This window comes from Janthinobacterium sp. HH106 (genome assembly GCF_001758725.1).
GTDB lineage: Bacteria > Pseudomonadota > Gammaproteobacteria > Burkholderiales > Burkholderiaceae_D > Janthinobacterium.
This window is the reverse complement of the sequence record NZ_LRIC01000047.1, coordinates 1-57,671: the sequence shown is the minus strand read 5'-3', so window position 1 is coordinate 57,671 and position 57,671 is coordinate 1. Positions and strand designations below refer to the sequence as shown.

Below are 57,671 nucleotides of genomic sequence, written 5' to 3'. Positions count from 1 at the left end.
ATCTTCGGCCAGGATGGCGCCGTGCTCGGTTCCTTCGCCATGTACTACCGCGACGTGCGCCAGCCCGATGCGCGCGACCTGGAACTGATCGACACGGCGACCGACCTGGCCGGCATCGCGATTGGCCGCATGCGCCACGAACGCGAGCTGCAGCGCCACCGCGCCCACCTGGAAGAGCTGGTGGCCGAACGCACGGCGGCCCTGACGCAGGCCAAGGAACACTCGGAGCAGACGAACCTCGAACTGGCCGCCGCGCTGGAAAACCTGTCCATCACGCAAGAAGAACTGGTGCGCCGCGACAAGCTGGCCGCGCTCGGTGCGCTGGTGGCCGGCATCGCGCATGAACTCAATACACCGATCGGCAACGGCCTGGTGGTGGCCACCACGATGGCCGAACGCACGCGCGAAATCCAGGCCAGCTTCCTCGACGGCCTGCGCCGCTCCGAACTGGGCGCCTACCTGACCCAGGCCAGCGAGGCCGACGCCATCATGCTGCGCAACCTGCAGCGCGCCGCCGACCTCGTGTCGAGCTTCAAGCAGATCGCCGTCGACCGCGCCAGTTCGCAGCGCCGCCAGTTCCTGCTGCGCCAGTTCGTGGCCGAGCTGATGCTGCCCCTGTCCACGCCGCTCAAGGCCGCCGGCCTGAGCCTGACGCAGGACGTGCCGGACGATCTGGCCATGGACAGCTATCCCGGCCCGCTGGGCCAGGTGCTGAGCAACCTGCTGGAGAACTGCCTGCGCCATGCCTTCGAGGGCCGCAGCGGCGGCACCATCGCCATCACGGCGCGCGGCAGCGACGACGGACAGACGATCACCCTGTCCATCGCCGACACGGGCGTGGGCATCGCCGCCGACGATCTCGTGCACGTCTACGACCCCTTCTTCACGACCAAGCTCGGTTCGGGCGGCTCGGGCCTGGGCCTGCATGTGGCGCACAACATCGTCACGGGCGTGCTGGGCGGCCATATCGACGCCACCAGCAGCACCGGCGAGGCCAGCGGCACCACCTTTACCCTGCAGCTGCCCGCCGCGGCGCCGCAATCGCCCGCGCCCTGACCGGCAGGCGCGCTACAATACCCGCAAGCTTTTCTTTCGGAGTACCTATGAAATACCTGATCGCCACGGCCCTGCTGGCCGCCTGCGCGTACGCCTCGGCCGGGCCGGCTCCCTGGTACAAATGGCGCAGCAAGATCGACGGCACCCTGTCGTGCGCCCAGTCCACCCTGGGATTTGGCTGGGAACTGGCCTCGGGACCGTACAAAGATAGCCGTTGCGAAAAACCGGCGCTTGCTAAATAATGGGGCCATGACCACACGGGGCACCGGCTTGAGATCAAGCGATGGCAATGCGGCGTCGAAAGAGTATGGAACGATAAGAACGTATCTATTCAAACCGAGGAGACCACATGTTTACGAATCCCGAACAATTCGCATCGGCCACCAAGGCCCTGTTTGAATTCCAGCTGATGACCTTCAACACCCTTACTTCCAAGGCCGTGCAAGGCGTGGAACAGGTGCTGGCGCTGAACATGGCCACGGCCAAGTCCGGCATCGAGGATGGCCTTGCCGCCGGCAAGGAAATCAGCCAGGCCAAGGATCCGAAGGCCGCCATGGCCGCCGCCGCCGCCCAGCTGCAGCCGGGCGTGGCCGGCGCAAAAGCGTATAAACAGCAACTCGACGACATCATCAAGGAAATCCACACGGAATTCACCACGGCCGCCGAAGCCCATGTGGCCGAAGCGAAAAGCAATCTGAGCGCCCTGATCTACGACGTCACGAAAAACGTGCCGCCAGGCTCGGAAAACGCCGTCGCCATCGTCAAGGCCGCCATCGACAACGCCTTCCTCGGCTACGAGCAAGTGACTAAGGCCACGAAACAGGCCGTGAAGACCGTGGAAGAGCAGATCGCCAAGGCCAGCGCGCAAGTGGCGCAGGCCACGGAAAAAGCCACGGCCGGCGCCCAGGCTGCGGCTGAAAAAGCAGCGCCGGCGGCCAAACCGAAGGCTGCTAAAAAGTAAGCCGTAGGTCGGATTAGCGCGGCAAGGCCGCGCGTAATCCGACGCACTGCTGGCGCTCATGGTGATGTCGGATTACGCGCTTGCGCGCTAATCCGACCTACCCGACCTACAAGAATTCACCGGCAGGGTCCGGTATTCGCCCCCTCCCACACCCCAGAAATAGCCTGAGCCTAGCTGCAGAAATCCTGGCGAGCCTTCGCCTCAACGGTTCCGGCCAGCTGGCGGCGCCAGGCCGCCATGCGCCATGCGGCCCAGGCGGCGGACAAGGCGCCCGCGACGAGGATCAGGCGCGTGTCGATCAGGGTCAGCACGGAGCCGCTCAAGGCCACGACGATGTTGGCGATGCAAAAGGTGGTGGCCAGCAAGCCCATCACGGCGCCCTGTCCGTGCGCACTGAAGCGCTCGGCGCACCAGCCCTGTATCACCGTGTTGTACAGCGCATTCGGAATGCCGAACAGCACGATGGCGGCGATGCCCACCCAGATATTGCCCAGCGCCAAAATCCCCACGGCCACCGCCACGCCGCACGCATACCAGCAGGCGCGCAGCAGCGGCGCATGGCGGCTGGGACCGCCCGCCAGCAAGGACGTAATCGTCATCGTGCCGCACAGGCCCACATTCACCCAGGCAATCTCCTGCGCATGAAAATGGGCCGTCTCGACCAGCCACAGCGGGTAGAACTCATAAAAACTGGCCACGCCGCAGGTGAACGCCAGTTGCACGATGAACAGGGTGCGCAGCTCCTCATGGCGCAGCAAATTGAGCGAATGGCGGTCGCGCGCCACTTGCCACCACGACGTCGTCAATAGCGAGGGCGTTTCGCGCGGCAAGCCGACAGCCACCAGCACGGCGACGAGCATCAGCGCGGCGGCGGCGATCCAGAACGGCACCGTCACGCCCCAATGCAAGGTGGCGCCCGCCAAAATCGGCCCCACCAGCCAGCCCAGGTAAAACGCGCCGTTCAGCCACGACATGGCGCGCAGGCGCAGCGGTCCCGTCAGCTGGTCCGCCAGCATGGCGCGCGCCACGGCGCCATTACCCTCCAGCAAACCCGTGATGAAACGGGCGACGATGAACAGCGGATAGGACTGGATCACCAGTGCCCAGGCCGTGATCGCGTGGCCGATGGCGGCGCCCACGGCCGTGCGCATCAGCAAGGGGCGGCGGCCGTAGCGGTCGGACAGCGGCCCCAGCAGGGCCGAACCGATCAGCAAGCCCAGCGGGTTGATGGTCAGCGCCAGACCGAACAGCAATTTGGATGGCAAGCCGAGGAAATTGTTGAAGGCATTGGGCGCCTCGGCCGCGAACAGGGGCGGCAGGATCGGGTATGGCAAGGAGGCGCCGATGGTCGACAGCAGCGCCAGCAAACAGGCGGCGGAAATCAGGATGATGTTTTTCATGCGGGCTCAGCGAATTTTAGTCTGGCAAGCATACGTTGACCATGCCACACAAGCAAACTTAAATATCTATTAATCATGCTCATCCTTGCCGCCATGAAGCGTGCCAGGCATCGCCTCGGCTATCATGCCGCCATGACCCACGTTGAACAGGACAAACATGACGCTGTCAGAAATTGAAAGCAAACACGGCTTTATCTATCCTGCGCTGTACCGGCAGCTCGAGAGCGACGGCATGCTCGCCGTGGGCGAATACGGGCCCGACTGGTACAAGCTGGTCTATCCCACCTTGACGGAGCGCCCTACCCTGCTGTTGCATGCCGATGATTTCGAATTGCTCAACATCAAGGCCGTGGCCGAAGAGGCGGACACCTTGCGCGACGCGGACGATTACCGGCAGATCGATCCCGCCTTCCGCTTCATCCCGTTCGCGCAAACGGGCGCGGGCGACCACTACTGCTTTTTCGCCTCCGGTCAGCACGACGGCGACATGCCCGTCGTGCTGCTGTGGCATGACCAGAATGAAGCGCAGTACCTGGCGAAAAACCTGCAGGATTTCGTGTTCCACATGTTGTTGAACAGCATGGCGGATCAGGATACCTATAACGAGGTCAGCGACGAGGCATTCAGGGAACAGCTGGCCAACACCCTGGGCACGCATGCGCGCTACCTGACGGCGCGGCAAGCCGACGTGCTGCAAACCTTGCTGGCCAGGGACATCCTCGATTACGAGGTGGCGTTGCCGAAAGGACGCAAGCAGGCGCACCGGGGCTTGCTGACCGATATCGAGCTGGCCAGCCTGCGCGCCGAACTGATTCCCTACGAAAAGTTTGATACCTGTTTTGCCTACAGCGCGGCTGGCTGAGCATAAAATCGCTGGGCAAGCGGCGGATGAAGGTTTAAACTGTATATAAACACAGTAAAACCGATCATCTTGCATCTTGCCCTATTGCCATCCCCATGTTGAGAGTCCTGGAAAATCCCCTGTACTATCTGGATAATTTCCAGGACGTGCTGAGCTGGATCAGCGCCCGTTACGCCGATCTGCTGAGCCCTGAAGAAACGCGCTTCATCGCCGCCTTCGGCGCACTGCCGCAGCCATCGCGCGCCCTGTTCGTGCGCCTCGTCATGCGCAAAGGCTGCCTGTTTCGCGCCAGTAAGCTCAAGTATCCGGAAATCGGCGACACGCGCGCGGCCGCCCTGCCCTTGCTGGCCCTGACATGGGTGGAAGCCGATCCCGTCATTGCACTCGACGAGCTGTTCGACTTGCTGCTGAAAGCGGAAATCGCCCAGGCTTTCGATCTCGCCCCATCCCTGAAGGCGGCGCGCAAGGCCGAGCAGCTGGAGGTCTTGCGCGAACAGCATGGAGAACACAGGCCGTTTTCCGCCTGGCATCCGGCCTGCAGCGACGTGCTGTACCGCATCGGTTTGCAGCCCCTGTGCGACCGCCTGCGCCTGATTTACTTTGGCAACTATCATCAGGACTGGTCGGAATTCGTGCTGTCCGACCTGGGCGTGTATCAATATGAAAGAGTGGAATTTTCGCCCGAGTCGCGCGGTTTTCGCACGCGCCAGGATATCGAGCACTATGAAGTGCTGCACCAGTGCCGGGAACGCTACAACGACAGCGCGCCGGCGGACGAAGTGCTGCAGGAACTGGCGGCGCTGCCATTGCCAGAAGACAATACCTGGCTGGCCAGCCGGCGCGACAAGCTGCGCTTCCAGATCGCCCAGCACCTGGAAAAATGCCAGGACTGGCCGGCCGCCTACCGCGCCTATGCCGATTGCCGCTATCCGGGCGCACGGGGCCGCGCCATCCGCGTGCTGGAAAAAGATGAACAGCCGCAAGCGGCCTACGACCGGCTGACGATCGCCCTGGCCGCGCCGGAAAGCGAAGCGGAACAGCAATTGCTGCAGCGCATGGCCCCCCGTTTGCGGCGCAAGCTGGGGTATGCGAAGCAGGCGGCCAGCGCCCCCGCCAGCGTCGAGCGCATCGACTTGCAGCTGCCCTTCCCGGAACAGGCGTGCTACGTGGAAGCGGTGGTGCAGCAACACCTGATGCGCGATGACGCGCCCGTGTATTACGTGGAAAACACTCTGATCAACTCGCTGTTCGGCCTGCTGTGCTGGCCCGCCATCTTCAAGGCCATGCCGGGCGCTTTCTTCCACCCGTTTCACCGTGGCCCGGCCGACTTGCACAGCGCCGATTTTTACCTGCGCCGCAGCACGGACTTCGCCGCCTGCCTGGCACTGCTGGACGACGGCGGCTACCACGCCGCCATCCGCGCCACCTTTGCCGCCAAGCACGGCATCGTCTCGCCCTTCGTCAGCTGGGAGGCGCTGGACGACGGCTTGCTGGACCTGGCGCTGGCCTGCATGCCCGCCGCTCACCTGAAGAAGGCGTTCGAGCGCATCTTGCTCGATATCAAAAGCAACCGCAGCGGCTTGCCTGATCTGATCCAGTTCTGGCCGGCGGAACGGCGCTACCGCATGATCGAAGTCAAGGGTCCGGGCGACCGCCTGCAAGACAACCAGCTGCGCTGGATCGCGTATTGCGCCCAGCACGCCATGCCCGTCAGCGTGTGCTATCTGCAATGGCAGGCGGCGGCATGAGCGCCAGGAGGTACACGATCGCCGTGCGCGCCCTGTGCGAATTCACGGCCAAGGTGGGCGACCTGGACCTGCGTTTCACGCCCTCGCCCACGGCGCAGGAAGGCATGGCCGGCCACGCCACCGTCACGGGCCGGCGCGACGACGATTACCAGCGCGAAATCAGCCTGTGCGGCGACTTCGGCCCCCTGCACGTGCGGGGCCGCGCCGATGGCTACGACCCGGCGCGGCGGCAGCTGGAAGAAATCAAGACCTACCGGGGCGAACTGGACACGATGCCCGCCAACCACCGCCAGCTGCACTGGGCGCAAGCGCGCATCTACGGCCACTTGCTGTGCCAGCAGCTGAACCTGCCCATGCTGCGCGTGGCACTCGTGTATTTCGACATCGCCAGCCAGAAGGAAACCGTCATGCACGAGGAATGCACGGCCGAGGCGCTGCGCATTTTCTTCGAGCAGCATTGCGCGCTGTTCCTCGACTGGGCCGAGCAGGAAATGGCACACCGCGCCAGCCGCGACGCGCAGCTCACGGCCATGGCCTTTCCCCACGCGGACTTCCGCCCGGGACAGCGCCAGCTGGCCGAAGCCATGTACAAGGCCAGCAGCCGCGGCTGCGGTTTGCTGGCGCAGGCGCCAACAGGCATCGGCAAGACGGTGGGCAGCCTGTTCCCCATGTTGAAAGCGACGGCCGCGCATGGCCTCGATAAACTGTTTTTCCTCGCTGCCAAGGTGCCGGGCCGCCAGATGGCGCTCGACGCCTGCGCCATCCTCAAGGAGAGTGCGCCGCTGCTGCCCTTGCGCGTGCTGGAACTGAGCGCCAAGACCAGCGCCTGCGAACATCCCGACAAAGCGTGCCATGGCGAATCGTGTCCGCTGGCCAAGGGTTTTTACGACCGCCTGCCGCTGGCGCGCGAGGTGGCGCTGGCCAGCGGTTTGATCCTCGACAAGGAAGCCGTGCGCGCCGTCGCCTTGCAGCAGGGTATTTGCCCGTATTACCTGGGCATGGAACTGGCGCGCTGGAGCGACGTCGTCATCGGCGACTACAATTATTATTTCGACCTCAGCGCCATGCTGTACGGCATGACATTGGCCCACGACTGGAAAGTCAATGTGCTGGTCGACGAAGCGCACAATATGGTATCGCGCGCGCGCAGCATGTATTCGGCCGAACTGGCGCAGATCGACCTGAAAATGCTGCGCAAGTTCGCCCCCGAGGGACTGAAAAAGCCGCTGGACCGCCTCTCGCGCCAGTGGACGGCATTGTTGAAAGAGCAGGATGGCGATTACCTCGTGCATGCGGCCTTGCCCGACAAATTCTTTGGCGCCCTGCAAGGCGTGGCCACGGCCATCGGCGATTACATGGCCGAGCACGCTGCCGCGCTGGACGAGGATTTGCAGCGCTTCTATTTCGACGTGCTGCTGATCAACCGCCTGGCGGAAAGTTTCGGCGAGCACTCGCTGTTCGACGTCAGCAAGACGGAGACGGGTTCCACCGTCTGCATTCGCAACATCGTGCCGGCCCCCTTTTTGAAAGAGCGCTTCGCGGCCAGCCACAGCACGGCCCTGTTTTCCGCCACCCTGAGCCCGTGGAATTACTACAGCGATACCTTGGGCATGCCGGCCGACACGGCCTGGGTCGACGTGGAATCGCCATTCCAGGCGGAACAACTGTCCGTGCGCGTGGCCGATACCATTTCCACGCGCTACCAGCACCGCGCCGCTTCGCTGCTGCCCATCGCGCAATTGATGGCAAAGCAATACGCGGAAACGCCGGGCAACTACCTGGCCTTCTTCAGCAGCTTCGATTACATGGAAAAGACGGCCACCCTGTTCGCCCAGCACTACCCGGACGTGCCCATCTGGCAGCAGCCGCGCCGCATGGATGACGGTGCCCGCGCGCAATTTCTGGGCCGCTTCGGCCTGGAAACACGCGGCATCGGCTTTGCCGTGCTCGGCGGCGCGTTCGGCGAAGGCATCGACTTGCCCGGTGCCCGGCTGATCGGCGCCTTCATCGCCACCTTGGGTTTGCCGCAGATCAATCCCGTCAACGAGCAGATCCGCCAGCGCATGGGCGACATCTTCGGCGCCGGCTACGACTACACGTATCTGTATCCGGGCATGCAGAAGGTGGTGCAGGCGGCCGGCAGGGTCATCCGCACCCAGTCGGACAAGGGCGTCGTCTACCTGATCGACGACCGTTTTTCACGCCCGGAAATCCGCCAGCTCTTGCCCACGTGGTGGGATGTGCAGCTGGCTGGCGGATAGCACGCGGTTAATCTCTTCAGGTGTTGCCAGCCCGCTTGCGCGGCACACTGGCCTTCCGCTTTCGGGGGGGCGTCGCAGACTCAGCAAGTGCGCTGTCATGGACATCGGCATCAACTTCCTGGCTACGCAGAAAATTCTGCAGTTCGATACGAACGCCGTTTTGCGCGACGACCGACAATTCCAATGTCATGCCCAGCGATTGCAGGAAGCGGCGCAAGGTCGAGACATAGGTGTCGGTACGCTTTTCCAGCTGGGAAACGGCATGCTGTTGAATCCCCAGTTCCCTGGCAACCTCCGCCTGGGTCTTGCCCACGGCCTTGCGGAAATCCGTCAGCGTGGCGGCATGCGCTATCATTTCCTGCATTTTTTCCTGGGACAGAGCCGCAATTTTTGCCTGACGCTCGGCCGGCAAACTGTGGATCACGTCGTTCAGATTTCTTCCCATGGCAAGCTCCTGTTCCTGAAATCATCTCCTGCCTTTGCCCTGCCTTGCTTTCGCCGTGGTCAGGTTTTTGAGGTGTTGCTCGTAGCGCGCATTTGCCTTGAACAACAAATCCCTGTAAAACCTGTCCTCGTCGACACCCTGCTTGGCTGCCGCAACCAGAATGACCGCCTCTCGCCGTGTATCGAAAGCAAAGACCGCGCGCCACACCTCTGCCCCGTTATTGGCCTTGAAACGCAGCTCTTTCATATTCGGGTGTTTAGGATGCTTCAACGTCACGACATGAGGACGCCCGGCAGCCGGACCCAGCTTCGACAGTGCATCGGCACTCGCCAGCAATTCATCCTGGACATCTATCGGCAGAGCATCGAATTCCGCATCGAAGTCATCGTGAAACGTGACCGGCCAAGTCTTCGGCGCATTCATTTATCATCTCCTGATGATATCACGCTTAGATGATTAAGCATCTATGCCATAGAACATGCTAGCCCACCAGTAACCTGAGTTTCTGATACCCCGCCTTGCTCACGGGTATCCTCGTCTCGTCGCGCAAGATGGCCACGTGGCTGTCCTTGGTGGCCGCCTCGATGCGGCGGATGCCGTCGATATTGAGCAGGTACGAGCGGTGCACGCGCAGGAACTTGGCGGGGTCGAGCTGGGTTTCCAGTTCCGCCAAGGTTTGGCTTTTCAGGTAGGACTTGCCCTCGGAACGGATGCTGATGTAGTCGTCTTGCGCCTCGATGTAGTCGATCCGGGCACTGGCGATGACGTGGACCTTGGCGCCATCGCGTATCAGCACGCGATCCAGGGGCGCGGCGCGCGTGGCCGCCTCGCGCGCCACCATTTGCACAGTGTCCGGCGTGCTGCGGTTGGCGCGCGCATGGGCCAGCGCCTGGTCGAAGCGCTGTTCGCTGAACGGTTTCAGCAGGTAATCGAGCGCATGGCATTCGAACGCCTTCAAGGCGTACTGGTCGTAGGCCGTGACAAAGATCAGCTTAGTCTTCGCGCCGATCAGCTCGGCCACTTCGAAACCGTCCAGGCGCGGCATCTGGATGTCGAGGAACACCAGTTCCGGTTCCAGTTCCGCGATGGCCTTGACGGCGTCGAAGCCGTTGGCGCACTCGGCCACGATGTCGATATCGTCATGGCGCGCCAGGTATTCGCGCAGCACGCTGCGCGCCAGTAATTCATCATCGACGATGGCCACCCGCATTCTTGCCTGCATCATGCTTCCTCCGTGCCACCGGTCTGCGCCGGCATCGATAAGGTTACTTCAAACGTCGCGCCGTGCCGCGTCCAGTGCACGCCGGCCTTGTGGCCATACGCGCCGGCCAGGCGCTGGCGTACATTTTCCAGGCCCACGCCATTACCGCGCGCTGGCCCCTGATACGCATCAACAGGATTGCGCACGGCAATCTGCAACAGGCTGCCCACGCGCCGGACTTCGATGGCGATCAGGCCGCCCTCCGTCAAGCCGCAGATGCCGTGCTTGACGGCATTTTCCACCAGCGGCTGTATCAGCATGGGCGGCAGCAAACAGGCCAGCGCGGCAGTGTCGATGCTTTCCGCCACTTGCAGGCGTTCGCCGAAGCGCACTTGCTCGATGGCGAGAAAGTGGCGGATCAGCACCAGCTCCTCTTGCACGGTAATGTGCTTGTGCGCTTCCAGGCTCAGGCTCTGGCGAAAGAAACTGGCCAGCTGCACCGTCATCTGGCGCGCGCCCGCCGCATCGATAGACGTCAGGGCGCTGATGGAGTTCAGGCTGTTGAACAGGAAATGCGGATCGATTTGCGTGCGCAGCATGCGCAGTTGTGCTTCCTGCGCCATCAGCTGCGCTTCCAGGCCCCGTTGCTCGGCCATGCTGGCGCGCACGAATTCGAGCAGCAGATAATGCACGGCGGCGGCCAGGCAATACAGCAGCGCGCCCAGGCCGAAGAACAGGGCCAGCAGCGACTGCGTCAGGTCCACGCCCAGCCAGCGCACGTCCGGCAACAGGCTGACGCTGTTCAGAAATTGCAGCAGGGTTGCCCACAGCAAGCCCGCGAACAGCGCCGCCACGCCCATCACGCCGGCAATGGCGAGCGGATGGCGCGCGTGCAAGGGGTAGGCGCGGCACAGGTAAAACGCGGAAAAGCCGGAACCGATCGCATACACGAGCGTGGCGGGCACCACCAGCAGGACGGCATTGAGCCAAGGCGCGTGCGCCACCCTGGCCAGGAGGGAGGCCAGGGCCAGGCCCAGCGCGATGCACACCAGGAACACCACCACGGCGCCGCGCCGCTTCGACAAGGGTCCGGACATGCGCGCCTAGTTGCGGATTTCCAGGCCGCCCATGATGGCGTAACCCGTCACGTACAGGCGCTTGTTCTGGTTCGGCGGCACGATGGTCTTTTCTTCGAAGCCGCCAAGGATGGGCGTGCCTTGCAGCACGACGCTCCAGTCGGGCGGAATTTTGATGGTGACGCCGCCGCACAGGGCAAACACGTTGAGCACGGCTTCGCCGTCGATCGATGCCTGGCGCAAGTCGATTTCGCAGCCGGCCATGATGACGTTGATATCGCCGCCCCTGAAGCGCTGCGACGACACGCGCCGCACGTAGCCGCCGAGGATGGCCGTCACTTCGATGATGCTGTCGTCGTCGGCCTGGCCGCCCGTGCCGGGTGCTGCAGTGGCATCGGCATCGGCGGGTTCCTTGTCGAGCGATACGGCGCCATTCCTGGCCTGGCCGAAGGCGTCGGGCGCTGCGCCAGCCTCGGGCGGCGCGGCAAAATGCCGGCGGCGCTGGCGCTGCTGTGCGCCAGGCAAGGATTTCGACACCACGGCCACGCCGGCGGCGATGATGAGCAGCGGCCACAGCATGCTCCAGTTGATATAAAACAAGCCCATGGCTTTCAGGGTCCAGCTCAAGCCCAGCAAGACCATCACGCCGCCGAGTATGTAGCCGGAGCGGTTATGGCTTTGCGATATTTTCAGCAAGCCGAAAATGATCAGGATGGTGGGCCAGAAGCGGAAGGTGTAGCGCACATTGATGAAGCCCAGGTTATCGAGCAGGAACAGCAGCCCCAGGACGATGACGATGACGCCCAGCACGATCTGCGATGGCGAGTGCAGCGGCGGTCTATTTTTCATGCTCGGACTCCCGATAGGCAATAAAATGTTTGTTCAACAGCGGCTCCAGCACGAGGCCCACGCCCCAGGCGATCAGCAAGGCTGGCCAGCTATTGTAGAAATTCAAGTTCCACAGTTCTTCATACGACACATACCACCAGGCGGCGAAGAAGATCAGCCACAAGCCGCTCAATACCTGCTTGGCGGACACGGGCGTGAGCAGCTTGTTAAGGCCGAAGACGACCAGTATCAGCGGCCAATAATGCCATAGTGCATAGTAATCATGGAGATGGATCACATCGAGCCGGTCCAGCAGGATCACGGCGCCGATGGCGATCAGCAGCACGCCCCACAACAGCTGGGTACGGCGGTAGTACGCTGGTTCAGGTTTCACGGTCGCCCCTTGAAGTGAATTGATCGTAAAGATACGCGGATTTCAGCCGCGCGAAAACAGCGCTTCGGCGAATGGCGGACAGGTGGCGGTGAATGGCGCGGCGGCGGGAATAACGGGCAAAAAACAGGCAAAAAAAAGACCGGCTAGGGCCGGCCTTGAAGGGGTTCGCAGTTCACACCGCGACCTGGAGTTGCAGTGCATGGCTGCCTGGCGCAAGCGCGCCGGCAGCGGAAATCTGGTGCCGATCCTTGAGGCGACCGGCTGACCTGCTGGAAGATCGAACATGCCGCCAACTTCACGGCAGTGCGTCTCAACCAAGCAAAGGCATCATACTCCCGATCGGGCAAAAGCACCGTTCGCTAGCGCACACAGATGCGGATTTGCTGAGCTGCATCAAGCAGCCGTGGCGTGCGGCGAACGCAGCATGTCGTTCCCGATCCATTCCAGCACGGACGGCCCCTGCGGCTGCCAGCCCAGCAGCTTGCGCGACCGTTCCCCGCGCACGCGGCTGTTGGAACCAAGGCCGTACGACGCCATCTCATAGCCCCATTCGGCAATGGCTTCCGGCAGCGGCCAGTCCTGCGCGGGACCCAGGTCCAGTGCCTGGGCGATGGCGGCCGTCATGTCGCGGAAGGCCGCTTCGCCCGACTCGACAAAGTAAAAGGTGCCGGCGGGCGACTTTTCCAGCGCCAGCAGATACAGGCTGACGACGTCGTCGATGTGCACGTTGGACCAGATATTGCGGCCCGGCCCCACGTGGCGCACGATGCCGCTCTTGCGCGCCTGTTTCAATAAGCGCGGCAATTGCACGCTGTCGCGCGGCAAGGCGCCGTGGCCGTAGATCAAGGTGTTGCACAACACGCTGGCGCGCACGCCCTTGTTTGCGCTGGCCAGCACCAGCTCATCGATGGCGACGCGGGCCGCCTTGTCGGCCGTGGGCGCCGGCAGCTTGTCTTCGTAATAAATCTGTTCCGTGCCCTCGCCGCCCGACGCGTCGCCCACGATGGACGAGCCGCTGGTATGGAGGAAAGGCTTGTTGCTGACGGCCAGCGCTTCAATGATCGCTTCCACGGCGCCCCGGTGGTCGCTGCTGGCCGCATTGATGACGGCGTCCGCCGCCTTCGCTTGCTCGATGATCAGCTCGCGGTCGTTCAAGGTACCGACGATACCCTGCACGCCGATAGTGGCCAGCTCGGCCACCTGCTCCGGCTTGCGCACGAGGCCCGTGACCTGATGGCCGGCGCGCACGAGGCCTGCCGCGATGGAACTGCCGATGAAACCTGCCGCACCTGTCAAGAATACTTTCATACCGTGGACGCCAAACAAAACCTACTGCGCGTCGCACTTTGCGGCCTGCGATGCTCACCGTGCTCCAGCACGGTTGCGCTTCTTAGCCACAAATCATCGCCGCTCGCTACGGTTTTGTTAGGCGTCGTTCCTCCTTGGTTAGCTTTGTTAATTCAGATCAAAAGCGATCACATGAACAAAGTATGCGCGCTTTCGTCTTTCGCAAAAAGCGGCCGCGCGGCAAAAGATTTATGCCTTGGACGCAACAGTCTTGTTTTTCAGCTGCAGGGCGGCGATGTAGCGGCTCCGGTAGGCGGGGTCTTCCGGCGTCAGCAAGCTGAGCCTGTCGCGCGCGCGCGTGGCGGCCACATAGAAACGGTTCTCTTCTTCCAGCGGGTCAGTCTTGCTGCGCGGGAATTCGTCGACGGCCAGGTAAGGCAGGATCACGTGGTTGTATTCGAGGCCCTTGATCTGGTCGATGCAGGCGATGACCAGCTTGGCCTTGCCAGTCGAGACCGTCACGGCGTCTTCCATCTCGCCCAGCCAGCCGGCGAAGCCGCCCAGCGCCACGCCCGCTTCGCGGCACACGGCAATGAAGCCATGCAGGGAACGGGCCACGACCCGCGCCTGGGCAGGGTCGACATAGATGCGGCGCGCCGTCTGTTCCAGCTGCATCAGGCCAAAGATGTGCTGCAGCGCGTCGCCGGCCAGGGCGTCGGGGGGCAGCGCGCGCAGGTAGTCGACGGCGGCCAGGGTCAGCGCCGCCTTGTCCTGGTTCTGCGACTTGGCCAGCTGGTTCGTCAAGAAGCCTTCCAGCAAGTCCGGGTAGTTGGCCACATCGGCCTTGGCTTGCTGCAATTCCGTGCGCGTAAACGGGATTTCCGCGAAGGCCACCAGGGCTTCGAGGATTTCGCCGCGGCGCGGGCCGCTCTTGATCGCGTGCAAATCCTTGCGGGCGATGGCGACCATGCCACGCAGCATCAGCACTTCCAGGCTCAGCAGATAACTGTTCATGTCCACCAGGCCATACGCGATGCCGCTCTGGAACAGGGCCGTTTCCACGCGGATCGCCTGGTCGCGGTCGCGCAGCAAGATGGCCGTCGTGCCCGCATGTGCGTGTTCGAGCGCGGCGATCAGCTGGGCGCTGCACGCTTGCGGCTGCGCATGGTCATACTCGAGCAGTTCAATGTGGGTGGCGCGCGACAGGGCCGACACGCTGGGCTTGTTTTTCAGCACGCCCACGGCCTGCGCCAGTTGCGGGCCGTAGCGGTAGGACGCCGTCAGCGGCAGGCGCTGCAAGGCGGGAAATTCCTGCTCGAAGCGCTGGCGCAGGAAGCGGTGGTCAGCGCCCGACCACGTGTAGATCACTTGATCCTTGTCGCCGGCGCCGCAGAAAAAGGCGTTGCCGCGGCGTATCAGCATGGTCAGCAGGCGGAACGACGCCTCGTTCAAGTCGTGCAATTCATCGGCCACGATGATCTGGAACGCGGGCAATTGCTGGCGCAGCGGCTCGTCGCCGTCGAGCATGCGCACGAGGTCGTAGGTGGCGTCGAAGGGCGCGCGGAACTGGATATCGCCCGTGTCGGCGCCGCGCAAGCCTTCATATTCGCGCAGCCACAGATAATGCGTGCGCGACATGCCCAGCATTTCCAGGTTGTCGTCCAGGGAATTGCTCTCGAAGTCGGGATTCTGGAAATCCAGGCGCGCCTTGGTGCGCAATTGCAGTTTCAGGAATTCGGCGATGGCGCCATTCGTCGTGTTGATTTCCAGCGGATAGCGGTGAGCGTATTTCTCGGAGACCACTTCCAGCGCTTCCCAGGCCACGGGGCGCAGCTCTTCATCGCTGCGCATGGAGGCCACCTGCATGTTTTCCAGCTGCAACAGCACCTTGGCGGCAAAGGCGTCGAAGGTGTCGATCGTCAGGCGCTTGACGACGCCCAGCGGCACGCCCACTTCCAGCAGGCGCTGGCGCAGGGCCACGCGCGCCGCTTCCGTGAAGACGAGGGCCAGCATGCGTTCGGGCGCGCGGCCCCGGTGCAGGGCTTCGGCCAGGCGCAGGGCCAGGGTCGTCGTCTTGGCCGCGCCGGCATTGGCGTCGATCAAGACCACTTTCTTTTGCGCCGTCTGGATGGCGACCTGCTCCGGCGTGGGCGTGATGCGTTTGGGAATGAACTGCGGGGCGTTATCTGTACTCAAGGGTATCCTGAAATGATGTCTGTTCTCGGCGCGCTACCAGGCGCAGGTGCGCAAGCCGGCAAAGATGTCGCCCCGTTCGGGCGCATGGAAGGCGCGCATGCGGGCCGAATGCAGGCGCGGCGGCGTGGCGAAGGAGGCGCCGCGCAGTACCTGGTGCTGCATGAAATACGGCGCCGAATATTCGCGCCAGGCATCCACCGCAAAGCCCGGATACGGCTCGAACGGCGTCGCCGTCCACTCCCACACCTGGCCCCAGTGAAAGCGCGGGTGGCCGGACAGCGCAGCATACTCCCATTCCGCCTCGGTCGCCAGGCGGCGCCCCGCCCAGGCGCAATAGGCCTGCGCTTCATACAGGTTGATGTGGCGCACGGCTTCGTTCGGCGGCAAGGTCGTGCGCTGCCCGAAACGCATGGTGCGCCACTGCGTCGCTTCGCGCAGCCAGTACAGCGGCGACGAGCGCTCCTGCCGCATCAGCCAGGCGCTGCCGGCCGCGCTCCAGAACTGGCGGTTCTGGTAGCCGCCATCGGCGACGAAGTCGGCAAACTGGGCATTGGATACGGCGCAGGCATCGATGGAAAACGGCGCCACGTAGCAGCTGTGGGGCGGCGATTCATTGTCGAAGGCAAACCCGGCATCGCGCGGCGAGCCCAGTGCAATGGTACCGCCAGGAAAAGCGATCTGGCCCGCTCCGGGCGGCAAGGCCGGGCTGGCCGCAAGGGATTCCGGTGCTTCCAGGCCCAGCCATTGCAGACCGGCCAGCATTTCCTCGCCACACAAGTCTTCATGGGCCAGGGCCAGCCGGTACGGCGCCAGGGCGCTGTCGACATTGGCTTCGCGCGACAGTTTATCGAGGACCCTGTCGAGTACTTCGTGGCAATACGTTTTGACGGCGCCAGGACTGGGCAGTTCCAGCGTCCAGCGCGCGCGCTGCTGCACCATGTTGGCGTCGAACAAGTCGTCGCCGCGTGTCAGCAGGGAGTTATAAATGGCATCGGCCGGATGGCTGGACGCCGCTTCGCGCAGGATGAACCACTCGGCAAACCAGGCGATCTGCGCCAGTTGCCATAAAGGCGGATTGAGGCGCGGATGACGGGGCAGGCCCGCCACCACGTCCAGGCCGGCAGTGACGTAACAGTCAAACAGGGAAAGGGTGTCCTGGCGCGCGGCCAGCAGCGACTGGGCCAGTTGCTGCGCGCCGGCTTGGCGAAAAGAGGCGTTGATTAAAGTCATAGCCAGATTGTAACGACTTATGCCAACTTTGCACTAGTCGCACGGGAAACAGGCAGGGGATGCTCCCCTCCCCGGCCTACTTGACCAGCAACTCGCTCTGCAGCGGCGTGACGACGGATTTGGGCATGCTGACGATAAAACTGCTGCCCTTGTCGGCCACGGACTGGATGGCCAGGGTACCGCCGTGGCGCAGCAGCACGTGCTTGACGATGGCCAGGCCCAGGCCCGTGCCCTGCGTTTCGCGCGAGCGGCTCTTGTCGACGCGGTAGAAACGTTCCGTCAGGCGCGAAATATGTTCCTGGCTGATGCCGATGCCCGTGTCTTGCGCGATGAATTGCGGTCCGGCCGGGCCATCCTGCCAGCGCAGGGTGATGGTGCCGCCGGCCGGCGTGTAGCGCACGGCGTTCGAGGCCAGGTTGCCGAAGGCGCTGTACAGTTCATCGTAGCTGCCCAGCACGTCGGGGCCGTCGCATTCCATGGTCACTTCATGCTTGCCGGCCGACAAGCCCTTGGCGTCGCGCAAGACTTGCTGCATGAGCTTTTTGATGTCCACGGGCTCGGGGCGCAGCGGATAGTCGACCGATTCCAGGCGCGACAGGGTCAGCATGTCCTCGATCAGATGCTGCATGCGGTGGCCCTGCTCCGTCATCAGCTTGAGGTGGGCGGCGCGCGTGGCGGCATCCAGGTCCAGCTCGGCGGAAGCGATTTCCAGGAAGCCCACGATGACCGTCAGCGGCGTGCGCAATTCGTGCGAAGCGTTGGCGATGAAGTCGCGGCGCATCATTTCGATGCGTTCCGTCTCCGTCACGTCGTGCGTGACGAGGATCTGGCGGCGGTTCTCGAACGGGATGATTTGCACGATCAGCTTGCGGTTGCGGAAGGTAATCGTCAGCGGCTGGTCGTAGCGGCCCAGGATGATGTAATCCATGAACTCGGGGCTGCGGATCAAATTCGTCACGCGCATGCCCTTGTCGCGCTCGTGCGTGAGGCCCAGGTGTTTCTCGGCGGCAGGATTGCACCATTCAAGGAACAGCACGTCGTCCATGATGACTACGCCGTCCGGCAACAGATGCATGGCCTGGCGGAAACGCGCCAGCCATTCCGTCAGCTCGGCCTGGTTTTTCTCGTCATCGCGGCGCATGCGGTACAGGCGCGCGAAGATGCTGGTCCAGGCGCCCCAGCCGTCGGGCAGCTTGGCGCTTTGCGGATTGTCCAGCCAGTTACTCAGCTGGAAAAGATACGACAGCTGCACGAACACCATCATGGCCATCAGCACGAAGGCGATGCCCAGCGCATACGTGGCGCCGAACAGATACCAGACGACGGCCACGCCCAGCAGCGCCAGCACCATGCGCAGGGCGGCCGGTACCCAGAACAGCAATTTCGGATTCATAGAGTGAGGCTTTACTTTTCAGACAACATGTAGCCGACGCTGCGCACCGTCTTGATCAGGCTTTCCGCCTCTTTCAAGGCTTTGCGCAAGCGCAATACGTGGACATCGACCGTGCGTTCCTCGATCACCACATGGTCGCCCCACACCTTGTCGAGCAGCTGGCTGCGCGAAAACACGCGCTCCGGATGGGCCAGCAGGAATTTCAGCAGCTTGTATTCGGCATGGCCGATATCGATCTTCTGTTCATCCATCATGACGGTGCAGCTGACGGGGTCCAGGGCCACGTTGCCGGCGCGCATGGGCGCCTGCGCGTGTTCCGGACTCTTGCGTCGCAACAGCGCTTTGGCGCGGGCCAGCAGCTCGCGCGGCGAGAACGGCTTGGTGACGTAATCGTCGGCCCCGCTGTTCAGTCCGGCCAGCTTGTCTTCTTCCATGCTCTTGGCGGTGAGCATGATGACGGGGATGGCGGCGAAATTGCGGTCGGCGCGGATGCGCGACAGCAGGCGCAAACCCGTCTGGTCCGGCAGCATCCAGTCCAGCAGGATCAGATGCGGCGTGCGATGCTGGATGAATTCCCAGGCATCGGCGACGTTTTGTACGGAACAGCAATTCCAGCCGGATTCGCGCAGCGAATAGGTCACCAGTTCAACGATGGCCGGCTCATCTTCAACAATCAATACCGTGGTTTTATCAGATGCCATAAAGCTTACTCAGGGAGCTCCTCGGAAATGGCGGGAGCAGCCACCTTGGTGTGGCGGATGTCCTTGCCTTCAACCACGTAAATCACGTATTCGGCGATGTTTTTCGCATGGTCGCCGATCCGTTCGATGGCCTTGGCCACCCACAGGGTATCGAGCGCCGCCGAAATCGTGCGCGGGTCTTCCATCATAAAGGTAATCAGGTTGCGCATGATAGACCGAAACTCATGGTCGATGATGGCGTCTTGTGCAATTAATTGTAATGCCTGCTTGCCATCGTTGCGCGCGAAGGCGTCCAGCGCGTCGTGCAGCATGTCGGTGGCCGTGTTGGCGATGCCGCGCACCATCTCGTAATGGTTGACGACGGCGTTGCCCCGCTTATGCAAGTTCTTCGCCACGCGGGCGATCTTGGTCGCCTCGTCGCCTACGCGCTCGAGGTCGGTAATCACCTTGATAGTGGCCATGATGGTGCGCAAGTCGTTGGCGGCCGGCTGGCGGCGCACGATCAAATGGCTGCAGGCATCGTCCAGCGACACTTCCAGCTGGTTGACGACGTCGTCTTCGCGCATCACGCGGTCGGCGCGTTCCGGGTTGCCGATGCGAAAGCATGTCATCGCGTCGAGGAACTGGGTTTCAACGATGCCGCCCATCAGGAGCACTTTCGAGCGGATCGCTTCGAGTTCGTTGTCGTATTGCTTGGATGAATGTTCGCCTATCATGCTGTCTCTCCGTATTCAGTAGTCTTGTATATCGTTATTCTGGGCGGATCAGCCGAAGCGGCCCGTGATGTAATCCTGCGTTTCCTTGCGGGCCGGATTCATGAAAATCTGGTCCGTTTCGCCGAATTCCACCAGCTCGCCCAGATACATATACGCCGTGTAGTCGGAGCAGCGCGCCGCCTGCTGCATATTGTGCGTCACGATGGCGATCGTGTAATCCTGTTTCAGTTCGCTGATCAGCTCTTCCACCTTCGAGGTCGAGATCGGGTCCAGCGCCGAGGTCGGCTCGTCGAGCAGCAAGACGTCCGGTTTCACGGCCACGCCGCGCGCGATGCACAGGCGCTGCTGCTGGCCGCCCGACAGCGACAGGCCGCTTTTCGTCAGCTTGTCCTTGACTTCGCCCCACAGCGCGGCCTTCTTCAGGGCCCACTCGACGCGCTCATCCATTTCGCCCTTCGACAGGTCTTCATACAGGCGCACGCCGAAGGCGATGTTGTCGTAGACGGACATGGGGAACGGCGTGGGCTTCTGGAACACCATGCCGACCTTGGCGCGCAGCATGTTGACGTCCTGGTCGGCGTCGAGCACGTTGCGGCCGCGGTACAGGATGGAGCCTTCCGCGCGCTGGCCCGGATACAGGTCGTACATGCGGTTCAGGGTGCGCAGCAGGGTCGACTTGCCACAACCGGACGGGCCGATGAAGGCCGTGACCTTCTTCTCGTGAATGTCCAGGTTGACGTTATGCAAGCTTTGCGTTTTGCCGTAAAAAAAGTTCAGGCCCGAAATCTCGATGGTTTTTTTCTTTGGCGCCAAGTCTTGGGCTGGATTCATTTGCGTATTCATATGGGTTCGCTTCGCTCGGTATCTGTTTAATGTGGGACTTTTTGGCTGAACACGGTGCGCGACAGGATATTCAGGGCCAGCACGCTGAAGGTGATCAGCAGTGCGCCGCCCCAGGCCAGCGAGCGCCAGTTGTCGTACGGGCTCATTGCAAACGATGCGATGACGGACGGCAAGTTGGCCATCGGCGCATTCATGTTAAAGCTTTGGAACTGGTTATTCAGGGCCGTGAACAGCAGCGGCGCCGTTTCGCCGGCGATGCGGGCCAGGGCCAGCAGTACGCCGGTGATGACGCCAGCTTTTACAGCGCGCAAGCGCACCAGGGTGGCGACCTTCCAGCGCGGCGCACCGAGGGCAAACGCGGCTTCCAGCAGGCTGTTCGGCACCAAGCGCAGCATATTGTCCGTCGTGCGCACCACCACGGGCACGGCGATCAGCGACAGGGCGATGGCGCCCGCATAGCCGGAGAAGTGTTTGACGTGGGCCACGTACAGCGCATACACGAACAGGCCGATGACGATCGATGGGGCCGACAGCATGATGTCGGTGACGAAACGCGTCACTTGCGCCAGCCTGTTTTCTTCGCCGTATTCGGCCAGGTAGATGCCGGCCAGGATGCCGATCGGGGTGCTGACGACGGTGGCCAGGCCCACCATCAGGGCGCTGCCGACGATGGCATTGATCAAGCCGCCGCCTTCGCTGCCGGGAGCCGGCGTCGTTTGCGTGAACAGATCGATGGACAAGGCGCCGAAACCCTTGATCACCAGGGTGAACAAAATCCACACGAGCACGGCCAGGCCCAGGGCCATGGCGGCCACCGACAGGGCGATGCCGACGCGGTGCATCAGCAGGCGCTTGCGGTAGACGGGGTTCATGGCCGGCTTGGCCGGAACGTCGAGGGTGCTAACTTGGCTGAGCTGGCTCATTTCGTGCCTTCCTTGCGGGACATGCCAGCCAGCATCAGCTTGGCGGCGGATAAGACGATAAAGGTGATGACAAACAGGATCAGGGCCAGCGAGAACAGCGACGATACGTGCAACGCCGATTGCGCTTCGCCGAATTCGTTCGCCAGCAGCGAGGTGATGCTGTTACCGGCGGCAAACAGCGACCACGACAGTTTATTCGCGTTGCCGATGACGAAGGTCACGGCCATGGTCTCGCCCAGCGCGCGGCCAAGGCCCAGCATGACGCCGCCGACGACGCCGGTCTTGGTGTATGGCAAGACGATCTTGCGCACCACTTCCCAGCGCGTGCAGCCCAGACCGTAGGCGGATTCCTTCAGCACGGCAGGGACGATTTCGAACACATCGCGCATCACGGAAGCGATGAAGGGGATGATCATGATGGCCAGCACCAGGCCGGCCGTCAGCAGGCCGATGCCCATCATGGGGCCGCTGAACAGCTGGCCGATGACGGGCACGTTGCCCAGCGTGGCTTTCAGCAGGGGCTGGACGTGGTCGGCGAACAGGGGCGCGAAGACGAACAGGCCCCAGATGCCGTAGATGATCGATGGCACGCCGGCCAGCAGCTCGACAGCCGTGCCCAGCGGGCGGCGCAGCCAGGCCGGGCAGATTTCCGTGAGGAACAGGGCGATGCCGAAGCTGACGGGAAAGGCGATCAGCAAGGCGATGACGGACGTCACCAGGGTGCCGATGATGGGGATCAGGGCGCCGTACTGATCATTGACGGGGTCCCATTCCGCGGACACGATGAAATGCAGGCCGAAGGTCTTGAAGGCCGGTATCGATTCCATGATCAGCGAAATGATGATGCCGACCAGGACGATCAGCACCGACAGGGCGAACAGCATCGTCACCTTGTGGAACATGAAATCCTGGAAGCGCTGCTTGCGCATGGTGGAAAGCATTTGCGCGTGACTGATGGAATCGGTCATGGTGCCGCCTGGCAGGGGGATCGTGGAGGAGGTAGATTGTGCGCTCATATTGTGCCAGATGTGGGTGGTACTGCCGGTGCTGCTGTTTTAATACGCCTGTCAAAACCTACTGCGCGTCGGGATTTACGGCCTGCGATGCTCACTGTACCTTTGTACAGTTGCGCTTCTCGACCGCAACTCCCTTCCGCTCGCTACGGTTTTGTCAGGCGTCGTTGCTTTTATTCTTTCAGCTACTTTTATTCTTTTAGCCAGGACCGTCTGCAAGGGCTTGCGGGCGGTCCTGGCTAACTCCCTGCCCCGCCATACTGCCGGCGGGGCAAGGATGAATGACTCAGGCTATGCGATTAGTAGATCGACTTGCCCGATGCATCTTTCAAATTGGCTTTCCACGATTCCTGCACCAGTTTCACGACCGATGCCGGCATCGGCACGTAGTCCAGTTCGACGGCAGCAGGGCCGCCGTTCTTGTAGGCCCAGTCGAAGAATTTCAGGACTTCTTTTGCCTTGGCTGGGTCAGCCTGGACTTTGTGCATCAGGATGAACGACACGCCCGTGATAGGCCAGCTGTTCTTGCCAGCCTGGTCGGTCAGGACCACGCCGAAGCCTGGGGTTTGCGTCCAGGGTGCCGAAGCGGCGGCGGCCTTGAAGTTTTCGTCGTCAGGCTGCAGGAAGTTGCCGTCCTTGTTTTGCAGCTGGGTGTGCGACATCTTGTTTTTCTTGGCGTAAGCCCACTCGACGTAGCCGATCGAACCCTTGATACGCTGTACGTTTGCTGCAACGCCTTCGTTACCCTTGCCGCCCACGCCCACGGCCCATTTCACGGCCGAGCCAGCGCCGATTTTCGATTTGAATTCCGGGTTGGTTTTCGACAGGAAGTCGGTGAACAGGAACGAGGTGCCCGAACCGTCGGCGCGGTGCACCACGGTGATTTCCGTGTCCGGCAGCTTGACGCCACTGTTCAGTGCGGCGATTTCAGGCGCGCTCCACTTGGTGATCTTGCCCAGGTAGATGTCGCCAACGACTTTACCCGTCATTTTCAGCTGGCCTGGGGTCACGCCGTCGAGGTTGACGATGGTGACCACGCCGCCCATGATGGCCGGGAACTGCATCAGGCCCGCTTCTTCCAGCTCTTCCGCCTTCAAAGGCATGTCCGAAGCGCCGAATTCAACAGTCTTGGCCTTGATTTGCTTGATGCCGGCGCCGGAACCGACGGACTGGTAGTTCAGGCCGTTGCCCGTGTTGGCTTTGTACGTTTCAGCCCATTTGGCGTAAATCGGGTACGGGAAGGTTGCACCAGCACCTGTCATATCTGCCGCCATGACGGAAGCGGAAGAAAATGCCATCGCTGCCGAAGCACCCACGACGATAAATTTGAACATTTGCTTCATTTGCATATCAAGTCCTCAGGGTTGTTAGGGCTCAAAGTCCCGGTTGAATGCTGCGCAGTCTAGCAAGCGAATATGACAGGTTTATGACATGGGCAAAAAATCCTGAAATAATTGGCTACGCCCCGGGAACCGCCCTTTTCGGCGCGAAAAATGACAGGGCGGGCGACGCTTTATGACAGCTTATGTCACGCTTACGTCATATTTCATGATTACACTCACAACGCGTCATACGCGATGAAATACGGATGAAATACGGCTAGAATTAACTATCTGCAAAGACAAAAGAATATGAAACCTGAACTGCACACGGAAGTGACCAAATCGGGCATCCTGCTTGACCGCGAACTGTCGCAACTGACTTTCAACCGGCGCGTGATGGCCCAGGCGGAAGACCCGAACATTCCGCTGCTCGAGCGCCTGCGCTACCTGTGCATCGTCAGCAGCAACATGGATGAGTTCTTCGAAGTGCGCGTGGCCAGTCTGCTGGCGGCCGGCAGCATCGGCGGTTCGCTGGCCGGCCACCCTGCCCTGGCGGCCAATCTGGAGCGCATCGGCAAGGAATGCCATGCGCTGGTGGAACGCCAGTACGAGATATTAAATAGCGAAGTCTTGCCGGCCCTGCGCGAAGCGGGCGTGCATTTGCTGCGCGACAACGACCGCAACGATGCGCAGCGCGCCTGGGTCAAGCAGTATTTCGACCGCGAAGTGCGCCCCCTGCTGACCCCTATCGGCCTGGACCCGGCCCACCCGTTCCCGCAAGTGGTGAATAAAAGCCTCAATTTCATCGTCTCGCTGAGCGGCAAGGATGCGTTCGGCCGCGGCACGGCCATCGCCATCGTCAAGGCGCCCCGTGTCTTGCCGCGCGTCATCAAGCTGCCGGACGACATTTCCGGCGACGGCGTGTCCTTCTGCCTGTTGTCTTCCGTGATTCATGCGCATATCTCGGATTTGTTCGCCGGGCGCGAAGTAATTGCCTATTCGCAATTTCGCGTCACGCGCGACAGCGACCTGTGGGTGGACGAGGACGAAGTCAAGAATCTGCGCCAGGCCCTGAAGGGCGAGCTCGTGGGGCGCCAGTTCGGCACCTCGGTGCGCCTGGAAGTGGCGCGCAATTGCCCGCCAGAATTGTCACAGTTCCTGCTCGACCAGTTTAATCTGGATCAAAGCCGCCTCTACCGCGTCAACGGCCCCGTGAACCTCGTGCGCCTGTCGGAAATGATCGACCACGTCAAGCAGCCCGAGCTGCGCTTCCCGCCGTTCTTCCCGGGCCTCGCGCACAAGGCCATCGGCAACGACATCTTTGCCGCGCTGACCAAGCATGACATCCTGCTGCACCACCCGTATCAATCGTTCCAGACGGTGATCGACTTCATCCGCAGCGCCGCCTACGACCCGTCCGTCGTCGCCATCAAGCAGACGATCTACCGCACGGGCATGAACTCGGACCTGATGGAGTCCTTGATCACGGCGGCGAAGATGGGCAAAGAGGTAACGGTCATCGTGGAATTGATGGCGCGTTTCGACGAAGAAGCCAATATCAACTGGGCCGACAAGCTGGAACAGGCGGGCGCGCAAGTCGTGTACGGCGTGGTGGGCCTGAAAACCCACGCCAAGGTGGCGCTCGTCATCCGCCGCGAAGAAGGCGCGCTGCGCTTCTACGCCCACTTGGGCACCGGCAACTACCACCCCACGACCACCAAGCTGTACACGGATTTCGGCTTGCTGACGGCGAACCAGGACCTGGCTGTGGAAGTGAACGAAGTCTTCATCCACCTGACCAGCCTGACCAAGCCGCACAATCTGAACCATTTGTGGCTGGCGCCGTTCGGCCTGCAAAGCGAAATCATCAAGGCCATCCGCAACGAGGCGAAGATCGCCCGTTCAGGCCGGCGCGGTCGCATCATCGTGAAGGTCAACGCGCTAGTCGATGAATCCGTGATCCGCGCCCTGTATGCGGCCTCGACCGATGGCGTGAAGATCGACCTGATCGTGCGCGGCGCCTGCACCCTGAAACCGGGCGTGCCAGGCTTGTCGGAAAACATCAAGGTGCGCTCCGTGATCGGCCGCTTCCTCGAGCACAGCCGCATTTACTACTTCCGCAACGACCTGGCGCACGATGTCTACCTGGCCAGCGCCGACTGGATGAGCCGCAACCTGTTCCGCAGGGTGGAAGTGGCCTTCCCCGTGCTGGACCGGGCGCTGAAACGGCGCGTGATCGCCGAGGGCTTGAACCCATATTTGAAGGATAATACCAATGCATGGGAGCTGGAGCCGACGGGCCATTATGCGCGCCGCAAGCCGCGCGGCAAGCAGATGCCGTTCAGCGCCCAGCAATACCTGATGCACACACTGGGCACGCCGGGCGCGGAGGTCGGCGAATAGGCAACTCTACACACAGGAGTACAGCATGGATCTCATCTTGTGGCGACACGCAGAAGCCGAGCCGGGCCTCCCCGACCTCGAACGCGCCCTGACCGTCAAAGGCCAGAAACAGGCGCGCCGCATGGGGGAGTGGCTGGCCTCGCAACTACCGGAAAATTGCCGCATCCTCGTCAGCCCCGCCCTGCGCACCCTGCAAACGGCGGAGGCGCTGGGGCGCAAGTTCAAGCTGATGCCGGAACTTGCGCCCGGCGCCGAGGCGGAAGACATCCTGAAGGCGGCCAACTGGCCCGGCGGCAAGGAAACCGTGCTCATCGTCGGCCACCAACCCACCCTGGGCCAGGCAGCCGCCCTGCTGCTGACGGGCGAAGAGCAGGAATGGGAAATGCGCAAGGCCAGCGCGTGGTGGTTCTCCCAGCGCGAGCCAGGCGACCCCGTCAGTGTCTATTTGAAAGCCGTGATGGCGCATGATCTGGTGGTGAAATAAAATACTAAAACAGAGAAATGCGCAAGGCCAGCGCAGGATGGACAGGTTCTCCCAGCGCGAACCAGGTGACCCCGTCAGCGTCTATTTGAAAGCCGTGATGGCGCATGATCTGGTGGTGAAATAGTAAAACAGGGAAATGCGCAAGGCCAGCGCAGGATGGACAGGTTCTCCCAGCGCGAGCCAGGTGACCCTGTCAGCGTCTATTTGAAGGCCGTGATGGCGCATGATCTGGTGGTGAAATAGGCCACGGGGTCAGACCCGCCGGGTCTGACCCCAGATTGAAATGCGCAAAAAGTGCGCTGGGACAAATACTGGTGGAGTTCACAACTCAGCAGCCTTGTAAAGCGCTGCCGATCTGCTAGAGTTTAATTGCATCAACTACGTGCTGGAGCGCTGCTCCGGCACATTGAGCAACCCAGCGGACGGCCGTCCAACGGCGGCTGAAAGACCATGTTAATCACCTTCCTCGTTTTTCTCTTCATCGCCATCTTCGCCGCCATCATCGGCTTTGTCGCCTTTGAACTGGTCGAAGAAATGCGCGGCAGCCACCATAAGCTGATGGACCGCTATCACGAGTAGCGTTCACCTCGGCACTATCGCATGGCGCCAGCGACGGCCAACAGGACCGTCTCTCGCGCCATCCTTGTTTTTACACTCCCGTATTACACTCCCGTATTACACTCCCGTCTTGAACTTCGTATAAATGCGCGTCATCAAGCGGCGGATATCGGCCGTGGTCGCTTCCGGCGCCGCCATGCGCTGCTTGTCGGCGTCCGACAGGAAGATGGCCTTGCTCTCGCCGATGTCCTTGCGTACATATTTGATGCTGGCCGGATTCGGATTCGCGTAAAAGACCTTGTTGCTCAGGCTGGCATGCACTTGCGGACGCAGGATGTAGTTGATGAACAGGTGCGCATTGTTCGGATGCGGCGCGTCGGCGGGAATGGCCATGGTGTCGAACATCAGGGCGGCCGTCTTCGGCACCAGCACCTGGATCACATTGCCATTCTTCGCGTCGATGGCGCGCTGGCGCGCGATATTGATGTCCCCCGACCAGCCCAGCGCGACGCAGACGGAACCGTTGGCCATGTCATTGATGTAGCCTGAGGAGCTGAACAAGGTTACGTAGGGGCGGATCGCCTGCAGCACCTTGCCCGCTTCCTGGTAGTCGGCGGCCGTTTTCGAGTACGCGGGCTTGCCCAGGTATTGCAGGGCGGCCGGCAGCACTTCCGACGGCGAGTCGAGGAAGGACACGCCGCACGATTTCAGCTTCGATGCATATTTCGGGTCGAAGATCAGGTCCCACGCGTTGTCGGGCATGGGCATGCCGCCCAGCGCGGCCTTGACCTTGTTGACGTTGATGCCCACCGTCGTGTAGCCCCACAGCCAGTCGACCAGGTAATCGTTGTTCGGGTCGATCTTCGACAATTTCGCCTGCAGGTTCGGATCGAGGTTGCCCAGGTTGGTCAGCTTGCTCTTGTCGAGCTTGCGCAGCAGGCCCGCATCGATCTGCAGCCGCGCCCACTGGGCCGTCGGCACGACGATGTCGTAGCCGGACTTGCCCGCCACCAGTTTCGCATTGAGGATTTCGTTATTGTCGAAAACGTCGTAGCGTACCTTGATGCCCGTTTCCTTCTCAAAATTCTTGATCGTATCGTCGCCGATATAGTCCGACCAGTTGTAGATGTTCAGGACTTTTTCTTCCTGGGCGTGCGCAGGCAAGGCCAGCACGGCCGCCGCCAAGGTCAGTCCCAGTCCAATGCGCCGCCCTGCTTGCCATGTGTTTGCCATCGTACCGCCTCCGAAAATTAGTCAGAAAATAGTGACGATGATAGCAAGAAGGGCGGCATCAGGTCTAGCCTGATACCGCCCTGCCTGAGGACGTCTAACAAAACCTACTGCGCGTCGCGCTTTGCGGCCTGCGATGCTCACCGTACTAGAGTACGGTTGCGCTTCTCTGCCACAAATCACTGCCGCTCGCTACGGTTTTGTTAGACGTCGCAAATCGTCGCACATCTTCCTCACTGCAAATGCCGTAAAACTGGGGTCAGACCCGACGGGGGAAGCTGCCCCAATGGGGTAGCTTCCAATCCCGCAGGGACTGACCAGCCAACATTACACCTTGTCCAGCCCCACCTGCGCCCCTGTAAACACCAGGTTGCCGTTCTGGGCGTCGATGCGGATCTCGTCTTTCGGGCCGAAGCGGCCTTCGAGAATCAGCTTCGACAGCGGATTTTCGATCTGCTGCTGGATCGCCCGTTTCAAAGGACGGGCGCCATACACCGGGTCGTAGCCCGCTTCGGCGATCTGCTGCAGCGCGGCGTCCGTCAAGCTCAGCTGCATGTCCATGCGTTCCAGGCGTTCTTCGAGAATTTTGAGCTGGATCTTCGCGATCGCGCCGATGTTTTTCTCGTCGAGGCCGTGGAACACGACGATTTCGTCGATACGGTTGACGAACTCGGGACGGAAGTGCGAGCGTACCTCGGCCATCACGGCCAGCTTCACGACACCGGGATCATCGCTTTCCATCGCCTGGATCTTATGCGAACCCAGGTTCGAGGTCATGATGATGACGGTATTCTTGAAATCCACCGTACGGCCCTGGCCGTCCGTCATGCGTCCGTCGTCGAGCACTTGCAGCAGCACGTTGAAGACGTCGGCATGCGCTTTTTCCACTTCGTCGAGCAGGATCACGCTGTACGGCTTGCGGCGCACGGCTTCCGTCAGGTAGCCGCCCTCGTCGTAGCCCACGTAGCCCGGTGGCGCGCCGATCAGACGGGCCACGGAATGCTTCTCCATGAACTCGCTCATGTCGATGCGGATCATCGATTCCTCCGTATCGAACAGGAAGGTCGCCAGCGCCTTGCTCAGCTCGGTCTTGCCCACGCCCGTCGGTCCCAGGAACATGAAGGAACCATAGGGACGGTTCGGATCGGAGAGGCCGGCGCGCGAGCGGCGGATGGCGTCGGCCACAGCCGTGATCGCTTCATCCTGGCCCACGACGCGCTCATGCAGCTTCTCTTCGATGTGCAGCAGCTTGTCGCGTTCGCCCTGCATCATGCGCGACACGGGAATCCCCGTCGCGCGCGACACCACTTCGGCGATTTCCTCGGCGCCCACTTCCGTGCGCAGCAATTTCGGCTGGTCAGGGTCAAGTTTCGGGATGCCGCTGTCGGCCTGCTTGAGCTGGGCTTCCAGCTGCGGCAACTTGCCATACTGCAGCTCCGACACTTTCTGCCAGTTGCTCTCGCGCGTGGCCTGCTCCATCTGCAGCTTGACTTGCTCGATCTCTTCCTTGATGTGCGTGCTGCCCTGCACCACGGCCTTTTCCGCCTTCAGGATTTCCTCGAAGTCATTGTATTCGCGCTGCAGCTTGACGATCTCTTCCTCGATCAGGCCCAGGCGGCGCAGCGATGCTTCGTCTTTTTCCTTCTTGACGGCTTCGCGCTCGATTTTCAGCTGGATCAAGCGGCGTTCCAGCTTGTCCATCACTTCCGGCTTCGAATCGATCTCGATCTTGATCTTCGCCGCCGCCTCGTCGATCAGGTCGATGGCCTTATCGGGCAGGAAGCGGTCCGTGATGTAGCGGTGCGACAATTCCGCCGCGGCAATGATGGCCGCGTCCGTGATTTCCACCTTGTGATGCAGCGCGTACTTATCCTGCAAGCCGCGCAGGATGGCGATCGTCGCCTCCACGGTCGGCTCGTCGACGAGCACTTTCTGGAAGCGGCGTTCCAGCGCGGCATCCTTTTCGATGTATTTGCGGTATTCGTCGAGCGTGGTGGCGCCCACGCAGTGCAGCTCGCCGCGCGCCAGTGCCGGTTTGAGCATATTACCGGCATCCATCGCGCCGTCGGCCTTGCCCGCGCCCACCATGGTGTGCATCTCGTCGATGAAGACGATGGTTTGCCCTTCATCCATGGCCAGTTCCTTGAGCACGGACTTCAGGCGCTCTTCGAACTCGCCGCGGAACTTGGCACCGGCAACCAGGGCGGCCATGTCCAGCGCCAGCACGCGCTTGCCTTTCAGCGATTCAGGCACTTCGCCATTGACGATGCGCTGCGCCAGGCCTTCGACGATGGCCGTCTTGCCCACGCCCGGCTCGCCGATCAGCACGGGATTGTTCTTGCTGCGGCGCTGCAGGATCTGGATGGTGCGGCGGATTTCATCGTCGCGGCCGATCACGGGATCGAGCTTGCCCTTGCGCGCCCGCTCCGTCAGGTCCAAGGTGTATTTTTTCAAGGCTTCGCGCTGGCCTTCGGCTTCCTGCGAATCGACCTTGTTGCCGCCGCGTACGGCGTCGATGGCCGCCTCCAGCGCCTTGCGGGTCAGGCCGTTTTCGCGCGCCAGCTTGCCGCAGTCGGACTTGTCGTCCGTCATGGCAAGCAAGACCATTTCGCTGGACACGAACTGGTCGCCCGCCTTCTGCGATTCCTTGTCGGCCAGGTTCAGCAAGGCCACGAATTCGCGGCTCACCTGCACGTCGCCGCCCGTGCCCGAGACCTTCGGCAAGCGTTCGATGGACGCGCCCAGGGCCTTGGACAGGCCGCCCACGTTGACGCCGGCCCGCTGCAACAGCGAGCGGGCGCCGCCGTCGTCCTGGTTCAACAGGGCCGTCAGCAGGTGGACTGGTTCGATATAGGGATTGTCGTTGCCCACGGCCAAGCTTTGCGCGTCGGCCAGGGCTTCCTGTAACTTGGTAGTCAGTTTATCTTGTCGCATGAAAAGCGCTCCCGGTTAATTAGTTGTTAACCAAATTGGGGTGAGGCAGTACTTTTCAAGCATACACAAAGCAGAAAACTGATGCATTTTGGCAAATGCTAGCGTGCGCGGCGCGTTCGCTTCAAATGGCGCTTGCTTTTGCGGCCCACTTGTCCAGGGCCGTCTCGTCGCTGTCGCGCGCATCGACCCAACGCGCCCCTTCGGGCGTGTCTTCCTTCTTCCAGAACGGCGCTTCCGTCTTCAGGTAATCGATGATGAATTCGCAGGCGGCAAACGCCTCGCCCCGGTGGGCGGACGACACGGCCACCAGCACGATCTGCTCCTGCGGCAGCAAGGGCCCCACGCGGTGGATCACCAGCGCGCCGGACAGGGGCCAGCGGCCCCGCGCCTGCTCCACGATGGCTGCAATGGACTTTTCCGTCATGCCCGGATAGTGCTCGAGCTCCATCGCGGCCACGTCCAGCCCTTCGTTCATGTCGCGCACCGTGCCGACGAAGCCGACGACGGCGCCCACCTTGGGGTTGCCTGCACGCAATTGTGCGATTTCTTGACTCAAGTCAAAATCGGCTTGCTGGATGCGGACGGATGTACTCATTTCGCGTTGCCTCCGATGCGGCGCAGCAGGGTTTCGATGCGGCTGGCCGTGCGCGCATCGGTGACGGCGGCGATCGCGCACAGCTGCATCAGCTGCGACACTTGCGTGAGCGGCTTCTGGCCCGATTTGAGCGACGATTGCAGCACTTCCACCTGCATTTTCAGGCGGTCGCGGGCAAATTCGGCGCCGCTGTCGACACCGGCGACGATTTCCAGGCGCAACACTTCACCGAGCAGACGCTCCTGATTGGCCTGCAATTGCTGCACGTAGGCCGCGCTGCCCTCGCCCAGCGCGGCCTGAGCGGCGGCAAAGCGCTGCTGCAGGCTGCGTTCGTACTGGGCGTCGAGCGGCGGCAAGGCGCTCCAGCGCTCGCTCCACGCTTGCGCGTCGGCGCCGGCACCGCCATCGGCCAGTGCGGCTTCCAGCGATTGCACCAGGCGCAACTTGTCGCGCAGGGCGTTGGCCTGCGCCGCGCCAGCGCGTTCGGCGATCGCATCCGCCTGCGCTTGCACGCCGGCGACCGCCGCCTGGTAGCGCTGTTCGATCTTCGCTTCGCTGGCGCGCGGCACGGGGCCTGTGGCGTTCCAGGCGGCGCGCGTGTCGCGCAGCAAGTGATTGATAAAGGCGCTGCGGGCCTTGTCGTCGCCCTCGGGCACGACGGCCGTTTCCAGCGCGGCGCACAGCGCTTCGCGCGCATGCAGGTGTTCGCGGCGCTCGTGGTCGGCCGCGTGGGCCGTTTCCTTGCGCCTGGCGAAGATATCGTCGCAGGCGGCACGGAAACGCTGCCACAGCGCCTGTTCCGCGCGGCGTTCCAGCGGCAGGGCTTTCGCCAGCTCCTGCCATTTGTCCTGCAAGGCTTTCAGCATGTCGACCGTGTTGCGCTCCGATGGCTTGAGCAGGCCCACTTCCACGATCAATTGCTCGCGGCGCGCCGTCTCGATCTGGCGCTGCGTGTCCAGCGGCTTCGACAGGGCGTCCAGCGCGGCGCCGAACTCCGTATCCAGGCGTTTCTTTTCCTTGCGATCGATCGTGCCCAGGCGCGTCCACGCCTGGCGCAAGCGCTGCGAGGCGGAAGCGACATGTTTCCAGTCGGTACTCTCTTCGGCCGCCAGGGCCGCCGTTTCCGCGATCAGTTCCTGGGCCTTGGCTGCATTGCCGTGGCGCTCTTCCGCCAGTTGCTTGAAATGCTGGGCCGCCGGCGCATACGCCACGCTGCAGGCGGCGTCGAAACGCTCCCACAGCGATTTCGGTGCGGGGCCGGACAAGGTGTCGAGCGACTTCCAGCGCTCGCGCAGGCTGCCCACTTTCTTGGCCAGTTCGGTCATCGGCAATTGCTGCGCCGGCAATTCCTCGCCCGCCTTGACCAGTTCCTCGCGCGAGACATTACCGCCCCAGCGCGCCCAGTCGGCCAGGCGCTTGAACTCGCCGCGCACATGGGCCAGGCGATCCGCTTGCGCAGGCGTCAAACGGCCGTGCTTGCTATCGCGCAAGGTCTTGTCATGTTCGGAAGCCACGTGCAGCAAGCCATCCTGCAGCGCCGCTTCCATGGCGTCGAGCACCTTGAAGAACTGCTCCGTCGCTTCCTTCGACACGGGCGCGTGTTCCTGGCGCGGCTTGCGCGGCGCCGGTTCCGCATGCGCTGGCGCGTCCACGGCTGCGGCAGGGACGAGCGGCGCCGGGGCGCTGGCCAGCAGGGCCGCAAATTGCTGCTGCAGGCTGTCGGACAATGGCGACTCGGGCAGGCGCGGCAAGGCTTGCCACGCGCGTTTCAAGGTGTCTGCATCGAGCGTAGCGGCGTCCTGCGCCTGCCATGCGACCAGCGCAAGCTGGCGCGCGTCGAACGCGGCCTGGTGCTGCTGCAGCGCCTGCAAGGCGGACTGCGCCTGCTCGCGCGCCTGGATGAAATCGCTCTCCAGGTGTTTCGGCAAGGAAGCGCGCTCGGGCGATTGCGCATGCTGCGCATGTGCCGCGTCGAGGCGGGCCAACGCCTGGGCCAGCTCATCGGGGGACTGGCCACTGGCAGCCAAGGCGCGCGCGGCGGCGACGGTGTCGATCACGGCGCGCTGCAGCACCACTTGCGCTTCCAGGCGGGCGGCCAGCGCGGCGCGCGCGGCGGCAAAGGCGCTCTCCAGCTCGGGCGTGGCCTTGATGACTTGCCATTGACGGTCCAGCTCGGCTACCTGGTTCGGGCTCAGCTTGTCATCGTTCAACAGGCGCTGGGCCGTGGCGATGCTGGCCTGGGCGCGTTGCGTCTCGGCAGCCTGATGACGGATCAGGTCGATGCGGCCCTGCATCAGCTTGGCAACGCGGCGGTCCGTATTGCGCATGGCGTGGTGGACTTTTTCCAGCAGGGGCAAGCTATGGACGTGTTCGGCCGCGATCAGGCGGGCATCGGCAAATTCGCTGGACACGATGAATTCACAGGCGGCGGCTTCGTCGCCCGCCACGGCATGGGCACGCGCAACCTGTTCGGCGCGGCGCGATGCGCTCTGCGCCGAAGCGGCGGCCTGTTCTGCCACGACAGGATCGGGGACGGCAGTCTTGCTGGCAGAACGCTTGAAGAGAAATTCGAACATGACGGGTTTCGCGTGGATCAAAACCACCATCATAACAAAGCCCGGGGTATTGCATCGGACAGGGCTGAACAAGTTATCAAATGACTAAAATGAATCTTTTCCCTATGACGGCGCCATGTGCCCGGCGATAAAACCACCCTGGCACAGGCGGGCCTGCCGGGGTGTGCGCTCGCTACCCGTTCAAGCCTGCGCGCGCAGCGGCGGTGACGGTGCAAGCTGCGCCGACGCGCCGCCGGCCTCGGCGTTTTCCCCGCCGGTGGCAGGCGCGCCCGGCGCCGGCAAGGATGTCGGCAAAGGCGCCGGCAAAACAAAGGGCAGCACCTGCGCCTTGCCACGGCGCGCCTCCTGCGCGCGCGCGTCGTGGGCGAGGAACTGGTAGGCGATGGCAAACCACGCTTCGCCCACGATGACCTTGCGCGCCAGCGCGAACAGTTCGCGCTCTTCTTTTTCCAGGCGCTGCAGCAAGGCCGCGCAAAAGGCGTCGATGGCCGCGCACAGCTGCTCGGCCTGCAATTCGGAATGGTCGATGGCGGCGCCCGCGCGCTGCTGCACCGCATTGATGCTTTCCAGCGCCACGCGGTTCAAGCCATTGATTTCATTGAGCAAGCCGTCGGCATGCGGTGCGGCCTGGCGAATGGCGGGCACCAGATACATTTCCACCTTGCGCCAGTAGCCGCCCTGGTACAGCCGGCTCAGCCAGTCGCCCGCATACTGCAGCTGCGCCAGGCTGAGTCTGCTCTGGTGACGCAGCTGCACATGCATGTACTTCTGAAAGGCCAGCAGGCTCATGCGGATGCTGGCCTGTTCCACCGACAGGGAAACCAATATATATGTTGCCGTAAGCATGCACTCACTCCCGAAAATGCGCTGGATGTCTGATCCTGGAAGTGAAAGTGTAAAGACTACCGACAGCGATGGGTTTGATCCTGCACAAACCCGCAGCGGGCCAGCCGCGCTTTCTTTTACGGCGCGCGCAAGCCGATATGCAGGTTGACGACGCCGGGCTCTTCCGATGGCGTGACTTCGCCGCCAAAGCTCTTTACCAGCCGCTGCATGCCCTTGTTGCGCGCCATCGCCTCGCCCACCAGCGCTTCCGTGCCCCGGCTGCGGAAGTAGTCGACGAGCTTCTCGAACAGGATATGGCCCAGGCCCTTGCCCTTCAGGGCCGAACGCACGGCGATGGCGAAATCGGCGTGGATATTGTCCGGGTCGGCCACGGCGCGCACCACGCCCAGGGTTTCCGGCTTGCCGTCCGGCCCCGTGTGCGTGGCGATGAAGGCCATGGCGCGGTCGTAATCGATCTGCGTCAGGCGCGCCAGCTGCGACACGGGCAGCTCGCGCATGGAGGTAAAAAAGCGCAGGCGCACGTCGTCCGGGTCCAGCGCGTGGAACAAATCCATGTGCTGCGGCGCATCCTCGGGGCGGATGGGGCGCAGCAGGATCGATTGATCCATCCATGTCACCTGCTCTTCCAGCTCCTGCGGATACGGGCGGATGGCCAGGCGGTCGCGCTGCTGGCCCGGCTGCAGGCGGATGCGCGCGTCGAGGGCGATCACGCCGTCCGCGTCGGCCACCAGCGGGTTGATGTCGAGTTCGGCCAGCTCGCCGATGTCGGCCACCAGCTCGGCCACCTGAATCAGGGTGTAGCAGATGGCGTCGATGTCGGCCGGCGGCTGGTTGCGGTAGCCGGCCAGCAGCTTCGACACGCGCGTGCGCGCCAGCATGTCGCGCGCCAGCACCATGTTCAGCGGCGGCAGGCCGATCGCGTGGTCGGCCGTCACTTCCACGGCGATGCCGCCCTGCCCCACGAGGATCACGGGGCCGAAGGCGGCGTCCGTCGTGACGCCGACGATCAATTCATGCGATTGCGGCCGGCGCGCCATCTGCTGCACCGTAAAACCGTCGATCAGCGCGTCGGGCCGCATGCGGCGCACGCGCTTGAGCATGGCGGCGGCGGCCGTGCGCAGGATGTCGGGCGTGTCGAGGTCGAGCGCCACGCCGCCCACGTCGGATTTATGGGCGATGTCGGGCGAATGGATCTTCAGCGCGACGGGATAGCCGATATCGGCCGCCACGGCCAGCGCCTCTTCCACGTCGGCCGCCATGCGCGTGGTCGCGACGGGAATGCCGTAGGCGGCCAAAATCTCCTTCGAGCGGCATTCGCCGAGCACCGTCTGGCCGGCCGCCAGCGCGGCGGCGACGATTTCGCGCACCCTCGCGCGGCGCGGCGTGGCCGACATGGGCAGCTGCGCCGGCACCTGCATCAGGGTTTCCTGGTTGCGCCGGTATTGCACGATCTGCATGAAGCCATGCACGGCCTTTTCCGGCGTGTCATAGGTGGGAATGCCGGCGCGATTGAAGACCTGGCGCGCGGGCGCCACGGTGGTGCCGCCCAGCAGGCACGACAGCACCGTGCGCGAGGTGGCCTTGATCAGCGGCGTGACGGCTTCGGCGATATCGATCGACGAGACCATGGCCGTGGGTGCGTGCAGCAGCAGCAAGGCGTCCGCCTGCGGCTCGTCGAGCAGCGGCTTGATGGCGTCGGCATAGCGCTGGACGGCCGCGTCGCCGGGCAAGCCGACGGGGTTGTCGTGCGACCACCCGCGTGGCAGCGCCTTTTCCAGCGCGATCACGGTGTCCGGCGACAGCTCGGCCAGCTTGCCGCCGCTGCTCACCAGCGCATCGGTGGCCATCACGCCCAGGCCGCCGCCGTTGCACAAAATCGCCAGGCGCTCGCCGCGCTGCGAGCGGATGTGCGTGAGCGTTTCCACGGCGTCGAACAGTTCTTCGGCCGAATACACGCGCAGCATGCCGGCGCGGCGGATGGCCGCGTCGTAGACGGCGTCGGAACCGGCCAGCGCGCCCGTATGCCAGGCCGCCATGGCCGCGCCTTCCGCCTCGCGCCCCGCCTTCAGCACGATGACGGGCTTGCTGCGCGCGGCCGCCCGCGCCGCCGACATGAATTTGCGCGCCGCCTGGATGTCTTCCATGTACAGCAGGATGGCGGCCGTGTCGATGTCGCCGGCCAGGTAGTCGAGCAGGTCGCCGAAATCGATGTCGTAGCTGGCGCCGAGCGAAATGAACTTGGAAAAGCCCACGCCGTGCGCGTTGGCCCAGTCGAGCACGCCCGACACCAGCGCGCCCGACTGCGAGACGAAGGCGATCTTGCCGCTCGTCGCACCGACGTGGGCGAAGCTGGCGTTCAAGCCCAGTTTCGGCACCAGCAGCCCCATGCTGTTGGGGCCGAGGATGCGCAGCAAATGCGGCTTGGCCGCCTTCAGCATGGCCAGGCGCAGCGACTGCTCGCGCACGGGATCGAGGCCCGACGTCATGACGATGGCCGCGCGCGTGCCCAGCGCGCCCAGTTCGCGGATCAGCGCCGTGATGGTGGCGGGCGGCGTGCAGATGATGGCCAGGTCCGGCGCCTTGGGCAGGTGCCCCAGCTTGCGGTAGCATTTCAGGCCCATCAGCTCGTCGTACTTGGGGTTGACGGGCCAAATCTCTCCCTGGTAGCCGCCGCCCAGCAGGTTGTACAGGGCGATGGCGCCCAGCTTGCGTTCGCGCGCCGTGGCGCCGATCAGGGCCACCGAGGCTGGCTTGAACAGCTTGTCGAGATTACGGATACTCATGTTCTGGCCTCATGGTTTGCCGGAGCGGGATGCCGGAGCGGCTGCGCCAGTGTATAGGATGCGTTGCCAAAAAAACTTGACCTTGTCACGCGTTTCGCAAAAAAATAGTGCCTCTACCAGCGCGAGCGGTGGCTTTCCGTCACGCCCGCCAGCTGCGCCACGATGCGCTTGGGCGAGTCCGCGCTGGTGCGCACCCAGCCGCTGAACGTGCCGATGGGCTGGATGTAGCGGCTGGCGGCGATCCACAGGTTTTTATCCTCGCGCCGTGCCCCTTCCGGCTTGAAGTGCAGGTCCAGCAGATCGTCGTCCGTCCATACGTGCCACGGCGCCAGCGGGTTGTCGGGATTGAAGTCGAAATGCGCGCGGCCCAGCGGATACAGCTGGCCATCGAGCCACAGCGCGTTTTCATGCGCGCCGAAATAGCCGGCCTGCAGGTTGAACCCGAGGTCCAGGCTGTGCGCCGAAGCCCAGCGCCATTCCGTCTCGCGCGCCAGCAAGCCGTTCGAATAATCGAAGCTGGCCACGCCGTCGTCCAGGCTGTAGCCGACGGCGCCGCAGCGCACGCTGCCCCACAAGGGCAAGCCGCCCGATTTTTGCGTCGCATGCACGCTGCCGCCCTCGCCCACGGGGCCGATGGCCAGCAAGGTGGGCGCCACGGGCGGGCCGCATTCCGCGTCGATGCCGAAATGGCCGCAATCGAGCCGCAAGCGGTAGCGCTGCTGCGGCTGCGCCTCGATGCTGATTTTCTGCGACAAAAAACGGAAACGGCTGGAAGCACCCGCATGCGGCGCCAGCGTGGCGCACAGGCCGGGAATGCCATCCTGCGAAAAACTGGCCACGATCTTGCCCTTGTGGCGGTCGAAGGCATAGGCGAAGGCCGTGCTGGTCCAGCCCAGGTCGACGATGGCCACGCCGCAGAACACGGCCGGCGTCGACAGGGCCACGTAATGCCAGCGCTTGTGGTGGAACAGGCGCCAGAGGGCGCCCCGTGCATGCGGCGGCGCCAGCGCGGCCCAGTCGAAAGCGTCCAGCTGGCCCGTGTAGCGGCCGAAACATGGCTGGCCACCGGCGGCGAGCAGGGATGACGGCGCGGGCGGCAGCATCATGCGGCCTGCCTTGCGGCAGCGCCGCCGTCGTGCAGGGCGGCGGCCAGCAGCGCACCGAAGGCGGCCGGCTGCGCCTGGGCTATCTCGACCTGCGGGCAGGCATGCCAGAGCGCCAGGCGCCGCACGGCGCCGGCCACGTCCTGCACCAGGCGGGGGCTGACGCGCACGCCCTCTTCCAGCGCCAGCGACTTGATCTCGAAGCGCCCCTGAGCGCGGTGCGCCTTGGCATCCAGGCGTCCCACGAGCGCGCCGCGCCGCAAGATCGGCAACGTGAAGTAGCCATAGCGGCGTTTTTCAGCGGGCGTGTAGCATTCGAGCCGGTAGTCGAAGTCGAACAGTTCCAGCGCGCGGCGCCGGTCCCAGACGACGGGGTCGAACGGCGACAGGATCGTCGTCAAGGTGGGCGCCAGCTTGCCGGCGGCGGCCGCGCGCAGCAACTCCCCATGCTCGGCATGCACGTAGACGGCGTCGCTCCAGCCGGCCACCGCGCAGCGCAGCAGCGCGCCCTCGTCGACCAGCGCCTGCAGATCGTGCGCCAGGCTGGCGCGCGGCTGTTTGGTGCGGAAATAGTCGCTGATCCAGCCGGCCCGCGCCAGGCCCAGCGCCTTCACGCTGGCCAGCAGCAAACGGCGACGCACCTGGTCCTCGGGCGGCAGCAAGCCGTCGTGCCAGCCAGGCAGCACCCGTTCGGCCAGGTCGTAATAGCGCTGGAACTGATGCCGCTTGGCGATCATCAGCACGCCCGACGTAAACAGCACTTCAAGCGAGCGCTTTTCCGGCTTCCAGCTCCACCAGCCGCCCGCCTGGCCATCCGTGCGCTCAAAATCGGCCGAGCGCGCGGCGCCGTTGACGCGGATATGGTCGAGCACCGAAGCGACGGCGTCGCCCTGCTCGGCCATCCATTTGACGGAATACTTCCAGCCCATGGCGGCCGGATCCAGCATGCGGTGGCGGTACAAGCCATAGTCTTCGATGGGCACAAAGCACGCCTCATGCGCCCAGTATTCGAACAGCGCGCCCTCGGCCAGCAATTGCTCGAGCCACGGCTGCGGATAGTCGCCCAGCCGGCTCCACAGCACCAGGTAGGGGCTGCGCGCCACCACGTTGATGGTGTCGATCTGCAGCACGCCCATCTGGCGGATGGCGGCCAGCACGTCGGCCTTCACGGCTTTTTTACGCCGCGCCTGCAGCAAGCCCTGCGCGGCCAGGTGCAGGGCGCGCGCGGCGGCCAGCGAGAGCGGGGGGACGTCGGAAGGCGGGTGCTTGTCTGGTCTGTGCATAACAGAAAGATACCGCATTCTGCCCACGCATTGTGCGTTTTATCGCTATCGGATCGCGCAGCCTTCAGCCTCGCTATGCGGCGGGAAACACCAGCGTCACCGCCAGCCCCCTGCCCTGCAAGCCGGCGCCCAGCACGATGGCCGCGCCATGCCGCTCGGCGATGCGCCGCACGATGGACAGGCCCAGCCCGCTGCCGGGCAGCTGCGTCGCACTTTCCACCTGCCCCAGGCGCACAAAACGTTCGAACGCGCGCTCATGCATGTCTTCCGCGATGCCCGGTCCCGTATCGGCCACGCGCACATAGCTGCGTCCCGCTTCCACGCCGCAGCTGATCTCGACGGCGCCCGGCGCCGGCGTGTAGCGCAGCGCATTGTCGACCAGGTTACGCAGCAGCATCTGCAGGCTGTCCGCATCGAGCGCGCACGGCGCCGGCGCCACGTTCACGGCCAGCGACAGCCGGTACGGCGCGGCCAGCGCCTGCCACTGCGCGGCCTGCTGCGCCAGCAGCTGCGCCAGGTCGCCCGGCGCCAGCGCCACCTGGGCTTGCGCCTGCGGATCGAGCCGGGCCAGCGCCAGCATCTGGTTGACGAGGCGCGTGGCGCGCTCCACGCTGCTACCCAGGGCGGCGATGAATTCCTCGCGCTCGTCCGCGCTGCGCGCCCGCTGCAGCACTTGCAGATTCGTCTTGATGGCGGCCAGCGGCGTGCGCAGTTCGTGCGCCGCATCGGCCGTGAAGCGCTGCTCGTTGTCGCGGCTGTGCCGCACCCTGCCGAACAGGCGGTTAATTTCCAGCAGCAGCGGATGCAGTTCGTCCGGCGCGCCAGCGAGCCCAACGTCGGCCAGTTCATCGGGCGTGCGCGCCGACACTTCATCGGCGCACGCTTGCAGCACGCGAAACACGCGGTGGACGGCCCACCAGATGGCGACGGTGGCCAGCGCCGCCAGCAGCAGGCCGAACAGCGCAACGCGGTAAAAGAAGCCGCGGCTGATGTCGTCGCGGTGGCTGGTCGGTTCGGCCACCAGCAGTTGCAAAGTGCGCTGCGGGTCCCACAGCGAGAACAGACGCCAGCGCTGGCCGCCTATCGTGGTCCACGACAGGCCATCGGGCGCGCTGCGCGACAGGGCGATGTCGGACGCCGCATCGTTGCGGTACAGCACGCGCTGCTGCGCGTCGCGCACCTTGAACAGCAAATACTGGTGGGGATTGTGCTGGCCGCGCAGGGGCAGGTCGATGGGTCCCGTCAAGCCGTGTTCGCGCGCCTCCTTTGCCACCAGCGACAGCAGCAGATGCCCCGTCTCGGTCAGCGACTGGTCGAACAATTCCTGGCTTTCGCGGCGCGCTTCCACATACACGATGGCGGCGCTGCCCACCCACAGGGCCAAGGTCAGGCCCAGCAAGACCGTCAGCAGGGTGCGCCGCAGCGACCAGGTTTGCACGCCGCGGCCGGCAGTTAAGAATCTCTTAAGAACTTCTGCGCAAGATCCGGAGCGAAATATTTTCTGGGTAGCCATGGCTGCAATTGTAAATGATTCTTATTGCTTTCATGATTCCCATTCCTTCACCAATACAGCGCAATTATTCATTCACCCTTCAGGAGTTTGCATGTCCAACCGCACCCGCCGCGCGCCCCTGCCGCGTCCCACCACCCTGGCCCTGGCCCTGGCCGCCCTGTCCTGCCTGCCGGCTCACGCCCAGACCGGCACGCCGGCCAGCATGCCGGAAGTGGTGGTCTCCGCCTCCGGTTTCGAGCAGGACATCAAACAGGCGCCCGCCTCGATCACGGTGCTGACGCGTGAGGAGCTGTCGAAGGAACGCTTCGGCAACCTGACGCAGGCGCTGGAAAGCGTGGAAGGCATCGACGTGGGCGCGGCGGGCGACAAGACGGGCGGCATGAACATCAGCATCCGCGGCATGCCCAGCGACTACACCCTGGTGCTGATCGACGGACGCCGCCAGAATGCGGCCGGCAACGTCACGCCGAACGGCTTCGGCGGCACGCAGACGAGCTTCATGCCGCCACTGGCCGCCATCGAGCGCATCGAGATCATCCGCGGCCCCATGTCGACCCTGTACGGCTCGGACGCCATGGGCGGCGTGATCAACATCATCACGCGCAAGGTGGGCAAGCAGTGGATGGGCTCCGTCTCGGCCGACTATACCGCGCAGCAGGCATCGGACTTCGGCGACGTGAAAAGCGGCCGCTTCTACCTGAGCGGCCCCATCGCCACCGACCTGCTGGGCCTGTCCCTGCGCGGCAGCAAGCAGCGCCGCGATGCGGCCGACATCCGCGTCCCCAACGCGGCCGGCGCGGAGGTGCCCGCCAGCATGGGCGCCAATCCCGTGCGCGCGGACATCGCCAACTTCGGCGCGCGCCTGGCGTTGACGCCGAACCGTTACCACACCGTCATCCTCGACGCGGACGCGGGCCGCCAGACCTACGACAATTCGAACGGCCAGCTCGGCACCAAGACCGTGCAAGGCGGCTACGGCCCGGAACAAAAATATAACCGCGACCAGTGGACCCTGTCGCACACGGGCCGCTTCGACTTCGGCACGCTCGACAGCAGCTACATGGTGAACAAGACGGAAACCCTGGGCCGCACGATTCCGCCAGGCACGCCCGGCGCCGTGGCCGGCAGCGCGCGCACGCTGGAAGTGGAAAGCCAGGTGTTCGACACCAAATTGGTCATGCCTTTGGGCAAGCACATGGCGACCGTCGGCGCGCAATGGTGGAAAGCGGAAATGACGGACGGCGTGGCACCGAAAAAATTCGAATTCACGCAAAAAGCCCTGTTCGTGGAAGACGAATGGCAAGTGCTGGAAAACGTCGCGTTGACCTTTGGCGCCCGTTATGACGACCACAGCATCTTCGGCGGCCAGACCAGCCCCCGCGCGTATGCCGTGTGGAACGCGACACCGAGCTGGACCGTCAAGGGCGGCGTCAGCAAGGGCTACAAGACGCCGCGCGTGGAACAATTGTCCCCAGGCATCAACGGTTTCGGCGGCCAGGGCACGATCCCCCTCGTCGGCAGCCCGGACCTGAAGCCGGAAACGAGCACGACAACGGAAATCGGCGCCTACTTCGACAACCTGGCCGGCTGGACCGCCAGCGGCTCGCTGTTCAACAATGCATTCAAGGACAAGATCACGACGGGCACGGGCCTCGTCAACTGCAGCTACCGTCCATCGCCGAACCGTCCCGGCTGCGTCAGCTTCGGCAACTGGCCCAACGTCGATGCGTTTGGCCAGTCGGTCAACGTGGATGAGGCCGTCACACGCGGCGTCGAGCTGAACACGCGCTTCCCGCTGGGAAAAAGCTTGTCGGCCAGCGCCAACTACACGTACACGGAAAGCGAACAGAAGAGCGGCAGCAATGCGGGCAAGCCGCTGAGCGACACGCCCAAGCACGCAGTCAATGCGCGCCTCTCGTGGGATATATCGCGCGAATGGAACGGCTGGCTGCGCGCCGAATACCGCAGCGAGCGCTTCCGCGATCCGGGCACCTCGGCTTCCACGCGCGCCGCCAAGGCTGCGCTGGGCGACTACCAGGGCTACGCCATGCTGCACCTGGGCACCAGTTACCAGCTGAACAAGCGCGTGACCCTGAACGCGGCCGTGTACAACCTGCTCAACAAGGACTTCATCGACTACCAGCCTTACCGCGCACCGGCCTTGAACTACGCGAACCGCTACGTCAACAGCCTGGACGGACGCCGTCTGTGGCTGTCGGCCACCGTCGATTTCTGATCAAGGGGGGCGGCCTCCCGGCCGCCTTTTTTCCGTCAGACCGCTTTGGGCTTGTCGATGCAATAGCCGATCCCATGCACCGTGCGTATCAAGTCCCGCCCCAGCTTCTTGCGCAGGTGGTGAATGTGCACTTGCACGGCGTTGCTTTCCACTTCATCGCCCCAGCTGTACAGGTTTTTCTCCAGCTGTTCCCGGCTCAGCACGCGGCCGCCGTGTTCCAGCAGCAGTTGCAGGATGCGGAATTCCTTCACGGTTAACATCACGGGCACGCCCCCTTGCGTCAGCTGCCGGTCCGCGATATCGAGCGCCAGGTCGCCGTGCACGAGCTGCTCGCGCAGGCGGCCAGCGGCGCGGCGGCAGGCGCTGCGGATGCGCGCGGCCAGCTCGTCGAGGTCGAACGGTTTGACGATGAAGTCGTCGGCGCCCGCGTCCAGGCCGGCGATGCGCTCGCCCACCTGGTCGCGCGCCGTGACGACCAGCACGGCGCCGCTGTAGCCATTGTCGCGCAGCATGCCCAGCGCCTGCATGCCGTCCTGCCCCGGCAAGCCCAGGTCGAGCAGGATGCAGCCGTAGTCGTGCAGGCGCACGGCCGTGTGCGCGTGTTCGGCGCTCGTGACCCAGTCGACGGCGTAGCCGCCCTGTTCCAGGCCGATTTGCGTGGCGCGGCCCAGCTGCGGGTCGTCTTCGGTCAGCAGGATGCGCATGGAGAAGCGGCGATCCGCTCAGTCCTTTTTCTTGATCAGGCCGGCCAGCGCGGCAAACGGATTGTGCGTGGCGGGCGCCACCTCGGCCGACAGCAGGCCTGCGCCACGGTCCGCTTCCAGGTAGCGCGAGTGCTCATTGTCGTGACAATACAGGCACAGCAGTTCCCAGTTGCTGCCGTCGGGCGGATTGTTGTCGTGGTTGTGGTCGCGGTGGTGCACCGTCAGTTGCTGCACGTTGGCGCGCGTAAATTCGCGCATGCAGCGGCCGCAGACCCACGGATACATCTTCAGCGAGCGCTCGCGGTAGCCGCTCTCGCGCTGGTCGGCGGCGCGGCGCGCTTCGGCCACGATCTTGTCCAGTCTTGCCGCGTCGGGCTTTTTACTCTGCATGACAACTTTCGATATGGGAGGAAGAAGCATCCATTTTAATGAGGATGGGGGCGCAATTGTACTTTTTCTGCCACGGCGCCAGCCCGTGCCGCCCCCGGCGTGCTTTTTTTAGCGTGCGCGGCACCACAGGTTCTTGATTTAACGCAAAATAAGCCCAGCGACAGACCACGAACAGACGCTAGGGCAGCAGGCAGCGCGCAGGTCAGCATATTTCGGCTATGATGCGCGCCACGCCGCCCTTCACCTTTCCATGACCCTAGCCTGCAAGCGCCCGTGATAGCGATAACAAGACCCCTGCAACGCCTTGCCCGCCGCCTGTACCGTCTCAGCCTGGTACCCCTGTTCGCGCTTATCTTGCTGCTGGCGCTGTGGGCGGCCGTCTTGTACCAGGTGGGCCAGGAACGGGCCAGCGCCGTGCGCGACGCCGTGGCCGTCAGCCAGTCGCTGGCCCGTACCCTGGCCGACCACACCAGTTTCACCTTGCGCCAGACCGATCACGCCACGCAATTGTTCAAGCTCAAATACGAGGAAACGGACGGCACCCTGCGCCTCAATGAATTTACGCGCCGCCAGGGCTTGCTCGACAGCGTGCTGCCATCGAAGCTGGAACTGCCGATCGCGCTCGTCGACGCGCGCGGCGACGTGATCGACAGCGCCAACGCGTATCTGCCGGAAAACCTGGCCGGCCAGGCATTTTTCAAGGCGCTGGCCGCCAATGCGTCCGACACGGCCCTGGTCGACACGCCCATGCTCGACGCGGGCAGCAAGCACTGGACCATCCGCCTGGCGCGCCGCCTGAACGATGGCCAGGGCCGCTTTGCGGGCGCCATCGTCATCCACGTCGACCCTACGTATTTTGTCGACGACTACGACCGCCTGAACCTCGACGAGCATGGCGCGCTGATGCTGGTGGCGCGCGACAGCGGCCTGACGGTGGGGCGCATCGGCGAGCAATTGATCCTCAGCGACCGCATCGACTTCCGCATGCCGGGCCCGCCGCGGCACGCGCCCGAGGAACTGCTGATCGAACCGCCCGTCGATGCGACGGCGCGCATCTACAGCTACCGCGAGCTGCCGCGCTACCCGCTGCTGGCGGTGGTGGGCGTCAGCCAGGCCGTCGCCCTGACGCGCTTCGAACACCGCCGCCTGGCGTATATCGGCGCCCTGCTCGCCGCCAGCGTGCTCATCGCCGGCTTTACGGCGCTGCTGATGCGCCAGAGCGCGCGCCTGCGCCGCAGCATCCGCCAGGCCAAGGAAACACAGGCGCTGCTGCGCGCGGCGCACCAGGCCAGCCTCGATGCCGTGCTGCTGCTCAAAGCCTGGCGCCCCGCGCCGGGCAAGCCGGTGGAAGATTTCACCTTTGCCGACATCAACGAGCGGGCCGCCGATATGCTGGGCAAGCCGCGCTCCGAACTGCTGGGTCAGCGCGTGCTGCCGCGCGTGCCGCTGCTGCGCGGCGAGCGCTTTTTCAAGCGCTTCGTGCTGGTGATGGAAACGGGCCAGCCGCTGGAGGATGAATTCGAGCTGAAACTGGCATCCGGCGGCACGCGCTGGCTGCGCCACCAGGTGGTGCCGATCGCCGACGGCGTGGCCGTCACCTCGCGCGACATCAGCGCGCGCAAGCACGACGAGCTGGCGCTGCAGGACAACCGCAGCTTCCTGCAGTCGCTGATCGACCACCTGCCCGTGCTGGTGTACGTGAAAAGCGCGCGCCCGGAAAACTTCGGCCGGATGGAAGTGTGGAACAAGGCGGCCGAGGACATCACGGGCCACCTGGCCGCCGACGTCATCGGCAAGACCGATTGCCAGGCCTTTCCGCCCGACTTCGGCCTGCACGATGCCGAGGACGACCGCGCCATCCTGGCCGAGCACGGTGTCATCGACCATACGGAAAAGCCGCTGCGCCTGCGTGACGGCAGCCTGCGCTACCTGCGCTCCGTCTCCGTGCCCGTATTTGACGAGCGCCATCAGGTCGAGCATATCCTGTGCATCGCCGAGGATATCTCGCAGCGCCGCCAGCAGGAACTGGAACTGCGCCAGAAACAGGCCGAACTGGCCGCCGTCAACGACGCCTCTCCGCTCGGGCTGGTGCGCCTGGACCGCCAGCGCCGCTGCACCTACGTCAACCGCACCTTCGAAGCCATCACGGGCCTGCCGCGCGCCGCCGCGCTGGGCGCCGGCTGGACCAGCGCCCTGCACCCGGACGACTATCCGCTGATGCACGTGGCGCTGGAACAGCTCACGCGCAGCCACGCGCCATTCCAGTCCACCCTGCGCTGCCTGCAGCGCGACGGCAGGCTGGTCTGGGTCTCCGTCAAAATTGCCCCCATCCTCATCGACGGCCAGATCGACGGCTACGTGGGCAGCCTGGACGACATCACTACCTTGCGCGAATCGGAAGTGGCGCTGCTGGAAAGCGAAGCGCGGCTGCGCACCATCGCCGACACCTTGCCGGCCATGATCGCCTACATCGACGCCGACCAGGTCTACCGCTTCCTGAACATCGCCTATGAACGCGAATTCGGCCTGACGGGGCGGCAGGCGCTGGGCAAGAGCGTGCGCGACACGGTGGGCGAGGCGCGCTACGGCACGGTGGCGCCATATATCGAAAGAGTACTGGCCGGCGAAACCCTGAGCTTCGAGGAAGAAGACGAGAAGGAAGGCATAGAGCGCTGCATGGAAGTGATCTACATCCCGCAGATCGGCGAAGACAGGCTGCAGGTCGTGGGTTTTCACGTGATGCGCCAGGATATCACCGTGCAAAAGCGCGAAAAACAGCGGCTGCTGAAGCTTTCCCAGGTCGATGCATTGACAGGGTTGTCGAACCGCGCCGGCTTCCAGCAAAAGCTCAGCGACGCCATGCACGCGAGCCGCCGGCAGCAGCACCTGATGGCCGTCATGTACATGGATATCGACCGCTTCAAGCCCGTCAACGACACGCACGGCCATGGCACGGGCGACGCCCTGCTGCGCGCCTTCGCCCAGCGCCTGACGCAGACCATGCGCGCCACCGACATCATCGCCCGCCTGGGCGGCGACGAATTCACCATCATCATGGAACAGATCGCCCGGCCCGACGACGCGGCCGTGCTGGCGGAAAAAATCGTCGCCGCCATGCGGCAGCCGTTCGAACTCGACGGCATCACCGTGCGCATTTCCGCCAGCATCGGCCTGGCCTTCTACCGCGACGAAGACATTTCCCCCGCCGTGCTGCTGCAGCGGGCCGACGTGCTGCTGTACCAGGCCAAGCAGGATGGGCGTAATACCTACAGGGCCGGCGTGCTGACGACTTGAGCACCTGAGAAAACGTCCATGGCTGCGTTGCAGTGCCTTGCCGTACTATTCGTACTGCCTACGGCACTACGCCTTGCCCTGAACGTTTTTCAGGCACTCTGGATGTATCGATAAAAATCGAAAACGCTCTTCGAAATTCGTTCAATTCTCCAGTACCTGCCTCATTTCAGCTATATTGGCGCCTGTCTTCCCTACCCTTGCCACACCATGCGCCTGCTGCACACTTCCGACTGGCATCTGGGCCAGACCCTGCACAATTTTGAAAGGGGTTACGAACACCAGCGCTTCCTCGACTGGCTGCTCGACACGCTCGTGATGGAGCAGGTCGACGTGCTGCTGGTGGCGGGCGACGTGTTCGACAATGCCAACCCGTCCGCCGCCTCGCAAAAGCAACTGTATGTCTTCCTGCAGCAGGCGCGCGCGCGCCTACCGGCGCTGCAACTCGTCGTCGTCGCCGGCAACCACGATTCGGCGGGACGGCTGGAAGCACCCGGCCCCCTGCTGGCCGCGCATGGCACCCACGTGATCGGCCATGTGCTGCGCGGCGACGATGGCCAGATCGACCTGGAACGCCTGCTGCTGCCTTTGACGGGCGCCGATGGCCAGGTACAGGCCTGGTGCCTGGCCGTGCCTTTTCTGCGCCCGGGCGACGTGCCGAAACTGCCGGCCGGCGACACGCAGGATGCCTACCTGGGCGGCATCGCCCTGCTGTACCGCCAATTGACGGACCTGGCGCTGGCGCGCCGCCGGCCCGGGCAAGCCATCGTTGCCATGGGCCACTGCCACATGGTGGGCGGCGAAATGTCGAACGATTCCGAACGCCGCATCGTCATCGGCGGCACGGAAATGCTGCCATCGGGGATTTTCGATACGTCCATCGCGTATGCGGCACTGGGCCATCTGCACAAGGCGCAGGCCGTGGGCGGCCAGGAGCACATCCGCTACTGCGGCAGCCCGATACCGCTGTCGTTCGCGGAAGTGAATTACCGCCACCAGGTGCTGTGCCTCGACATCGATGGCGACACCTTGAAATCCGTGCGCGCCATCGAGGTGCCGCGCGCCGTGCCCCTGCTGCGCGTACCCGCCACACCGGCGCCCATAGCCGAAGTGCTGGAACAGCTGGCCGCCCTCGACGTGCCGGACGCTCCAGCCGAAGCGCAGCCGTTCCTGGAAGTGCGCGTGCGCCTCGAGGCGCCCGAACCGGGCCTGCGCACGCGCATCGAAACGGCGCTCGACGGCAAGAGCGTGCGCCTGGCGAAGATCGAAACGTCGAGCGCTGCGCGCAGCAGCGCGCCAGAGAACATGACGCTCGACCAATTGGGCCAGCTGCAGCCCGACGACATCTTCCGCCGCCTGTACCTGCAAAAATACGCGAAGGAAGCGCCGCCCGAACTCCTCTCGGCCCTGGCCGAACTGCTGCTGCCCGGCGCCTGACGTCCAGGGGCATTACGCCCACCATCCATTCTCCCACGGTACCATTTGAAAGGTTTTATGAAGAAAATCCGTCATTTCCCCCTGCTGGGCGTTTCGTTGCTCATATCGCTTGCCGGTTGCGGCCCAAGCGCCGAGTACCCGCCCCCGATGCCGGCCGAAAAGACAGCAGCGTCGCAACTGTCGAAACCCATCATGCTCAAGGACCTGAGCACCGGCATCAAGGCGGGGAAATCGGTGGCCGATGGCTATCTGGGTAAATGGAGCTATTTCGGCAAACCGCGCGTCGTCACCACCGAGCAGCTGGCTGACGGCACAGTGACGGCCATCACGGTCTTGCTGGAAGGGTCTGACTCATACCAGCTCCAGAAAGAGCTCGAGGAAAAATACAGCAAGGAAGAAGGGCATCCCGTCACATTCAGCTGCAACCGGGCGTACCGCCGCCTCCCCGCACTCGACAACTTGAGAATCGTCGATGAAAACTGCATTGTGTATCATGCCGATCAAATATTGCGCATTCATTCCCTCTCTCCGTATGACACAGAGATGATCAACAAATTGTGGTCCGCCAGAGCCCTGTTCTTCACCACCAAACTGACGCTGGTCGATGCCGGCCTTGAAACCAAACGCGAAGCCGCCATAGCGGCGGCGTCCGCCGAAAAGCACGCGGCCGAAGAAGCCAAGGCGAAAAAAGATCTGTAAGCGCACCCGTCGGGCGACTGCATCAGCATAAAGAACAGCATGAAAATCCTGAAAATCAGCGGCAAGAACCTGGCTTCGCTGGCCGGCGAATTTGAAGTCGACTTCCAGCAGGAACCGCTGGCGTCTTCCGGCCTGTTCGCCATCAGCGGCCCCACGGGCGCGGGCAAGAGCACCCTGCTCGACGCCCTGTGCCTGGCCCTGTACGACGCCACGCCGCGCCTGCTGAAGGTACTGGGCCGGGGCAGCGCCCTGCCCGACGTGGGCAAGGAAACCGTCAACGCCCAGGATACGCGCACCCTGCTGCGCCGCGGCACACCGGACGGCTACGCGCAGGTGGACTTCGTCGGCAACGATGGCGGTCACTACCGCGCGCGCTGGAGCGTGCGCCGCTCGCGCACCAAGGCCGAAGGGGCGCTGCAGGCCACCGCCATGAGCTTGCACCAGCTGCCCGCGCTGCAGCCCATCGGCGGCACCAAGACGGAGGTGAAGGAAGAGATCGAAAAACGCATCGGCCTGTCCTTCGACCAGTTTACGCGCGCCGTGCTGCTGGCGCAAAACGAGTTTTCCACCTTCCTCAAGACTGAAGACAATGAACGGGGCGAATTGCTGGAAACCCTGACGGGCAGCAGCATCTATACCGATATTTCCATGCGCGCCTTCGAGCGGGCGAAAAAGGAAAAGCAGGTGCTCGAACGGCTGGGCGAAAAGCTGGCCGACCAGCGGCCGCTGTCGCCGGAAGAGCGCAGCGAGACCGAAGCGTCAAGCGGCGCGGCCGAGACCGCCCTGCAACACATCGACTTGCGCAAGGCGGTGCTGGAATTGCAGCAGCGCTGGCACCAGGAGACGCACAAGCTGCAAACCCAGGTGACGGCCGCGCAAGAGACGCTCGATAACGCCGATGCCGAACGGACCGCCGCGGAAGAACGCCGCGCGGCGCTGGCGCAGTGGGAATTGCTGCAGCCGGCGCGGCCCCTGATCGACGACGTGGCGCGCCTGGCCAACGAGGTCGCCGGCACGGGCGCCGCGCTGGAAGCGTCGCGCGCGCAGGCGGCGCAGGCCGTGGCCAGCGAAGCGCAGCTGGCGCAGGCCGTGCAGCAGGCGGCAGCGGCCTTGCTTGCCACGGAAGCGGCGCAGCGCGATGCCGCGCCCCTGCTCGACCAGGCCAAGGCGCTCGACGCCGGCATTGCGGCGCACATGCCCGCGCATCGCCAGGCGCAAGATGGGGCCCTGGCCGCCGACCAGGCCAACGAGGCGGCGCGCGCCGCGCTGCACGCGTTGCAGCAGCGCCAGCACGCCGCGCAAGCGGAACAGGAAGCGGGCCGCCAGTGGCTGGCAGCGCACCAGCAGTGGCAGGCGCTGGCGCAATCGTGGCAGTTGTGGGATCAACTGTTTGCCCAGGCCGGCCAGGCGGCAGCGCAAGCCGATGCGGCCGACGCCAGCATGGCCGAGTCAAGACAGCAGCTGCGCCAGGCCTCGGACGCCACGCAGGCGGCGCAAGCGGCGCTGGCCAGCGCCGCTGCCGTGCTGACGGCGCGCGATGTCGAACGGCGCGCGGCGCTGGCGGCCGTGCAAGCCATCGATGGCCAGGGGCTGCAGGATCAGCGCGGCCAGCTCGAGACGCACGCGCGCACGTTGACCAGCGCGGAAAAGACCTGGAGCGAACTGGCGCGCCAGCAGCAGGCGCTGGCGCACTGGCAAGCGAGGGCGGCCCAGCTGGCGCAGGCCGCGCAGACGGAAAACATGGCGTTGGCGGCGGAAGCGGCGCAAACGGCGCTGCTGGAAGCGCGCCTGGCGCAGGCGGAAAAATCCTTGAAAGGCGCCGAGGCGGCATGCGCGGCCAGCGTCGAGCAGCTGCGGGCCAATTTGCAGGACGGGCAGCCCTGCCCCGTCTGCGGCGCGCTGGAACACCCGTACAGCCACGCCGACCACGCCTTGCAGGCGATGCTGGCCAGCTTGCAGGATGAGGTGCTGGCCTGCCGCGCGCAGGCGCGCGGCAATCTGGAGCGGCTGGCCACGCACAAGGCGGCGCTGGCCGCGACGGCACGCGAACAGGCGCAAACGGAGGCCGAACTGGCGGCCCTGCCGCCCGCCATCGACAGCTTGCTCGCGCAGTGGCAGCCGCACGCGGACACATTGGAACTGCCGCCGGCAAATGAGCGCGCGGACTGGTTCGCGCGGCAGCTGGCGGCCAATGCGGCCGGCTTGCAGGCACTGGCGCAGCAGGAAACGGCGCTGCGCCAGGCCGGCGTACGGCGCGAGCAGGCGCAGGCGGCGCACGAACTGGCGTCCAGCGAGCACGCGCGCTGCACAAGCACCGTCGCCGAGACGCAGGCGCGGCTGGCGCAGCTGCAAGCGCAGCAAGCGGGCAACGCCGACAAGGGCGAGACGGCGCGCGCCGCGCTCGACGCCTTGCTGGCGCAGCTCGATGGCGCGTTTGCCGACGCCGACGGCGCCGAGGACTGGAAAGACAGCTGGCGCGCCGGCCCGGCCGCCTTCCGCGCGGCGCGCGAAACGGAAAGCCGGCAATGGCTGAAACAGCAGGCAGACCAGGACCACCGCGGCCACGCGCTGGCGACCCTGGCCGCGCAGCTGGAAGCGGCACAGCTGGCTGCCGCCAAGGCGCAGCAAGCGGCACAGGAAGCCCACGCCGTCTTTGCCGCCGCCGACAAGCAGCGCACGACAATGCAGGCGCAGCGCAACGCGCTATGGCAGGGCCGGAGCGTGGCCGAGGTCGAGCGCACACTGGCAGGCGCCATCGCGGCAGCCAAAGAGCTGCTGACGCAGCAGCAAACGGCGGCGCAATCGGCCAGCCAGCAGCGCACGCGCCTGGAAGAAGCATGCGCGCAGCTGTCGCAGCGCCTGGCTGCCCTGCGTGAACAGGAACACGGCGCCAGCGCCGCCCTGTACGGCTGGCTGCGCCAGTTCCAGGATGCCCATCCGGCCCATGCGCCCGCCGACATGGACGCCTTGCGCGCGCATCTGGCCATCGCGCCGGACACCATGCGCGCCGAACGCGACGCCCTGCAAGCGATCGCCGACCGCCACACGGCAGCCGTCTCCGTGCTGGCAGAACGCCGGCAGCAGCTGGCAGCGCATGTGCAGCAGCCGCCGGAATCCCTGGAAACGGACGCGCCGGCGCTGCAAGCCGCGCTCGACGCGCTGCTGCTGGAACGCCAGGCGGCCAACCAGGAAGCGACCCGGCTGCGGCTGGCGATCGCGCAGGACGACGCGCGGCGCCACGGCGCGCAAGCGATGCTGGCGCAGATCGAGGCGCAAGCCGTCATCGAGCGGCGCTGGGCCAGCCTGAATGAATTGATCGGCTCGGCCGACGGCAAGAAATTCCGCAACTACGCGCAGCAATTCACTCTGGAAGTGCTGCTCGGCTATGCCAACGCGCACCTGAACCACCTGGCGCGCCGCTACCAGCTCGAACGCATCGACAATCCGAACAATCCGTCGCTGGGCCTGATGGTACGCGACCAGAACATGGGCGGCGAGCTGCGCTCCGTGCATTCGCTGTCGGGCGGCGAATCGTTCCTCGTCTCGCTGGCCCTGGCGCTGGGCCTGGCCTCGCTGTCCTCGAACCGCGTGCGCGTCGAATCGCTGTTCATCGACGAGGGCTTCGGCAGCCTCGATACGGAAACCCTGCGCGTGGCCATGGATGCGCTCGACGGCTTGCAAGCGATGGGCCGCAAGGTGGGCGTCATCTCGCACGTGCAGGAAATGACGGAGCGCATCGCCACCCGCATCCTCGTGCAGCCCGGTTCAGGCGGTAAGAGCGTGGTGACGGTGCGCTAAGAACACCTGTCAAAACCTACTGCGCGTCGCGGGTCGCGGTTTCCGATGCTCACTGCCTCGGCGGCCCCGTGCTTAGCACAGTTCCGCGTCTCAACCACAACCCACTTCCGCTCGCTACGGTTTTGTCAGGCGTTGTAAACCGCTAACGGCTGGCCGGCTCCCGGCACAGCCTGAGCATATCCCAACCTAGTTCGCGGCGGATCTGCTCGGGGTCGGGCGGGGGCCGGCGCTGTTCCAGCTCCGCTTTCAGCCACTTCCTGACCAGCTCCTTGGCGGGCTGTACAGGCTTTTCCTTGTCATGCTTGTCCATGGTGCTACCTCTTCAATGGCGGTCAGACGACCTCCTATATACGCTCAACGTCATGGCACGGATTCAGTTGACCTGCGCGTGGCGCAGATGCAACAACGTGTAACGATGGACGGAGTGCGTTAAAATCGCCGCCTTCGCGTAACTACCCGCTACGCCCCGCAACAGTTCAAGGAGCCCCATGAAAGCCGCCCGCAGCCTCACCTTCAAGTGCGTCAAATGTCACAAATCCATGCAGGTCTACCTGCAAAAAGTCTCCGCCTGCTCGCATATCCAGCCCTACCAGGGCATTTGCGCATGCGGCGAACTCAAGCGCCACGCCACGGGCCAGGCCGATGCCGTCAAGTCTTACCTGGAGTCGGCGGACGGTAGCTGGTCGCACCACCACTAATGGTTAAAGAATGGGGCACGGCTGCCGTTAACTGAGTACTTACTCATTCGGAATTTGTTCATGTCCCAGCTTCCCGCCCTCGTTCCCGGCTCGCGCCAGCCCGCCGCCAATACCCTGGCAGGGCAAACGCCGCCTAAAACGGGCGCCGGCCTGGCCGCTTCCCCCCTGATGCAGCGCACGGCGCAAGACGTGGTCGCGCTGTCGAAGAATGGCCTGGACCTGTCGGCCAAGGGACTGTCGCAACGGACCGATGCGCTGGGCAACGCCACCGTCGACGTGGCGCAGGATTTTCTCTCCAACATGACACGTCAGCTGTTCGGCGACGGCGCCACCGTCGCCTTCGATTCAGTCGACCTGCAAGCCGGTTCCAACTTCAGCAGTGCTGGCGCCAGCGTCTCGGGCGCAGGCGGCAGCAGCCGCGCGGCCGCCTTCAGCCTCGATGAAAACGCGCATTTCATCGGCAAGGGCAAGATCACGACGGCCGATGGGCAAACCTTCGACTTCGAAGTGGAAGTGCAATATCAATCGAACATCAGCGCGGGCGTCCTTGAGCAAACGCAAGGTGAAACGCCGGAAGCCACATCCTCCGAAGACGACGCCCTGCCCGCCAAGGAGTTGCCCGCCACGCACTTCGGCGGCAATCTGCACGACCTGTTCAAGCTGCTGGGCCAGCAATTGCAAAGCAATCTCTATCAGGGCACGTCCGATGGCGCCAGCGCCAGCGGCAAGGATGGCGACCTGGCAGGCAGCCTGAGCTTGCGTTTGCTCAAGCTGGTGCAGCCGGACGCGGCGGTCAAAGCCGACCAGAAAGCCGTGGAAACGACGCCGGAAGACCAGGCACGCGCCCGCGCGCTGGCACTCGCCTATGGCACGGACACTGCTAACGGCACGGCCAGCGACGTATAATGGAAGACGGCCTGCGCAGGCGACCATGCCGCGCGCCCCCTTCTATCGATTGAAATCCATGTCCGACACTTCTTCCCCTACCGTTCATCCGCAGATCCACTGGAGCGAAAACGGCGCCGAGCATTCGGCCCGCTGGCGCTCGGAAAGCGGCATGCCGCCGCCCAAGCGCGTCGTCATCGCCGATGACCGCACGACGGCCGACCAGGCTTACCGCCTGGCCTGCGAAGGCACGGCCATGCTGTGGCGCGGCGACTTCCAGAACGCGCGCCAGCTGCTGCAGGCGCTGGCGCGGCGCGCCGACCACAAGAACGACAAACCGAGCAAAAAGGCCAAGGCCGCCAAGCTGGCGAAACCCGAACCATCGGCCACGGAAGCCTTCCATCTGCACCGCCAGGCGCAGTCGCAGCGCGCACGCACCCTGGCCATGCTGCTGCTGCCTTTTGACGCCGACTACACGATCCCGCTGCGCCGCGCGCCGGACGTGAAACTGGCTTGCAATGAAGCGTATGGCCGCGGCGAGGAAGCGTTCGTCGCCTCGCTGCGCGAGCTGCTGGGCCTGATCGGCGCGCATGAATGGCGCCGCACGGGCGTGGACCTGCCGGCCCTGGGCCAGCGCATCCACCCGCATTACGGTGTATTCGCGCCCATCCGCGGCGAATACGTGGGCCTGGTGGCGGAAGCGCCGCTGCCCGCGCGCGCCAGCCTGGCCTTCGACATCGGCACCGGCACGGGCGTGCTGGCCGCCGTTCTGGCGCAGCGCGGCGTCAAGCGCATCGTCGCCACCGACCAGGACCCGCGCGCCCTGTCCTGCGCGCGCGAAAACCTGGCCCGCCTCGACTTGATCGACAAGGTCGAGGTGGTGCAGGCCGACCTGTTCCCCGCCGGACGCGCCCCGCTGGTGGTGTGCAATCCGCCATGGCTGCCGGCCCGCCCAAGCTCGCCGATCGAATACGCCGTCTATGATCCGGACAGCCGCATGCTGCGCGGCTTCCTTTCCGGCTTGGCCGACCACCTGGAACCTGCCGGCGAAGGCTGGCTGATTCTGTCGGACCTGGCCGAGCACCTGGGTCTGCGCCCGCGCGCGCAATTGCTCGAATGGATAGCGCAAGCGGGCTTGAAGGTCGTCGACCGCCTGGACGTGAAACCCACGCACCCGCGCGCGCAGGACGCCACGGACAGCCTGCACGCGGCACGCTCGCAGGAAATCACCTCGCTGTGGCGCCTGGCGGCGGCGTAATCGAGGGTCTGAAACCTGGCCATTGCGCATTGCAGCAAACCCCGCTATAATTCGCCTGCGGGGTGGAGCAGTCTGGCAGCTCGTCGGGCTCATAACCCGAAGGTCACAGGT

Annotated in this window: 47 protein-coding genes (1 of these 47 running past the window's edge); 18 read left to right on the top strand and 29 right to left on the bottom strand. The window is 64.1% G+C overall.

The features are described from left to right. The 3 genes from JAB8_RS17525 to phaP all read left to right on the top strand — a co-directional run. Positions 1–1,056, top strand: partial view of an ATP-binding protein gene (locus tag JAB8_RS17525; protein WP_070290786.1) — the 3' end only. It extends 1,185 nt beyond the left edge of the window; only the last 1,056 of its 2,241 coding nucleotides appear in the window; the start codon falls outside the window, past its left edge; it ends in the stop codon at positions 1,054–1,056. Positions 1,057–1,103: 47 nt separating this feature from the next. Continuing rightward, on the top strand, positions 1,104–1,298 hold the full coding sequence (locus JAB8_RS17520) for a hypothetical protein (RefSeq protein WP_070290785.1): 195 nt from the start codon (positions 1,104–1,106) through the stop codon (positions 1,296–1,298). Positions 1,299–1,405: 107 nt separating this feature from the next. After that, complete coding sequence (phaP, locus tag JAB8_RS17515; protein WP_070218072.1) at positions 1,406–2,017, top strand: TIGR01841 family phasin; 612 nt, start codon at positions 1,406–1,408, stop codon at positions 2,015–2,017. Positions 2,018–2,187: 170 nt separating this feature from the next. On the opposite strand, the gene JAB8_RS17510 is transcribed toward phaP, so the two are convergent. Further along, a complete protein-coding gene (locus JAB8_RS17510; RefSeq protein ID WP_070290784.1) occupies positions 2,188–3,417 on the bottom strand; it encodes an MFS transporter in 1,230 nt (409 codons plus the stop codon). 157 nt (positions 3,418–3,574) lie between these two features. Here JAB8_RS17510 and JAB8_RS17505 point away from each other — a divergent pair, with 157 nt between their 5' ends. The 3 genes from JAB8_RS17505 (at position 3,575) to JAB8_RS17495 (ending at position 8,288) form a co-directional block, all read left to right on the top strand. Continuing rightward, complete coding sequence (locus JAB8_RS17505) at positions 3,575–4,279, top strand: SMI1/KNR4 family protein (RefSeq protein ID WP_070290783.1); 705 nt, start codon at positions 3,575–3,577, stop codon at positions 4,277–4,279. 95 nt (positions 4,280–4,374) lie between these two features. Beyond that, positions 4,375–6,027 (top strand): VRR-NUC domain-containing protein, encoded by a 1,653-nt coding sequence (locus JAB8_RS17500; protein WP_070290782.1) that lies wholly within the window; start codon positions 4,375–4,377, stop codon positions 6,025–6,027. Beyond that, the gene (locus JAB8_RS17495) at positions 6,024–8,288 is read left to right on the top strand and encodes an ATP-dependent DNA helicase (RefSeq protein ID WP_070290793.1); all 2,265 of its coding nucleotides are present in this window, start codon (positions 6,024–6,026) and stop codon (positions 8,286–8,288) included. Before JAB8_RS17500 ends, JAB8_RS17495 begins: the two co-directional genes overlap by 4 nt. Positions 8,289–8,304: 16 nt before the next feature. On the opposite strand, the gene JAB8_RS17490 is transcribed toward JAB8_RS17495, so the two are convergent. Genes JAB8_RS17490 through JAB8_RS17465 form a run of 6 tightly spaced genes read right to left on the bottom strand, consistent with a single transcriptional unit; the run spans position 8,305 to position 12,232 of the window. Then, positions 8,305–8,733 carry an XRE family transcriptional regulator gene (locus JAB8_RS17490; RefSeq protein ID WP_070290781.1) on the bottom strand — a complete coding sequence of 143 codons (429 nt, stop codon included), beginning with the start codon at positions 8,731–8,733 and terminating at the stop codon, positions 8,305–8,307. A gap of 21 nt (positions 8,734–8,754) precedes the next feature. After that, positions 8,755–9,156 (bottom strand): type II toxin-antitoxin system RelE/ParE family toxin, encoded by a 402-nt coding sequence (locus tag JAB8_RS17485; RefSeq protein WP_070290780.1) that lies wholly within the window; start codon positions 9,154–9,156, stop codon positions 8,755–8,757. Between the two features lie 58 nt (positions 9,157–9,214). After that, positions 9,215–9,943, bottom strand: a complete 729-nt coding sequence (locus JAB8_RS17480; protein ID WP_070290779.1) for a LytTR family DNA-binding domain-containing protein — start codon at positions 9,941–9,943, stop codon at positions 9,215–9,217. A gap of 11 nt (positions 9,944–9,954) precedes the next feature. Next, positions 9,955–11,031 (bottom strand): histidine kinase, encoded by a 1,077-nt coding sequence (locus JAB8_RS17475; protein WP_070290778.1) that lies wholly within the window; start codon positions 11,029–11,031, stop codon positions 9,955–9,957. Between the two features lie 6 nt (positions 11,032–11,037). Beyond that, positions 11,038–11,859: a DUF5668 domain-containing protein gene (locus tag JAB8_RS17470; RefSeq protein ID WP_070290777.1), complete on the bottom strand. Its 822-nt coding sequence runs from the start codon at positions 11,857–11,859 to the stop codon at positions 11,038–11,040. After that, complete coding sequence (locus tag JAB8_RS17465; protein ID WP_070290776.1) at positions 11,849–12,232, bottom strand: DUF5668 domain-containing protein; 384 nt, start codon at positions 12,230–12,232, stop codon at positions 11,849–11,851. The genes JAB8_RS17470 and JAB8_RS17465 overlap by 11 nt, the downstream gene beginning before the upstream one ends. A gap of 19 nt (positions 12,233–12,251) precedes the next feature. Between JAB8_RS17465 and JAB8_RS29145 the strand changes: the two genes are divergently transcribed. Further along, on the top strand, positions 12,252–12,497 hold the full coding sequence (locus JAB8_RS29145) for a hypothetical protein (protein WP_139143078.1): 246 nt from the start codon (positions 12,252–12,254) through the stop codon (positions 12,495–12,497). Between the two features lie 128 nt (positions 12,498–12,625). Here the strand turns inward: JAB8_RS29145 and JAB8_RS17460 are convergent, their stop codons facing one another. From JAB8_RS17460 to pstS, 10 genes are all read right to left on the bottom strand, one after another. Beyond that, positions 12,626–13,540, bottom strand: a complete 915-nt coding sequence (locus JAB8_RS17460; RefSeq protein ID WP_070290775.1) for an NAD-dependent epimerase/dehydratase family protein — start codon at positions 13,538–13,540, stop codon at positions 12,626–12,628. Positions 13,541–13,768: 228 nt separating this feature from the next. Further along, positions 13,769–15,715, bottom strand: coding sequence for an ATP-dependent helicase (locus JAB8_RS17455; RefSeq protein WP_070290774.1), 1,947 nt, complete (start codon positions 15,713–15,715; stop codon positions 13,769–13,771). Between the two features lie 33 nt (positions 15,716–15,748). After that, positions 15,749–16,945, bottom strand: a complete 1,197-nt coding sequence (gene senA, locus JAB8_RS17450) for a selenoneine synthase SenA (protein ID WP_254679539.1) — start codon at positions 16,943–16,945, stop codon at positions 15,749–15,751. 76 nt (positions 16,946–17,021) lie between these two features. Beyond that, entirely contained in the window at positions 17,022–18,338 is a 1,317-nt protein-coding gene (phoR, locus tag JAB8_RS17445; RefSeq protein ID WP_070290773.1) for a phosphate regulon sensor histidine kinase PhoR, read from the bottom strand. An 11-nt stretch (positions 18,339–18,349) separates the two neighbouring features. Then, on the bottom strand, positions 18,350–19,039 hold the full coding sequence (locus tag JAB8_RS17440) for a response regulator (protein WP_034755074.1): 690 nt from the start codon (positions 19,037–19,039) through the stop codon (positions 18,350–18,352). Positions 19,040–19,044: 5 nt separating this feature from the next. Continuing rightward, entirely contained in the window at positions 19,045–19,755 is a 711-nt protein-coding gene (gene phoU / locus JAB8_RS17435) for a phosphate signaling complex protein PhoU (protein WP_070218051.1), read from the bottom strand. A 48-nt stretch (positions 19,756–19,803) separates the two neighbouring features. Next, positions 19,804–20,598: a phosphate ABC transporter ATP-binding protein PstB gene (gene pstB / locus JAB8_RS17430; protein ID WP_034755069.1), complete on the bottom strand. Its 795-nt coding sequence runs from the start codon at positions 20,596–20,598 to the stop codon at positions 19,804–19,806. A gap of 26 nt (positions 20,599–20,624) precedes the next feature. Beyond that, positions 20,625–21,521, bottom strand: a complete 897-nt coding sequence (gene pstA / locus JAB8_RS17425; protein ID WP_070290772.1) for a phosphate ABC transporter permease PstA — start codon at positions 21,519–21,521, stop codon at positions 20,625–20,627. Further along, a complete protein-coding gene (pstC, locus tag JAB8_RS17420; protein WP_227742171.1) occupies positions 21,518–22,489 on the bottom strand; it encodes a phosphate ABC transporter permease subunit PstC in 972 nt (323 codons plus the stop codon). The genes pstA and pstC overlap by 4 nt, the downstream gene beginning before the upstream one ends. A gap of 344 nt (positions 22,490–22,833) precedes the next feature. After that, on the bottom strand, positions 22,834–23,883 hold the full coding sequence (pstS, locus tag JAB8_RS17415) for a phosphate ABC transporter substrate-binding protein PstS (protein ID WP_070218044.1): 1,050 nt from the start codon (positions 23,881–23,883) through the stop codon (positions 22,834–22,836). Between the two features lie 282 nt (positions 23,884–24,165). On the opposite strand from pstS, the gene ppk1 reads away from it, so the two are divergent. The 3 genes from ppk1 (at position 24,166) to JAB8_RS30170 (ending at position 27,322) form a co-directional block, all read left to right on the top strand. Continuing rightward, a complete protein-coding gene (gene ppk1 / locus JAB8_RS17410) occupies positions 24,166–26,259 on the top strand; it encodes a polyphosphate kinase 1 (protein ID WP_070218042.1) in 2,094 nt (697 codons plus the stop codon). A 25-nt stretch (positions 26,260–26,284) separates the two neighbouring features. After that, positions 26,285–26,743, top strand: a complete 459-nt coding sequence (sixA, locus tag JAB8_RS17405; protein WP_070290771.1) for a phosphohistidine phosphatase SixA — start codon at positions 26,285–26,287, stop codon at positions 26,741–26,743. Between the two features lie 450 nt (positions 26,744–27,193). Continuing rightward, entirely contained in the window at positions 27,194–27,322 is a 129-nt protein-coding gene (locus tag JAB8_RS30170) for a hypothetical protein (RefSeq protein WP_256267160.1), read from the top strand. A gap of 96 nt (positions 27,323–27,418) precedes the next feature. Here the strand turns inward: JAB8_RS30170 and JAB8_RS17400 are convergent, their stop codons facing one another. From JAB8_RS17400 to JAB8_RS17360, 9 genes are all read right to left on the bottom strand, one after another. Next, positions 27,419–28,534, bottom strand: a complete 1,116-nt coding sequence (locus tag JAB8_RS17400; protein ID WP_070290770.1) for a polyamine ABC transporter substrate-binding protein — start codon at positions 28,532–28,534, stop codon at positions 27,419–27,421. 324 nt (positions 28,535–28,858) lie between these two features. Continuing rightward, positions 28,859–31,465 (bottom strand): ATP-dependent chaperone ClpB, encoded by a 2,607-nt coding sequence (gene clpB, locus JAB8_RS17395; protein WP_070290769.1) that lies wholly within the window; start codon positions 31,463–31,465, stop codon positions 28,859–28,861. Between the two features lie 121 nt (positions 31,466–31,586). Then, positions 31,587–32,060, bottom strand: a complete 474-nt coding sequence (gene moaE, locus JAB8_RS17390) for a molybdopterin synthase catalytic subunit MoaE (protein ID WP_070290768.1) — start codon at positions 32,058–32,060, stop codon at positions 31,587–31,589. Beyond that, positions 32,057–34,636 (bottom strand): DUF349 domain-containing protein, encoded by a 2,580-nt coding sequence (locus JAB8_RS17385; RefSeq protein ID WP_070290791.1) that lies wholly within the window; start codon positions 34,634–34,636, stop codon positions 32,057–32,059. Before JAB8_RS17385 ends, moaE begins: the two co-directional genes overlap by 4 nt. Positions 34,637–34,816: 180 nt before the next feature. Further along, the gene (locus JAB8_RS17380) at positions 34,817–35,482 is read right to left on the bottom strand and encodes a hypothetical protein (protein WP_139143077.1); all 666 of its coding nucleotides are present in this window, start codon (positions 35,480–35,482) and stop codon (positions 34,817–34,819) included. Positions 35,483–35,598: 116 nt separating this feature from the next. Beyond that, positions 35,599–38,265: a bifunctional acetate--CoA ligase family protein/GNAT family N-acetyltransferase gene (locus JAB8_RS17375; protein WP_070290766.1), complete on the bottom strand. Its 2,667-nt coding sequence runs from the start codon at positions 38,263–38,265 to the stop codon at positions 35,599–35,601. Positions 38,266–38,378: 113 nt separating this feature from the next. Continuing rightward, on the bottom strand, positions 38,379–39,371 hold the full coding sequence (locus JAB8_RS17370; RefSeq protein ID WP_070290765.1) for a DUF2804 domain-containing protein: 993 nt from the start codon (positions 39,369–39,371) through the stop codon (positions 38,379–38,381). Then, positions 39,368–40,651: a crosslink repair DNA glycosylase YcaQ family protein gene (locus JAB8_RS17365; protein WP_070290764.1), complete on the bottom strand. Its 1,284-nt coding sequence runs from the start codon at positions 40,649–40,651 to the stop codon at positions 39,368–39,370. The genes JAB8_RS17370 and JAB8_RS17365 overlap by 4 nt, the downstream gene beginning before the upstream one ends. Positions 40,652–40,724: 73 nt before the next feature. Beyond that, positions 40,725–42,089: an ATP-binding protein gene (locus JAB8_RS17360; protein WP_254679538.1), complete on the bottom strand. Its 1,365-nt coding sequence runs from the start codon at positions 42,087–42,089 to the stop codon at positions 40,725–40,727. Positions 42,090–42,255: 166 nt separating this feature from the next. Here JAB8_RS17360 and JAB8_RS17355 point away from each other — a divergent pair, with 166 nt between their 5' ends. After that, entirely contained in the window at positions 42,256–44,400 is a 2,145-nt protein-coding gene (locus JAB8_RS17355) for a TonB-dependent receptor (RefSeq protein WP_070290762.1), read from the top strand. 35 nt (positions 44,401–44,435) lie between these two features. Here the strand turns inward: JAB8_RS17355 and JAB8_RS17350 are convergent, their stop codons facing one another. Further along, positions 44,436–45,104: a response regulator gene (locus JAB8_RS17350; protein ID WP_070290761.1), complete on the bottom strand. Its 669-nt coding sequence runs from the start codon at positions 45,102–45,104 to the stop codon at positions 44,436–44,438. 18 nt (positions 45,105–45,122) lie between these two features. Then, the gene (locus JAB8_RS17345) at positions 45,123–45,494 is read right to left on the bottom strand and encodes a YajD family HNH nuclease (RefSeq protein WP_034755042.1); all 372 of its coding nucleotides are present in this window, start codon (positions 45,492–45,494) and stop codon (positions 45,123–45,125) included. A gap of 273 nt (positions 45,495–45,767) precedes the next feature. Here JAB8_RS17345 and JAB8_RS17340 point away from each other — a divergent pair, with 273 nt between their 5' ends. The 4 genes from JAB8_RS17340 to JAB8_RS17325 all read left to right on the top strand — a co-directional run bounded on the left by JAB8_RS17340 (position 45,768) and on the right by JAB8_RS17325 (position 54,719). Then, complete coding sequence (locus JAB8_RS17340; RefSeq protein ID WP_254679537.1) at positions 45,768–48,788, top strand: PAS domain-containing protein; 3,021 nt, start codon at positions 45,768–45,770, stop codon at positions 48,786–48,788. 207 nt (positions 48,789–48,995) lie between these two features. Beyond that, a complete protein-coding gene (locus JAB8_RS17335; protein ID WP_070290760.1) occupies positions 48,996–50,222 on the top strand; it encodes an exonuclease SbcCD subunit D C-terminal domain-containing protein in 1,227 nt (408 codons plus the stop codon). Positions 50,223–50,279: 57 nt separating this feature from the next. Then, positions 50,280–50,921: a hypothetical protein gene (locus tag JAB8_RS17330; RefSeq protein WP_070290759.1), complete on the top strand. Its 642-nt coding sequence runs from the start codon at positions 50,280–50,282 to the stop codon at positions 50,919–50,921. Between the two features lie 39 nt (positions 50,922–50,960). Continuing rightward, positions 50,961–54,719 (top strand): AAA family ATPase, encoded by a 3,759-nt coding sequence (locus JAB8_RS17325; RefSeq protein ID WP_070290758.1) that lies wholly within the window; start codon positions 50,961–50,963, stop codon positions 54,717–54,719. A 142-nt stretch (positions 54,720–54,861) separates the two neighbouring features. Here JAB8_RS17325 and JAB8_RS29560 read toward each other — a convergent pair whose 3' ends face one another. Beyond that, positions 54,862–55,029, bottom strand: coding sequence for a hypothetical protein (locus tag JAB8_RS29560; protein WP_162835746.1), 168 nt, complete (start codon positions 55,027–55,029; stop codon positions 54,862–54,864). A gap of 178 nt (positions 55,030–55,207) precedes the next feature. Between JAB8_RS29560 and JAB8_RS17320 the strand changes: the two genes are divergently transcribed. Genes JAB8_RS17320 through JAB8_RS17310 form a run of 3 tightly spaced genes read left to right on the top strand, consistent with a single transcriptional unit; the run spans position 55,208 to position 57,560 of the window. Next, on the top strand, positions 55,208–55,417 hold the full coding sequence (locus JAB8_RS17320; protein WP_034755039.1) for a hypothetical protein: 210 nt from the start codon (positions 55,208–55,210) through the stop codon (positions 55,415–55,417). Positions 55,418–55,477: 60 nt separating this feature from the next. Then, on the top strand, positions 55,478–56,323 hold the full coding sequence (locus JAB8_RS17315; RefSeq protein ID WP_070290757.1) for a hypothetical protein: 846 nt from the start codon (positions 55,478–55,480) through the stop codon (positions 56,321–56,323). Positions 56,324–56,381: 58 nt separating this feature from the next. Further along, a complete protein-coding gene (locus tag JAB8_RS17310) occupies positions 56,382–57,560 on the top strand; it encodes a class I SAM-dependent methyltransferase (protein ID WP_070290756.1) in 1,179 nt (392 codons plus the stop codon). Positions 57,561–57,671 lie beyond the last annotated feature (111 nt).

Bases quoted from the DNA above. Each gene is read 5' to 3' on its own strand.
- phoU (WP_070218051.1), bottom strand. From the start codon at position 19,755: ATGATAGGCGAACATTCATCCAAGCAATACGACAACGAACTCGAAGCG.
- JAB8_RS17335 (WP_070290760.1), top strand. From the start codon at position 48,996: ATGCGCCTGCTGCACACTTCCGACTGGCATCTGGGCCAGACCCTGCAC.
- JAB8_RS17505 (WP_070290783.1), top strand. From the start codon at position 3,575: ATGACGCTGTCAGAAATTGAAAGCAAACACGGCTTTATCTATCCTGCG.
- JAB8_RS17480 (WP_070290779.1), bottom strand. From the start codon at position 9,943: ATGCGGGTGGCCATCGTCGATGATGAATTACTGGCGCGCAGCGTGCTG.
- JAB8_RS17355 (WP_070290762.1), top strand. From the start codon at position 42,256: ATGTCCAACCGCACCCGCCGCGCGCCCCTGCCGCGTCCCACCACCCTG.
- JAB8_RS17380 (WP_139143077.1), bottom strand. From the start codon at position 35,482: ATGCTTACGGCAACATATATATTGGTTTCCCTGTCGGTGGAACAGGCC.
- JAB8_RS17400 (WP_070290770.1), bottom strand. From the start codon at position 28,534: ATGGCAAACACATGGCAAGCAGGGCGGCGCATTGGACTGGGACTGACC.
- senA (WP_254679539.1), bottom strand. From the start codon at position 16,945: ATGACTTTAATCAACGCCTCTTTTCGCCAAGCCGGCGCGCAGCAACTG.
- moaE (WP_070290768.1), bottom strand. From the start codon at position 32,060: ATGAGTACATCCGTCCGCATCCAGCAAGCCGATTTTGACTTGAGTCAA.
- JAB8_RS17520 (WP_070290785.1), top strand. From the start codon at position 1,104: ATGAAATACCTGATCGCCACGGCCCTGCTGGCCGCCTGCGCGTACGCC.
- JAB8_RS17385 (WP_070290791.1), bottom strand. From the start codon at position 34,636: ATGTTCGAATTTCTCTTCAAGCGTTCTGCCAGCAAGACTGCCGTCCCC.
- JAB8_RS17470 (WP_070290777.1), bottom strand. From the start codon at position 11,859: ATGAAAAATAGACCGCCGCTGCACTCGCCATCGCAGATCGTGCTGGGC.
- JAB8_RS17345 (WP_034755042.1), bottom strand. From the start codon at position 45,494: ATGCAGAGTAAAAAGCCCGACGCGGCAAGACTGGACAAGATCGTGGCC.
- JAB8_RS17375 (WP_070290766.1), bottom strand. From the start codon at position 38,265: ATGAGTATCCGTAATCTCGACAAGCTGTTCAAGCCAGCCTCGGTGGCC.
- JAB8_RS17475 (WP_070290778.1), bottom strand. From the start codon at position 11,031: ATGTCCGGACCCTTGTCGAAGCGGCGCGGCGCCGTGGTGGTGTTCCTG.
- JAB8_RS17315 (WP_070290757.1), top strand. From the start codon at position 55,478: ATGTCCCAGCTTCCCGCCCTCGTTCCCGGCTCGCGCCAGCCCGCCGCC.
- JAB8_RS29560 (WP_162835746.1), bottom strand. From the start codon at position 55,029: ATGGACAAGCATGACAAGGAAAAGCCTGTACAGCCCGCCAAGGAGCTG.
- JAB8_RS17330 (WP_070290759.1), top strand. From the start codon at position 50,280: ATGAAGAAAATCCGTCATTTCCCCCTGCTGGGCGTTTCGTTGCTCATA.
- JAB8_RS17320 (WP_034755039.1), top strand. From the start codon at position 55,208: ATGAAAGCCGCCCGCAGCCTCACCTTCAAGTGCGTCAAATGTCACAAA.
- JAB8_RS17310 (WP_070290756.1), top strand. From the start codon at position 56,382: ATGTCCGACACTTCTTCCCCTACCGTTCATCCGCAGATCCACTGGAGC.
- JAB8_RS17495 (WP_070290793.1), top strand. From the start codon at position 6,024: ATGAGCGCCAGGAGGTACACGATCGCCGTGCGCGCCCTGTGCGAATTC.
- pstC (WP_227742171.1), bottom strand. From the start codon at position 22,489: ATGACCGATTCCATCAGTCACGCGCAAATGCTTTCCACCATGCGCAAG.
- clpB (WP_070290769.1), bottom strand. From the start codon at position 31,465: ATGCGACAAGATAAACTGACTACCAAGTTACAGGAAGCCCTGGCCGAC.
- JAB8_RS17350 (WP_070290761.1), bottom strand. From the start codon at position 45,104: ATGCGCATCCTGCTGACCGAAGACGACCCGCAGCTGGGCCGCGCCACG.
- JAB8_RS17460 (WP_070290775.1), bottom strand. From the start codon at position 13,540: ATGAAAGTATTCTTGACAGGTGCGGCAGGTTTCATCGGCAGTTCCATC.
- JAB8_RS17370 (WP_070290765.1), bottom strand. From the start codon at position 39,371: ATGATGCTGCCGCCCGCGCCGTCATCCCTGCTCGCCGCCGGTGGCCAG.
- ppk1 (WP_070218042.1), top strand. From the start codon at position 24,166: ATGAAACCTGAACTGCACACGGAAGTGACCAAATCGGGCATCCTGCTT.
- JAB8_RS17440 (WP_034755074.1), bottom strand. From the start codon at position 19,039: ATGGCATCTGATAAAACCACGGTATTGATTGTTGAAGATGAGCCGGCC.
- phoR (WP_070290773.1), bottom strand. From the start codon at position 18,338: ATGAATCCGAAATTGCTGTTCTGGGTACCGGCCGCCCTGCGCATGGTG.
- pstB (WP_034755069.1), bottom strand. From the start codon at position 20,598: ATGAATACGCAAATGAATCCAGCCCAAGACTTGGCGCCAAAGAAAAAA.
- pstS (WP_070218044.1), bottom strand. From the start codon at position 23,883: ATGCAAATGAAGCAAATGTTCAAATTTATCGTCGTGGGTGCTTCGGCA.
- JAB8_RS17325 (WP_070290758.1), top strand. From the start codon at position 50,961: ATGAAAATCCTGAAAATCAGCGGCAAGAACCTGGCTTCGCTGGCCGGC.
- JAB8_RS17510 (WP_070290784.1), bottom strand. From the start codon at position 3,417: ATGAAAAACATCATCCTGATTTCCGCCGCCTGTTTGCTGGCGCTGCTG.
- phaP (WP_070218072.1), top strand. From the start codon at position 1,406: ATGTTTACGAATCCCGAACAATTCGCATCGGCCACCAAGGCCCTGTTT.
- JAB8_RS17365 (WP_070290764.1), bottom strand. From the start codon at position 40,651: ATGCACAGACCAGACAAGCACCCGCCTTCCGACGTCCCCCCGCTCTCG.
- JAB8_RS17500 (WP_070290782.1), top strand. From the start codon at position 4,375: ATGTTGAGAGTCCTGGAAAATCCCCTGTACTATCTGGATAATTTCCAG.
- pstA (WP_070290772.1), bottom strand. From the start codon at position 21,521: ATGAGCCAGCTCAGCCAAGTTAGCACCCTCGACGTTCCGGCCAAGCCG.
- JAB8_RS17485 (WP_070290780.1), bottom strand. From the start codon at position 9,156: ATGAATGCGCCGAAGACTTGGCCGGTCACGTTTCACGATGACTTCGAT.
- sixA (WP_070290771.1), top strand. From the start codon at position 26,285: ATGGATCTCATCTTGTGGCGACACGCAGAAGCCGAGCCGGGCCTCCCC.
- JAB8_RS30170 (WP_256267160.1), top strand. From the start codon at position 27,194: ATGTTAATCACCTTCCTCGTTTTTCTCTTCATCGCCATCTTCGCCGCC.
- JAB8_RS17490 (WP_070290781.1), bottom strand. From the start codon at position 8,733: ATGGGAAGAAATCTGAACGACGTGATCCACAGTTTGCCGGCCGAGCGT.